The organism is Streptomyces misionensis, from assembly GCF_900104815.1.
Taxonomy (GTDB): domain Bacteria; phylum Actinomycetota; class Actinomycetes; order Streptomycetales; family Streptomycetaceae; genus Streptomyces; species Streptomyces misionensis.
This window is the reverse complement of record NZ_FNTD01000004.1, coordinates 7,256,166-7,313,836: the sequence shown is the minus strand read 5'-3', so window position 1 is coordinate 7,313,836 and position 57,671 is coordinate 7,256,166. Positions and strand designations below refer to the sequence as shown.

Annotated in this window: 34 protein-coding genes (2 of these 34 cut by a window edge); 8 read left to right on the top strand and 26 right to left on the bottom strand. The window is 75.0% G+C overall.

The features are described from left to right. Positions 1–4,814 carry the start of a type I polyketide synthase gene (locus tag BLW85_RS34305; protein WP_074995142.1) on the bottom strand. The gene continues 18,397 nt to the left of window position 1, outside the view, so 4,814 of the gene's 23,211 nt are visible here — the first part of the coding sequence; its start codon is at positions 4,812–4,814; its stop codon lies beyond the left edge, outside the window. Positions 4,815–5,246: 432 nt separating this feature from the next. Between BLW85_RS34305 and BLW85_RS34300 the strand changes: the two genes are divergently transcribed. Further along, positions 5,247–6,347, top strand: coding sequence for a cytochrome P450 (locus tag BLW85_RS34300; protein WP_244174963.1), 1,101 nt, complete (start codon positions 5,247–5,249; stop codon positions 6,345–6,347). A 13-nt stretch (positions 6,348–6,360) separates the two neighbouring features. Then, on the top strand, positions 6,361–6,552 hold the full coding sequence (locus BLW85_RS34295) for a ferredoxin (RefSeq protein ID WP_074995138.1): 192 nt from the start codon (positions 6,361–6,363) through the stop codon (positions 6,550–6,552). A 66-nt stretch (positions 6,553–6,618) separates the two neighbouring features. On the opposite strand, the gene BLW85_RS34290 is transcribed toward BLW85_RS34295, so the two are convergent. The 11 genes from BLW85_RS34290 to BLW85_RS34250 all read right to left on the bottom strand — a co-directional run bounded on the left by BLW85_RS34290 (position 6,619) and on the right by BLW85_RS34250 (position 21,668). Further along, the gene (locus BLW85_RS34290; protein WP_074995135.1) at positions 6,619–9,258 is read right to left on the bottom strand and encodes a WD40 repeat domain-containing protein; all 2,640 of its coding nucleotides are present in this window, start codon (positions 9,256–9,258) and stop codon (positions 6,619–6,621) included. 128 nt (positions 9,259–9,386) lie between these two features. Further along, entirely contained in the window at positions 9,387–10,310 is a 924-nt protein-coding gene (locus BLW85_RS34285) for an aKG-HExxH-type peptide beta-hydroxylase (RefSeq protein WP_074995133.1), read from the bottom strand. Continuing rightward, entirely contained in the window at positions 10,310–11,269 is a 960-nt protein-coding gene (locus BLW85_RS34280; RefSeq protein ID WP_074995131.1) for a JmjC domain-containing protein, read from the bottom strand. The genes BLW85_RS34285 and BLW85_RS34280 overlap by 1 nt, the downstream gene beginning before the upstream one ends. 1 nt (position 11,270) lies before the next feature. Beyond that, positions 11,271–12,539 (bottom strand): MFS transporter, encoded by a 1,269-nt coding sequence (locus BLW85_RS39630; protein ID WP_074995128.1) that lies wholly within the window; start codon positions 12,537–12,539, stop codon positions 11,271–11,273. Positions 12,540–12,541: 2 nt separating this feature from the next. Beyond that, positions 12,542–13,675, bottom strand: coding sequence for a 2,5-dihydroxypyridine 5,6-dioxygenase NicX family protein (locus tag BLW85_RS39625; RefSeq protein ID WP_074995126.1), 1,134 nt, complete (start codon positions 13,673–13,675; stop codon positions 12,542–12,544). Between the two features lie 127 nt (positions 13,676–13,802). Further along, the gene (locus tag BLW85_RS39620; protein WP_167381455.1) at positions 13,803–13,955 is read right to left on the bottom strand and encodes a hypothetical protein; all 153 of its coding nucleotides are present in this window, start codon (positions 13,953–13,955) and stop codon (positions 13,803–13,805) included. Between the two features lie 100 nt (positions 13,956–14,055). After that, positions 14,056–16,344: a lantibiotic dehydratase gene (locus tag BLW85_RS34270; protein ID WP_074995124.1), complete on the bottom strand. Its 2,289-nt coding sequence runs from the start codon at positions 16,342–16,344 to the stop codon at positions 14,056–14,058. Positions 16,345–16,397: 53 nt separating this feature from the next. Then, the gene (locus BLW85_RS34265) at positions 16,398–16,664 is read right to left on the bottom strand and encodes an acyl carrier protein (protein WP_070027710.1); all 267 of its coding nucleotides are present in this window, start codon (positions 16,662–16,664) and stop codon (positions 16,398–16,400) included. Then, positions 16,661–17,854 (bottom strand): threonine ammonia-lyase, encoded by a 1,194-nt coding sequence (locus BLW85_RS34260; protein WP_244174962.1) that lies wholly within the window; start codon positions 17,852–17,854, stop codon positions 16,661–16,663. The genes BLW85_RS34265 and BLW85_RS34260 overlap by 4 nt, the downstream gene beginning before the upstream one ends. Further along, positions 17,851–19,344, bottom strand: coding sequence for an amino acid adenylation domain-containing protein (locus tag BLW85_RS34255; RefSeq protein ID WP_074995122.1), 1,494 nt, complete (start codon positions 19,342–19,344; stop codon positions 17,851–17,853). The genes BLW85_RS34260 and BLW85_RS34255 overlap by 4 nt, the downstream gene beginning before the upstream one ends. Further along, positions 19,344–21,668, bottom strand: coding sequence for a lantibiotic dehydratase (locus BLW85_RS34250; protein ID WP_070027712.1), 2,325 nt, complete (start codon positions 21,666–21,668; stop codon positions 19,344–19,346). The genes BLW85_RS34255 and BLW85_RS34250 overlap by 1 nt, the downstream gene beginning before the upstream one ends. Before the next feature lie 304 nt (positions 21,669–21,972). On the opposite strand from BLW85_RS34250, the gene BLW85_RS34245 reads away from it, so the two are divergent. The 3 genes from BLW85_RS34245 (at position 21,973) to BLW85_RS34235 (ending at position 23,945) form a co-directional block, all read left to right on the top strand. Then, the gene (locus BLW85_RS34245; RefSeq protein WP_239697848.1) at positions 21,973–22,161 is read left to right on the top strand and encodes an MbtH family protein; all 189 of its coding nucleotides are present in this window, start codon (positions 21,973–21,975) and stop codon (positions 22,159–22,161) included. Then, positions 22,154–23,065, top strand: coding sequence for a 4'-phosphopantetheinyl transferase family protein (locus BLW85_RS34240; protein ID WP_079172519.1), 912 nt, complete (start codon positions 22,154–22,156; stop codon positions 23,063–23,065). The genes BLW85_RS34245 and BLW85_RS34240 overlap by 8 nt, the downstream gene beginning before the upstream one ends. Before the next feature lie 139 nt (positions 23,066–23,204). Further along, positions 23,205–23,945, top strand: coding sequence for a Type 1 glutamine amidotransferase-like domain-containing protein (locus BLW85_RS34235; protein ID WP_074995119.1), 741 nt, complete (start codon positions 23,205–23,207; stop codon positions 23,943–23,945). A 31-nt stretch (positions 23,946–23,976) separates the two neighbouring features. On the opposite strand, the gene BLW85_RS34230 is transcribed toward BLW85_RS34235, so the two are convergent. Beyond that, a complete protein-coding gene (locus BLW85_RS34230; protein WP_070027715.1) occupies positions 23,977–24,588 on the bottom strand; it encodes a helix-turn-helix transcriptional regulator in 612 nt (203 codons plus the stop codon). Further along, the gene (locus BLW85_RS34225) at positions 24,585–25,187 is read right to left on the bottom strand and encodes a helix-turn-helix transcriptional regulator (RefSeq protein ID WP_070027716.1); all 603 of its coding nucleotides are present in this window, start codon (positions 25,185–25,187) and stop codon (positions 24,585–24,587) included. Before BLW85_RS34225 ends, BLW85_RS34230 begins: the two co-directional genes overlap by 4 nt. 496 nt (positions 25,188–25,683) lie before the next feature. On the opposite strand from BLW85_RS34225, the gene BLW85_RS34220 reads away from it, so the two are divergent. The 3 genes from BLW85_RS34220 to BLW85_RS34210 all read left to right on the top strand — a co-directional run bounded on the left by BLW85_RS34220 (position 25,684) and on the right by BLW85_RS34210 (position 32,124). Next, on the top strand, positions 25,684–28,782 hold the full coding sequence (locus BLW85_RS34220; RefSeq protein ID WP_244174961.1) for a type 2 lanthipeptide synthetase LanM family protein: 3,099 nt from the start codon (positions 25,684–25,686) through the stop codon (positions 28,780–28,782). A gap of 91 nt (positions 28,783–28,873) precedes the next feature. Beyond that, entirely contained in the window at positions 28,874–29,071 is a 198-nt protein-coding gene (locus BLW85_RS34215; protein WP_074995113.1) for a hypothetical protein, read from the top strand. Between the two features lie 137 nt (positions 29,072–29,208). Next, on the top strand, positions 29,209–32,124 hold the full coding sequence (locus BLW85_RS34210; protein ID WP_074995111.1) for a helix-turn-helix transcriptional regulator: 2,916 nt from the start codon (positions 29,209–29,211) through the stop codon (positions 32,122–32,124). On the opposite strand, the gene BLW85_RS34205 is transcribed toward BLW85_RS34210, so the two are convergent. The 12 genes from BLW85_RS34205 to BLW85_RS34150 all read right to left on the bottom strand — a co-directional run. Beyond that, complete coding sequence (locus BLW85_RS34205) at positions 32,121–33,368, bottom strand: MFS transporter (RefSeq protein WP_070027720.1); 1,248 nt, start codon at positions 33,366–33,368, stop codon at positions 32,121–32,123. The two genes, BLW85_RS34210 and BLW85_RS34205, sit on opposite strands and share 4 nt — an antisense overlap. Positions 33,369–33,408: 40 nt before the next feature. Further along, positions 33,409–34,635 carry a cytochrome P450 gene (locus BLW85_RS34200; RefSeq protein ID WP_074995109.1) on the bottom strand — a complete coding sequence of 409 codons (1,227 nt, stop codon included), beginning with the start codon at positions 34,633–34,635 and terminating at the stop codon, positions 33,409–33,411. Then, a complete protein-coding gene (locus BLW85_RS34195) occupies positions 34,632–41,900 on the bottom strand; it encodes a non-ribosomal peptide synthetase (protein WP_079172517.1) in 7,269 nt (2,422 codons plus the stop codon). The genes BLW85_RS34200 and BLW85_RS34195 overlap by 4 nt, the downstream gene beginning before the upstream one ends. A 58-nt stretch (positions 41,901–41,958) precedes the next feature. Then, on the bottom strand, positions 41,959–48,252 hold the full coding sequence (locus BLW85_RS34190; protein ID WP_079172516.1) for a non-ribosomal peptide synthetase: 6,294 nt from the start codon (positions 48,250–48,252) through the stop codon (positions 41,959–41,961). A 242-nt stretch (positions 48,253–48,494) separates the two neighbouring features. After that, positions 48,495–49,538: a branched-chain amino acid aminotransferase gene (locus tag BLW85_RS34185; protein WP_074995104.1), complete on the bottom strand. Its 1,044-nt coding sequence runs from the start codon at positions 49,536–49,538 to the stop codon at positions 48,495–48,497. 16 nt (positions 49,539–49,554) lie between these two features. Next, positions 49,555–49,908 (bottom strand): nuclear transport factor 2 family protein, encoded by a 354-nt coding sequence (locus tag BLW85_RS34180; RefSeq protein WP_070027724.1) that lies wholly within the window; start codon positions 49,906–49,908, stop codon positions 49,555–49,557. A 17-nt stretch (positions 49,909–49,925) separates the two neighbouring features. Continuing rightward, complete coding sequence (gene ispG / locus BLW85_RS34175) at positions 49,926–51,065, bottom strand: flavodoxin-dependent (E)-4-hydroxy-3-methylbut-2-enyl-diphosphate synthase (protein ID WP_074995101.1); 1,140 nt, start codon at positions 51,063–51,065, stop codon at positions 49,926–49,928. A 48-nt stretch (positions 51,066–51,113) separates the two neighbouring features. Continuing rightward, positions 51,114–52,928 carry a 1-deoxy-D-xylulose-5-phosphate synthase gene (locus BLW85_RS34170; protein ID WP_070027726.1) on the bottom strand — a complete coding sequence of 605 codons (1,815 nt, stop codon included), beginning with the start codon at positions 52,926–52,928 and terminating at the stop codon, positions 51,114–51,116. A gap of 17 nt (positions 52,929–52,945) precedes the next feature. Then, positions 52,946–53,980, bottom strand: coding sequence for a 4-hydroxy-3-methylbut-2-enyl diphosphate reductase (gene ispH / locus BLW85_RS34165; protein WP_079172515.1), 1,035 nt, complete (start codon positions 53,978–53,980; stop codon positions 52,946–52,948). Positions 53,981–54,092: 112 nt separating this feature from the next. Beyond that, positions 54,093–54,302 carry an MbtH family protein gene (locus BLW85_RS34160; RefSeq protein ID WP_070027727.1) on the bottom strand — a complete coding sequence of 70 codons (210 nt, stop codon included), beginning with the start codon at positions 54,300–54,302 and terminating at the stop codon, positions 54,093–54,095. Between the two features lie 38 nt (positions 54,303–54,340). Continuing rightward, positions 54,341–55,585, bottom strand: a complete 1,245-nt coding sequence (ccrA, locus tag BLW85_RS34155; protein ID WP_074995099.1) for a crotonyl-CoA carboxylase/reductase — start codon at positions 55,583–55,585, stop codon at positions 54,341–54,343. Next, positions 55,585–57,671, bottom strand: partial view of a non-ribosomal peptide synthetase gene (locus BLW85_RS34150; RefSeq protein WP_074995096.1) — the 3' portion only. Its footprint extends 14,476 nt past the window's final position; only the last 2,087 of its 16,563 coding nucleotides appear in the window; its start codon lies beyond the right edge, outside the window; its stop codon occupies positions 55,585–55,587. Before BLW85_RS34150 ends, ccrA begins: the two co-directional genes overlap by 1 nt.

The following is a 57,671-nucleotide window of genomic DNA, read 5'->3' as shown; positions in this document are numbered from 1 at the left end:
TGCGACCCCTGCCCGGAGAACAGGAACCCGACCTTCCCCCCGACACCACCACCCACCGAACCGCCACCGGAAGCAACCGCCTCCAAACCCTCGCGCAGTTCCTCAAGCCCCTCCCCCACCACCGCCGCACGACGCTCCAGCACCGCACGCGACGCCCCCAGGGAGAACGCCACATCCTGCGGACGGGCTCCCGCACCCCCCGCGCCGTCCAAGAAGGACAGGAACCGAACCGCCTGCGCCCGCAGCGCCGCGTCACTCCTCGCCGACAGCACCCACGGAACCGGTCCCGCGACGGCCGCCGTTTCCTGGGCGGGCTCTTCGTCCGGCTCGGCCTGCTCGACGATGACGTGGGCGTTGGTGCCGCTGATGCCGAAGGAGGACACCGCGGCCCGGCGCGGTCCGCCGTCCGCGGGCCAGTCCACGGCCTGGGTGAGCAGTCGTACGCCGCTCGCCGACCAGTCGACGTGCGGGGTCGGCTCGTCCGCGTGCAGGGTCCGCGGCAGCACACCGTGCCGCATCGCGAGCACCATCTTGATCACGCCGGCCACGCCCGCCGCGGCCTGCGTGTGGCCGATGTTGGACTTCAGTGAACCGAGCCACAGCGGCCGTTCCTCCGATCGCCCACGGCCGTACGTGGCGATGAGGGCTTCGGCCTCGATCGGGTCGCCGAGGCGCGTGCCGGTGCCGTGCGCCTCGACGGCGTCGACGTCGGCGGGCGTGAGTCCGGCGGCCGTCAGGGCCTGGCGGATGACACGCTGCTGGGAGGGGCCGTTGGGGGCGGTGAGGCCGTTCGACGCGCCGTCCTGGTTGACCGCGCTGCCCCGGACGACGGCCAGTACCTCGTGCCCGTTCCTGCGGGCGTCGGACAGCCGCTCCACCAGAAGCATGCCGACGCCCTCCGCCCAGCCGGTGCCGTCCGCCCCGGCGCCGAACGCCTTGCAGCGGCCGTCCGCCGACAGACCGCCCTGGCGGCTGAACTCCACGAACATGCCCGGTGTGGACATCACCGTGACGCCGCCCGCGACGGCCAGTGAGCACTCGCCGCCGCGCAGCGACTGCACGGCCAGGTGCAGGGCCACCAGGGATGACGAGCAGGCCGTGTCGACCGTGACCGCCGGCCCTTCGAGACCGAAGGTGTAGGCGACCCGGCCGGAGGCGACGCTGGTCGTCGTGCCGGTCAGCAGATAGCCCTCGGCGCCGTCGGCAGGCTCGTGCAGGCGAGGGCCGTAGTCCTGTGCCGTCGCGCCGACGAACACGCCCGCCCGGCTGCCGCGCAGGGTGGCCGGGTCGATGCCGGCGCGTTCGAAAGCCTCCCACGCGGTCTCCAGGACCAGCCGCTGCTGGGGGTCGATCGCGGCGGCCTCGCGGGGGCTGATGCCGAAGAAGGCCGCGTCGAACTCGGCGGCCTCGTGCAGGAAGCCGCCGTAGCGGGTGGCGGAGGCGCCGGGCCCGGGGGCGCGGAGCGCCTCGATGTCCCAGCCGCGGTCCGTGGGGAACCCGGAGACGGCGTCGCCCGCGGAGGCGAGCAGCCGCCACAGGTCCTCGGGGGTGTGCACGCCTCCGGGCAGCCGGCAGCTCATGCCGATGATGGCGATGGGCTCGTCGGGGTCGGCCGCCGTGGTGGGCGCGCCGGCCGGCGCGTCCTCGCCGCTCGGGGACCCGGCGGCGAGGTGGCGGGCGAGGGCGGCCGGGGTCGGGTGGTCGAACAGCAGTCCGCTGGGCAGGCGCAGACCGGTTGCCTCGCCGAGCCGGTCCCGCAGTTCGACGGAGCTGAGGGAGTCGAAGCCGAGATCCTTGAACGTCCAGTCGGTCTCGACCTGGCGGCTGTCGGCGTGGCCGAGGACGGCGGCGATGTGGGCGCGGACCAGGTCGAGCACGGCGTCGGCGCGCTCGGCCCCGGGGAGTGCGGCCGGTCGTGCGCCCGGCGCTCCCGCGGGGGTGTCGGCGTTCACTTCCGTCCCGGTGGGGGCGGCGGGTCGCGGGGGCGCCGGGGTCTGGGCGGTGCCGGCGCCGTCCAGCCAGTACCGCCGGCGTTCGAACGCGTAGGTGGGGAGCGGGACCTTGCGGCGGGTGCCACGCCCGCCGCCGAACACGGCGTCCCAGTCCGGTTCCACGCCATGGACGTGCAGGGCGGCGACGGCCGTCAGCAGGGCTTCCGCCTCGGGGCGCCGGGCGCGCAGGACGGGGACGCACAAGGCCGCGTCGGCGGTGCCGAAGCGGACGAGGGAGGTGAGCACTCCGCCGGGGCCCAGCTCCAGGCAGGCGCGGACGCCGTGCGCGTCGAGGCAGGCGACGCCGTCGGCGAAGCGCACCGCCTCGCGCACGTGCCGGACCCAGTACGCGGCCGTGCGCCCTTCGTACTCCGACGGGTCCCGGGACAGCCGGCCCGTCACGTTGGACACGACGGGAATGCGCGGGGTGTGGAAGGTCAGGCCCTCGGCCACCTCGCGGAACTCCGCCAACATGGGTTCCATGTGCGGGGAGTGGAAGGCGTGGCCGACCCGCAGCCGGCTGGTCTTGCGGCCGAGGGCGGCGAAGGCGTCGGCGATCTCCGTGGCGAGGTCGTCGTCGCCGGAGACGACGACGGAGTCGGGGCCGTTCACCGCGGCGATGCTCACGCGGTCCGTGCACTCACCGATGCGGGCACGGACCTCCGCCTCGGTGGCCTGCACGGCGATCATGGCGCCGCCCGGGGGCAGCGCCTGCATCAGCCGGCCGCGCGCGGCCACGAGGGCGCAGGCGTCGGGGAGGGAGAGGACGCCGGCCACGTGCGCGGCGGCGAGTTCGCCCACGGAGTGGCCCATGAGCACGCCGGGGGTGACGCCCCAGCCCTCCAGCACCCGGTACAGGGCGACTTCGAGGGCGAACAGCGCGGTCTGGGTGTAGAGGGTCCGGTCGAGTTCGGCGGCCTCCGCAGTGCCTTCGGGGGCGAACATGACCTCGCGCAGCGGCCGGGGCAGCAGCGGGTCGAGGTGTGTGCACAGGTCGTCCAGCGCGGCGGCGAACGCCGGTACGGTGGCGGCGAGTTCGCGGCCCATACCGGCGTGCTGGCTGCCCTGGCCCGGGAAGAGGAAGGCGAGTTCGCCGCGCGGACCGGTGCGGCCCGTGGTCAGCGCGGAGTCGATGCCGCCGGTGGACAGCTCGCGCAGGGCACGCAGGAAGTCGTCGCGGTCCCCGCCCACGACGACGGCCCGGTGGTCGAAGGCGGTGCGGCCGGTGGCCAGCGACCAGCCGGTGTCGGGCAGCGCGAGGCCGGGGTGCGCCTCGGTGTGGGCGAGCAGGGCGGCGGCCTGAGCGCGCAGCGCGGACGCGGTCTTCGCGGACAGCGGCCACAGGGTCGGCGCCCCGCCCCCGCCCCGGCCCCGCTCCCGGCCCGCACCCGCTTCGGCGGCGGCGTCACCGGTACGGGCGCCGGCCGTCTCCCCGTCCGCGCCCCTCGCCCCTGGCCCCTGAGCCGTCGCCGTCGTCCGGTGCTCCGCCAGTACGACATGGCAGTTGGTGCCGCCCATGCCGAACGAGCTGACGCCGGCCAGCAGCGGCCGGCCGTCCTCGGCGGTCCACGCGGTGTGCTCGGTCTGCACCCGCAGGTTCAGCCGCTCCAGCGGGATCGCGGGGTTCGGGGTCTCGTGGTTGAGGCTGGCGGGCAGTTCGCGGTGGTGGAGGGACAGCACGGCCTTCAGCAGGCCGGTGATGCCGGCGGCGCCCTCCAGGTGGCCGACGTTGGTCTTGGCCGAGCCGACCCGCAGCGGGTCGCCGGGCTCACGTCCGGCGCCGAGGACGGCGCCGAGCGCGGCGGCCTCGACGGGGTCGCCGACCTTGGTGCCGGTGCCGTGCAGTTCGACGTAGCCGACGTGGGCGGGGTCGGTTCCGGCCCGTTCGTAGGCGAGCCGGAGCACCTGCTCCTGCCCGGACCGCAGGGGCACCGTCAGCCCGTCGCCGCCGCCGTCGTTGTTGACCGCGCTGCCGCGGATCACGCAGTAGACGTGGTCGCCGTCCGCGACGGCCCGGGCGAGGGGCTTGAGGACGACCAGTCCGCCGCCCTCGCCGCGGACGTAGCCGTTGGCGCGGGCGTCGAAGGTGTAGCAGCGGCCGTCGGGGGACAGCCCGCCGAACTTGGCGGCGCCCACGGTGCTCTCGGGCACGATGTTGAGGCTCACCCCGCCCGCGAGGGCGACGGTGGACTCGCCCTTGCGCAGGCTCTCGCAGGCCAGGTGGACCGAGACCAGGGAGGAGGACTGGCCGCAGTCCACGGTCAGGCTCGGGCCGTTGAGGCCGAGGAAGTACGAGACCCGGTTGGCGATGATGCCGCGGTGCAGGCCGGTGACGGTGTGCGGGGAGATGGCGGTGAGTCCGGAGCGGTGGTGCAGGGTCGCGTAGTCGTCCCAGATGGCGCCGACGAAGACCCCGGCGCGGGTGGCGCGCAGCGTCTCGGCGCGTACCTGCGCGTCCTCCAGCGCTTCCCAGGCCAGTTCCAGGACGAGCCGCTGCTGGGGGTCCATGGCGGCGGCCTCTTTCGGGGAGAGACCGAAGAAGGCGGCGTCGAAGTGGCCGACGCGGTCGAGGAATCCGCCCCGGCGGATGTCGGTCCTGCCGGGTGCGGCCGGGTCGGCGTCGGCCACGGCGGCGGCGTCCCACCGGTCCGGGGGCACGTCGGTGATCGCGTCCGCGCCGTCGCCGAGCAGCCGCCAGAAGGCGGCCGGGTCGGGGGCCCCCGGCAGTCGGCACGCCAGGCCGACGACCGCTATGCCACCGGCCGCGTCAGCCGCGGCCGAACCGGCCCGATCACCCATTCCGTTGAGCTCGGACTCGACCATATTGAACTCCACCCGCCCACACAGAGAAGGAAAAGACACCGCACCGTGGCGGGCCGGGGCACGAAAGATCGGCGCAGTCGATCGGTACGGCCGGACGGCAACTGGTCACGGTGTGGGTTGTGGGTCCAGTCTCGGTCCCCGGGCCGCGCTCCGCCGCCGCGGCGGATCGGTTCTAGGGGAATCCCCAATGACCCTGGTGTTCACGGGCATTGACGTCCGGCGGCATCTCTAAGGAAAACCCTAGCCGCAGTCGTGGGAGAACTGCACCTTACACAGCCTCCCTCAATTCTCCTTCGACAAGGTCACGGGTCTTCCATGGTGTATTCGCAAGCAGCCGGGAATCGCTCGGCGCGGCCGTTTCCCACGGCGCGCCCCATAGGTTGTCCTTTCGATCCGCCGGCCCCCTTCGGCGAGGCGCGCGAGGAATGCCCGATGACCCCGCTGCGGTACCCCGACGGGCACATCGGCCACCTGGTCACCGGGCTGGGGGCCGCGCGGTCCGTGCTGGCCGACCCCCGCTTCAGCTCCCTGCCCGCGGGGAAGCGTTCCCCGGTGAAGGTGCCGGGCTCCGAGCTGAGCACCGACGCGCTGCCCGCGGGCATGTTCGTCAACATGGACCCGCCCGAGCACACCCGCTACCGCCGTCTGCTGAGCAAGCACTTCACGATCCGCCGCGTGCGCGAACTACGCCCCCTTATTCAGGAGTTGACGGATCGTCTGCTGGACGGGATGGCGGCCGAGGGCGGCCCGGCCGACCTGGTCAAGGCCTTCGCCAAGCCGCTGCCCACGCTGGTCACCTCCGAGCTGCTCGGCCTGCCGGAGACGGACCGCGCCGAGTTCGGGCGGCACGTCGACGTGCTCTTCAGCCTCTCCACCAGCGGGGAGGAGATGCAGCAGTCGATGGCGACGCTCGGCGGCATGCTGCACGCCCTGATCGCCGCCGCGCGCGAGAACCCGGGCCCCGACATCCTGGGCAGGCTCACCGTCGAGACCGACCTGAGCGACGAGGAACTGCTCGGCATCACCATCGTGCTCCTCATCGCCGGGCTGGAGACCACCACCAACATGCTGGCGCTGGGCACCTACGCCTTGCTCCGCCACCCCGGGCAGCTGGCCGCGCTGCGCGCCGACTGGTCGCTCCTGGACGACGCGGTCGAAGAGCTGCTGCGTTACCTCAGCGTGGTGCAGATCGGTCCGATCCGCGTCGCCGCCGAGGACTTCGTCTTCGAGGGGCGGCCCGTCCGCAAGGGAGAGGTGGTCACGGTGTCACTGCCCGCGGCCAACCGCGACCCGCTGGGCTTCGAGGACCCCGACACCTTCGACATCCGCCGCGGCACGACCCGGCACGTGGCCTTCGGCAACGGCCCCCACCAGTGCATGGGCCACCACCTGGCCCGCCTCGAACTCGCCGTCGGCTACGAGTCGTTGCTGCGCCGCTTCCCCCGGCTGGAGCTAGCCGCCGCGGCCGAGGAGATCGGCACCCGGGAGATGATGGTGACGTACGGCGTCCGCGAACTGCCCGTGCGCTGGTGAGCGGAGTCCGCCGATGAGGATCGAGATCGACGAGGACCTCTGCTGCGGCGCCGGCAGCTGTGTGCTGGCCGCCCCCACCGTCTTCGACCAGAACGACGACGACGGCACGGTGATCCTGCTCGACCCCGTCCCCGGCGCCGAGCTGCGGACGGCGGTGCGAGAGGCCGCCGCCCGCTGCCCGACGGCGGCCATCAGGGTCGTATGACGCGGGCCCGCCGCAGGGCCCTCCCGGCTACACGGGTTCCGCGGGCCCGCCGCAGGGCCCTCTCGGCTACACGGGTTCCGCGGGCCCGAACACCGCGACCTCCTGGCCGAACCCGGCCACGAGCCGGCCGGCCGGGGTCACGGCGAGCGCGCCGACCGGGAAGGGCAGCACCAGGTCGGGGCCGCCGCGGGTGCGGGTCGTCAGGTCCCAGGTGCGCACGATGCCGTCGTCGCCGCCGGTGAGGAGCACCGGGCGGCCCTCGATCCGCGCGGTGGTCAGCGCGGTGAGGCCGTCGGCGCGGAGGGGCTCGCCGACGGGGGCGCGGGTGCCGAGGTCCCGGAGGTGGACCAGACCGTCCTCGCACCCCACCGCCAGCACCGGGCGGCCGTCGACCACCGCCGTCGCCAGCATCTCGATGGCGGGCGGGGCCTCGTCCTCCGGCTCCGCCGCGGGTCCGGACCCGGCGGGCGGTGCGAGGACGATCGGCGCGCCGAGCGGGGCGCCGGAGGCCGGGTCCCACAGCCGAACCGTGTCCTCGTCCGCGGTGACCGCGACCGGGCGGCCGTCGAGTTCCGTGGTGAGCGCGGCGGTCACGCCGGATTCGTGTCCGGTCAGCGGCCCGTGCAGGTCCTCCCCGGTGCCGAGGTCCCAGATCCGGACCAGGCCGTCCGTGTCTCCGGTGACGGCGACCGGGCGGCCGGCCAGTGCCGTCGTCGCCACGGCGCGCACGTCGGCGTCGGGGTCGAGCCCGCCCGGCTCCGCCCCGGTGACGGGGTCCCAGAGGCGGGCGGTGCCGCCGCTCCCGGCGACGATCACGAGCGGACGCCCGTCGACCACCGCGGTCGCCGTCGCGTACACCGGGTCGTCGGGGCCGGTGAGGGGGATGCCCGCCTCGGCGCCGGTGGCCAGGTCCCACAGGCGTGTCGTGCCGTCCCAGCCGGAGCTGACGACCAGCGTGTCGCCGTCCGCCTCGATCGTCGTCACGGAGGTCACCGTGTCGCCGTGGCCGGGCAGCGGGTGGCCCACGGGGCGTTCGGTGTCCGGGTCCCAGCGGTGGACCCTGCCGTCGCCGGTGCCGATGAGCACCACCGGCCGCCCGTCCGCCGTGGACGCGGCCAGTGTCCGCACGCGGCCGAGCGGACCGGCGAAGGCCTGGGCGGTCTGCCGTCCGGTGGCCGGGTCCCACAGCCGCACCATGCCGGTGGTGTCGCCGGTGACCACCACCGGGCCGGCCCCGCTCGTCACCGCCGCCACCGACTGCGGCCAGGTGGTGGAGCCGGCGAGGCGCTCGCCGAGCCGGGCACCCGACGCCAGGTCCCAGAGGGTGGCCGTGCCGTCGGAGCCGCCGACGACCACGGCCGGACGACCACCGGCCGACACCGTGGCCAGGGACTCCACCGCACCGGTCCCGGTGGCCAGGGGTGCCCGCAGCCGGCGTCCCTTCGCGAGGTCCCAGACCCGGACGGTGCCCCCGAAGTCGCCGGTCACCGCGACGGGCCGCCGGTCGAGCACCGTCGTGGCGACCGAAGCCAGCCGGTGCGGGTAGGCGCTGCCGGAACCGGCGGGATCGCCCATCGGCGCGCCGGCCGGTTCGCCGGTGGCCAGGTCCCAGACCCGGACGCTCTGGTCGTGGCCGCAGGTGACGGCCACCGGGCGGTCGCGCAGCGTCGCCGTGGCCACCCCGGTGACCCAGTCGGTGTGGCCGGTCAGGGGCGCGTGCCGGAGCCGTCGCGTGTGCAGGTCCCAGATCCGTACGGCCTTGTCGGTGCCGGCCGAGACCGCCACCGGGCGGCCGTCCAGGTCGGCCGTCGCCACGGCGAGGACCCGCCCGGTGTGATCGGCGAGCGGTTCGCCGGCCGGTTCGCCGGTGACCAGGTCCCACAGGCGTACGGTACCGTCGTCGCCGCCGGTGACCACGACCGGGCGACCGTCGACGGTGACCGGTCCCGCGGCGACCGCCGACACGCCGTCCGGGTGACCCGCCGTGCTCCAGCGGCAGCCGCCGAGCTGGACGCCGCTGGCCCACTCGACGCGCCGGCGCGCGGAGGGCTCGTCCGCCACCGGTACGGCATCGATCCGTGCCGAGAGGTCGAGGTCCCCGTAGCGGGCGGCGTCGAGTGCCAGCAGGTGGCGGCGCACGGCGGCGGGGGCGTCCCGGTGCCGGTGGGCCGAGGCCTGGTACACCGCGGCGCCCAGACGTCCGAATCCCCAGGCCCTGGGCAGCAGGGTGAGCATCGTCGCCGGGTCGGCGTGCACCAGGAACCCCGCGTCGGCGAAGGGGATGGAGCCCAGGTAGGTCCCGACGGCCTGGCGCAGCCCGGGGTCCGGTCCCTCCGCGGCGCGCAGCCACAGGGCGACGGCCTCCTCGACCTCGCCGTTCTCGGACAGCAGTGTCCCGAGCCGTTCCTCGGCGAGCTGGCGGTAGGGGTCGACCGTCGACCGGACGGCGCCGCGCAGCAGTTCCTCGGCCTGCTCCCGGTGGCCGCGCTCGCGTGCCCGGTCGGCCTCGTCGATCAGCGCCGCCGTGGCGACCATGTCCTCCGCCAGATGCGGCGGGAGTGAGGAAAGGTCCACCAGTTCCTCGGGGCGGGCCCATGCCCTGGGATCCTCGGCATCCGGCCGGGCGGGTGCCTGGCGCGGGGCACGCGTACGGCGCCCGCCGAACAACTTGCCTATCCAGCCGCGGTGTTCCTTCGAGTCGGTCATCCCTCTCCCCACGCGCTCCGGTCCGGTGGGGTTCACCCTACTGAGGGGCGCCGGGTGCCGGGTGCCGCCGGGTGATCCGCGCGGAGAGTCCGGCGGGGGTGTGGTCCGGCGGCGCGGTGGAGCGGTGGTCAGGGGTGTCGGGTGGTGGTCAGTTCCTTCTCCCAGTGGAGGAGGTCGTCGAAGTAGCGCCGGCCGTCGTCCGTCCACACGGCGGCCGGTTCCAGGGCCTCGATGGTGCCCCGCAGGCGGCGCAGCGCGTCGTCGCGCCGGGTGGCGACCTCGGCCGGGGCCGTCGGTTCCGCCGCCCAGCGGGCGAGGCCGTGGGACATGCGCGCCAGGACGTGGGCGGCGTGCACGGCGCCGGAGACCGGGCGTGGGTCGGGGCGCAGCGGGTGGCTGATCAGGAGGTCCCCGTTGGTCACCAGGGTCGCGAAGAGGTTCCGCAGGTAGAGCGCGTGGTGACCGGTCTCGTGCAGGAGTGCCTCGAAGGCGGCCGGGGTGCTCTCGACGCTGGAGGAGCCGAGGTAGATGGCGCCGAAGGTCGGGCGGAGCGTGGCCGAGCGGAAGGCTCCGCCCTGGACGTGCACGATGACCCGGATCAACAGGTCCATTTCCAGGGCGGCTTCGGGCCAGACCCGGCGCAGGACGACCCGGGCGGCTTCCAGGTGGGCGATTCCCTCGGTGAGGTCCGGTGCGCCGAAGTCGGCCTCGCCGGTGCCGTGGGTCTGCCGGATGTCGGCGAGCAGTTGGCCGGTGCCCCATCGGCACCAGTCGGGCAGCGGGTCCGGCCCGCCGGGTGTGAGGTGTTCGAGCGGCGGCATCAGGCCGGCGTCCGCCAGTGCGCCGGCCAGCTCCGCCACGTGGGCGGGGTCGGCGTCGTCGCCGGAGGTCGCCGCCCAGACCAGGCCGGGGTGCAGACAGGCGGGCGCGGGCCCGGCGGGCAGGGCCGGGCCCAGGCGCCGCAGGATCTCCTGGTGGTGGCCGCGGACCAGGCTCATGGTGCCGGCCGGGGTGATGCCGACCCGGACCGCCTCGTCCTGCCCGGCCCCCATCAGGCGTCACCCGACGGGGAGTCCACCGCGAGGATCTCGCCGAGCGAGGCCGTCTCGGCCTTCTTGAGCTGCTGCTCGCGGGCCTGGAGGCGCCGCACCACCAGCGCGGAGATCAGCTCGTCGCTCAGTCCCTCCAGGGTGCGGAAGACGTCCTCCCGGACTTCCTTCCAGATCTCCTTGGAACCGCCGCTCAGCGCCTCGGACTTGCGGGGCAGCCGGCCGCGCAGCGCGGGGCTGCGTTCGGCGGCGAGGTCGAGGACGTCGTGCAGGATCTGGGTCCAGGTGTCCTCGACGCCGTCGGAGAAGGCGATGTGGACGGAGCCCTCCGCTCCCGTGGTGCCCTCGTGGTAGAAGCCGCGGGGCAGGTAGAGGCAGTCGCCGGCGTGGAGGGTGACTTCGAGGCGGAGCGGGGTCTGCGGGGTGACGCCCGGCTTGGAGCGCTTGACCGGCCACTTCACCGGCGGCTCGTGCAGCCGCCAGGTCTTGGAGCCGGCCAGCTGGCGGATGAAGATGCTGGCGAGGTCGTAGTGCGCCTCGGCGCCCTTGGAGTTCGGCGGGGTCAGGAAGGCGTTGGCGGCGACGGGCACCCCGATGTCCTCGGACAGTTCGGAGCAGAACACCTCCACCTCGGGGCAGTACGTGGACATCGCCTGGTAGACGAGGGTCGCGCCCTGCCGCATCTGTGCGGCGACGTACCGGGGGTCCGCGAGCCCGGACAGCACCCGGCGTTCGTCGGAGCCGTCGTCGCCGGGCTTGGCCGCGTGCCGGACCCCGATGTCCTTGCCGTGCTTCCAGAGCCGGATGTACGGGGTGCGCAGTCCTCGCTCGAACAGGAGCTGCTCGGCGATGCCGGTCGAGAACACGTGGTCCAGTTCGCCCATGTCCCGGCTGACGTACGGCTCGGTGTCCCGGATGGACACCAGCTTCGACGGATCGTCGAGGAGCTTCTCCACTGCCATGTCATACCTCCACGTCTCCGAGAACCGGCTGTTCTTCGTGTTCTTCCTGATGGAAGTCGCGCACCCCGGGCACGGCCAGCACCAGCAGGGCGGCGCCGAGCTGTACGACGGCGGCGACGACGAGGACGGTCGTGCGCCCCACCGCGTCCGCCAGCGGTCCGATGACGGCCAGGCCGAGCGGCAGCAGGGCGAGGCTGCACAGCCAGTCGACGGAGCTGATCCGGCCGAGGAGCGAGGGCGGGAACTGGCGTTGCAGGGCAGTGTGCAGAAGGGTGTTGAAGGGCATCATCGCGAAGCCCGCGATCATGTATCCGGCCACCACCCACCACAGCGAGAACGGGGTGAGCAGGACGAGCGGCACGAGTGTGAACAGCGCGTTGAAGACCATCGCGCTGGTGCCGGGGTGCTTCAGCCTGATCCGTCCGACGACGATCGTGCCGATGAAGCCGCTGAGGCTGAACATGGCGATGACCAGGCCGTAGGCGGACGGGCCGGCGAACCTCTCCTGCGTGATGACCGGCAGCAGCACCATGTGGGGCGCGACGACCAGCATGGTCTGTATCGCGGTCATGGTGAGGATGGCCGCGGTCCAGCGCACGCGGCGCACCGCCGCCAGTCCCTCGCGGATCTCCCGGACCATGGACGAGCGGGACGTCTGCCGCCGCATCGGCGGTTCGGTGACGGCGAGGACGCACAGCAGGCTGATCGCGAAGGTGGCCGCGTTGGCGGCGAAGGCCACCCGGGTGCCGACGGTGGCCACCAGGACGCCGCCGAGCGCGGGCCCGACGACGGCCGCCGCGCTCTCCATGCCGCCCCGCCAGACGTTGGCGCTGAGCAGCCGGTCCTCGGGCACGAGTGAGGGCACCAGTCCGCCGTAGGCGGGTCGGAAGAACGCCTCTCCGCTGCCGACGAGGAAGGTCATCACGGCGAGCGAGAGGGTCGCGGTGTCGAACGCGCCGAGGACCACCACGGTGATGGCCGCCAGCCGGAAGCCGTCGGCGAGCATCATCGCGCGGCGCCGGGGCACGCGATCGGCCCAGACACCGCCGATGAGCACGAACAGGACGGTGGCGAGCATCCGGGCGCCGATCACCAGACCGACGTCGCCGGCGTCTCCGCCGGACTCGATCACACGGAGGGACACGGCCACGTTGAAGAGCTGGTCGCCGACGGCGCTGACCGCCTGTCCGGCCCACAGGTACCGGAAGTCGCGCAGTTCCATGGCGCTGCCGGCCAGCCGGCCGGCCAACAGGGTTTTCGCGTTGGGCATGTTCAGATGATCGCGCTCGCCGCGGTGGGGTCGGTCAACTCGCCGTAACCGAACCCGCAGCAGTCGCCCGTGATGTCCTCGTCCCGCACCAGGCGGGGGTGTTCCTCCCCGGTGAGCGGGAGGTCTGCCAGGTCGACGGGGTCGGGTTCGTCGTCGATGTAGAGTTCCGCGCCGTCGGTGATGAGGTCGAGGTGCACCTTCTCCTCGTAGTCGACGACGGCGCGGTCCTGGTTGTGCTGGCCGAACCCGATGTGCACGCCGACACGGCGTTCGTTGATGTGCGAGTTGGCCGGGATGAACCGGTCGATGCCGTTGTTGGTGCCGAAGCCCAGCTCGCCCACGCGCATGCCGTGCGGCTGCTTGAAGCAGAGTTCGACCAGTTCGCGTACGTCGTCGTCGCCGCCGGTGAAGCCGGTGGCGCGACCGTCCGCGATGTCGACCGTCAGCGGGTGGTCCGCCAGCCGGGTGTCGATGCGGGTGATGACGTTGCAGTTGAGCGCCCCGTCCGCCACGAGACGGCCGTCGATCCCGGCGGGGTAGGTGGCGATCTCCCCGGCGGGGAGGATGGTGAAGCCGCCCGGGCGCCAGACGCCGCGGTTGCTGATCCAGTCGTAGCGCTCGGCGTCGAGCCGGATGCGCAGGTCGGTGCCGCCCCGGCTGCGGACCCGGACGGTGCGGGCCCTGGTCAGGCGGGTCAGCAGCGCGGCGTTGCGGGCGCTGAGTTCGTCCGGTCCGAGGTTGAGGGCCTGCTCGAAGAATTCCCGTGACGCGCTGATGATGCGGACGATCATGCAGCGGTCGCTGCCGAACCGCTGCATCAGATGCAGCAGCGGCGAGAAGTGGGACATCGTGTCGCGTTCGAGCGTGAAGACGACGAGCCGGCCGGTGAAGGAGGCGGGGTCCGGAACGGCGGATTCCAGGCGGGCGGCGAATCCGTAGTCCACGAGTGGCCGCATGCCGATGGCCTTGGCGGTGGTGCCGCGCTGCTTGAGTCCGGCGACCAGCCAGGCGGCCGCCTCCCGGCTGTCCGGGGCGAAGACGACGACGCAGTGGTCGCGATCGGTGAGGCCGGCGTACCGGTCGAGGAGTGCATCGACTCCATCCCGCAGGTCGCGGCTGGGCTGGACGACGGTCAAGGCGTGCTCCCCCTGGCTTCGGGTCGGGTCGGCGGTTCTTCCGGGCAAGGGGAATTCCGGCCGCGGGCATCGCACGCGGCCGGAACCCCTAGGGTCTTGCCAGGTGTCGGATGGCGCTCGCCGATTGTCAGGTGGCGACGAACCACGCCATCAGCGGACCCTCTTCGCCGCTGCCGACCGGCACGAGGACCTCGGCCGACTCGGCCTCGGAGAGCTCGCGCAGCGCGTCCTCGACCAAAGACTCGTACGAGGGCGCTTCCATCGTCTCTGCTTGTGTCATCTTTGACTCCTCTCAGACAACAACAGTGCCGCGTGATGCTAAGCAGCATGCTCATGCCATATCAATGGGGAATTGGCCCTCAACTTCTGTTTAATCGCGGCTACTCGGGGTATCGCGCACTCGTGTCGAAGGCGACGAATCTCAATTCCGAGGTGTAGCGGCGGTTTTCCGCGTCGGTGAGCCAGGACTGTTCCGGGGTCGGCAGCATTTCCGTGAACACCGCGGTGCCCAGCGGGTCCTTGCGGGCCAGCCGGCGCAGTGCCTTGGCGAGGATCGTGACGTAGACGGGGCTGTCGAAGTCGACGTAGAACGGCCGGGATTCGGTCGGCGAGACCACGAAGACGTAGCGGGGCAGGCCCAGCCGGGCGCGCCAGCGGCGGGCCCCGACGAAGCGGCGGGCCTCGTCCTTCTCGTCGGCGAACTCCGCGTCCGCGGCCGGCAGGCGCCAGGTCTCGCGCGCGACGACCAGGCGGTCGAGGGTGACGCGGGGGGTGTGGTCCGCGCTCGGCAGCAGTTGGAAGAGGTCCATCGACAGCGTGGTCAGCACGTGGGAGAAGACGTCCAGGGCGGGGAAGGCCGAGCCGTCCGGGAGGCGGACGACCAGCTCGCCGGCCTGCTCCGCCACGGTGGCGTCGGCGCTGCGGACCGTACGGGCGGGGTCGGCGGCGAAGTCGGCGAGGGCCACCTGCCGGTCCTGGGGGCGGACGAGGGTGTGGCGCACCCGCGCCGAGAGCCGGGCCCGGTGCTCCTTGGGGATCAGGGGCATCAGCCGGGGGCCGGGGTGGTCGCGGTCGGTGAGCCGCAGGAGTTCGTCGGCGTCCGGGTGCTGGTGGGTGAAGAGGGACGCGCCCAAGGTGTTGGCGGCCAGGTGGAGTTCGCCCAGGACGAGGGTGAAGTCGCCGCGTGCCACGGCGTCCGTGCCGTCGGCGGCGATCAGGACGTCGGGGCTGAGGTAGCGGGCCGTCGTCCAGGCTGCACCGGTGGCCGAAAACCGCTCTCGTACCGCCGCCTCGATGCCGGCCGACGTCATCGTGACCCGGCGGGCGTCGGGCGGGGGCGCCAGGATCTGCTGCCAGCGCCGGGCGAACTCGCCCTGCAACCGCGTGGCCTTGGCGCGGGCGGCGCCGTGCAGCACCGGCAGGCAGGCGAACCAGAAGGAGGCCAGGTCGACCGGTCCCTCGGCGGCCAGCCGGTCGTACACGCGGCGGATCTCCTCCCGTACCGTCGCGGCGAGTTCCGCGGTGAGCCAGGCGGCGCTGTCCATCAACAGCCCCAGCGGGCGCAGCGCTTCGAGCATCGCGGGGCCGAGGCGGGCGGTGGCGGACCGCCGGGTGTCGGAGTACACCAGCGCCCGGCAGGGTGCGGTCGACGCGGACTTCTCCCGTACCGCGGCGGTGGCGGTCAGCTCGGTGAAGTCGTGTTCGAGCCCGGTCAGCGCCGCCACGAGGGTGTCCACGTCGCGGGCCGCCGCCACCCGGGCGCGGCCCCGTTCCAGCCGGTCCAGTGCCGCCAGCCCGCGCCGGCGCGGTTCGGGCGCGCCGACGGTTTCCAGCCAGGCGCGCAGAGCCCGGTCGGGGTGGGTGTCGGCGGGGAGTTCGAGGCGCCAGACCACCCAGCGTCGGGCGACCAGGTCGGCCAGGACGGCGGGGACGTCGGTGTCCGGGAGTTCGGCGGCGATCTCCCGGGCCGGGCGCACCCCGTCGCAGCGGGCGAGGACGGCCGCCGTATCCGCGGGCACGGGCTGTGCGCGCCGGCCGGGCACCCGGACGCGGTCCCCGTCCAGCACCAGGAACGGCACCCGGCGCGGCGCGATCCACTCGCGCAGGGCGGGGTCGGCGTCCAGGGTCCTGGCGAGCGCGTCGATGCCCCATGTGGCCCAGTAGACGGTCGACTTCGCGATCAGGCCGGTGCCGGGGTCCACGGCGAGGGCCCGGGTGGCGGAGTCCCAGCGGCCCCAGCCGACCGGGCCGAAGAAGCCGATGGTGTCGTTCTTCACGCAGAACCGCTGCCAGTAGTGCGCGACCAGTTCCTCGCGCTGGCGGGGCATGCTGCTGCGGCTGTCCGCGCTCGGCGTCCAGCGCAGGAACGGGGCGATCCCGGAGGCGAGCACCGGCCGGTTCTGCCAGGCCACGGCCTCCCGGAAGGCCGGTGTCCGGGCGATGTCCTGCAAGGTGTGCGCGGTCGTCACGGCGGCGTCCGCGAAGAGGCGGGCGAAGCCGGTCCACTCGGGGCCGTCGAGCGGCTCGCCGGCCCCGAACTTGTCGGCCGCCTCGGCCAGTCCGGGCGGGGCGAGGCGGAGCACGCCGTCGGCGGGGAAGCCCGCCCCGCGCAGGGCGAACTGTTCCCACAGCCGCCAGCGGCCGAGGGACGGCACGAGGTCTTCGGTCATGGCACGGCTCTCCTTGGCGAGCGCGGGTGGACGGAGCGGCTGCGCGGGGCGGGTCAGGCCGTGCCGTAGTCGGCGTCGACGACCTCGGCCAGTTCCAGAGGCGTCGGGTAGGCGAAGACCAGGGAGACCGGGACGTCGGCGCCGAGGACCTCCTGGAGGCGGCCGGTGATCTGGAAGGCGGTCAGGGAGTCGCCGCCCGCCTCGTAGAAGTCGGTCCGCGCGGTGAGGTCGGGCAGGCGCAGCACGTCCCGGAAGATCTCGACCAGCAGGTCGACGGTGGTGGTCGAAGCGGCGGTGGCGGTGGCGGCGTCGGTGGTCATGGCGTGGGCTCCTTCGGGTGTGCGCTGGTGAGGGTGTGGTGGTGCAGGCGGGCGGGGGTGTTGCCGCCCGAGACGATGGCCACGGCCCGTTCGCGGCGGCCGGCCCGGAGGGCTCCGGCCAGGGCGACGGCTCCGCTCGGCTCGGCGTCGACGCCGAGGCGGTGCAGCAGGGCGGTGGCGGCGAGGATCTCCGCGTCGCCGACGGCGATCAGGTCGTCGACGCGGTCGCGGATGATCGGGTAGGGCACCGCTCCCGGGCTCTGCCCGCGCAGGCCGTCGGCGACGGTCGTGCAGGCGGGCAGCCGGACCGGGTGCCCGGCGGCCAGGGAGCGGGCGTAGCGGGGGGTGAGGGCGGGTTCGACGCCGACCACGCGGACCGGGCGGTCCCCGGCGGCGAGGCAGAGGCCGGCGAGGAGTCCGCCGCCGCCGGTGGGGACGTACACCGTCTCGGTGCCGGGGGCGTCGGCCAGCACTTCGAGGCCGACGGTGCCCTGACCCGCGACGACCAGGGGGTGGTCGGAGGACGGTACGAGGACGGCGCCCCGCTCGGCCGCGAGGGACCGGGCGCGGTCCTCCCGCTCCGCCACTCCGCCCTGGACCCGTACGGTCTCGGCGCCGAGCGCGCGGATGGCGGCGGCCTTCGCGGGCGCCGCGCCCGCCGCGAGGACGACGGTCAGCCGGATGCCGAGGGTCCGGGCGATCCGGGCGAGGGCGATGCCGTGGTTCCCGGAGGACCCGGTGACGACCCGGTCGGCGCCCAGCGCGAGGACGGCGTTGGCGGCCCCGCGCATCTTGAACGACCCGCCGAGCTGGAGGTGTTCGGCCTTCAGCAGCAGCTCGGTTCCGCTCGCCGTGGTCCTCGGGCCCGGCAGCAGGGGGGTGTGCACGACGTACGGGCCGATCCGCGAGGCCGCGGCCAGCAGGTCGGCCCGGCCGGGACGCCGCCCGCCGGCGACGCCGCGGGGACCCGGCCCGGCCGCACCGGAAGCGTGCCGGACCTCGCCGGGGCGCACCCCGGCGGTGCCGACGGCGACGGCACGGGCGGCCATGAGGCCGGCCGCGACCGGCTCGCCCCCGCCCCGGTTCGGACGGCTCGCGCAACCCGCGCGCCCGGCCACGCCCGGTCCCCCCGCGTCCGCGCCCCACCCGGCCGCGTCGGCGGTCCGGGGGGTGCCCGCCATGGCGCTCATGCCGTCCTCCCGGTCGCCAGCAGCCGGCGGTCGGTCTTGCCGCCCCGGGTGGTCGGGAGGGCGGTCAGGCGCAGGAAGCGGCGGGGCATCAGGTGCGGGGGCAGGGAGCGGGCGAGGTGGCGGCGGAGCTGGGCGTCCGTGGTGGCCGACAGCTCACCGGTGAGGTGGGCGAGGAGGTGCACCCGGCCCAGTTCGTCGGTGTCCGGGGTCACCGCCGCGCCCGTGACGGCGGGGTGGGCGAGCAGCGCCCCCTCGATCTCGGCGGGGTCGACGCGGTAGCCGCGGATCTTGATCTGGCGGTCGGTGCGTCCGGCGTAGTGCAGGCCCCGCGGGCCCCACCAGCCGAGGTCGCCGGTGCGGTAGAGGCGGGCGCCGGGCGGGCCGAGCGGATCGGGTACGAAGCAGGCCGCGGTGCGGGCCGGACGGCCGCCGTAGCCGCGGGCCACACCGGTGCCCCCGATGTACACCTCGCCCACCGTGCCGTCGGGCACCGGGGCCAGGTCCGCGTCGAGTATCCGTACGACGGCGCCCGCGCGGGGGGTGCCCACGACATCGGTGGCCGGGTCGGGGACGGCGGGCACGCCGTACCGGGTCGTGGTCATGGTGCACTCGGTCGGGCCGTACTGGTTGACGAGCCGGCCGGGGACGAGACCGCGTCCGCCCGCGGCGAGGAACGGCCGCAGGGACTCGCCGCTGACGGCGACCAGGGTGACCCCGGCGAGCGGTTCGGCGAGTTCGGCCCGGCCGGACAGGTGGGTGAGGAAGGAGGGGGTGACGCTGAGCAGGGCGGTCACCCGGTGCTCCCGGACGGTGCGGGCGAACTCCGCGGGCCGCAGGAGCCGGGCCCGGTCCACGATCACCAGGCGCGCCCCCGCCAGCAGCGGGACGAAGGTGTCGCGGATGGAGGCGTCGTAGCCGAGGGGCGCCGTCTGGAGGGCCACGGTGTGCGGGCCGAGGCCGAACGCGTGGGCGGCGTCGCGCAGATAGGCGTCCAGCGCGCCGTGTTCGACCAGGACGGCGCTGGGTTCCCCGGTGCTGCCGGAGGTGTGGCTGACGTAGGCGAGGGCCCGTGGGCCGGCCGGGGCGGTGGGCGGCCCGTCGGCCGCGGTCCGGGGCGGCTGGTCCAGCAGGACGGTGGGCAGGTGGAGGCCGAGTGCCGGGGCGAGGGCCGAGCGGGTCAGCAGCAGGCGGGCGCCGGCGCTGCGGACGAAGGACGCCAGCCGTTCCTGGGGCTGGGCGACGTCCAGGGTGAGGAAGGCGGCGCCGCAGCGCAGTACGGCGGCCATGGCGGCGACCGCGTCGGTGCCGTGCTCGACGGCGACGGCGCAGACCGTCTCGGGCCGGGCCCCGTGCGCGCGCAGCAGACGGGCGATCTCCTCGATGCGGGTGTCCAGTTCGCGGTAGGTCACCTCACCGGCCGGAGTGCTCAGCGCGATGCGTTCGGGGTGCCGCCGGGCGTGGGCGGCGATGTCGTCGGCGACCGTGCGCATCACTTCTCCCCCGCGTCGGCGGCGGTCAGGTCGACGGCCACGAACCGGAGTTCGGAGGTGTAGCGCCGGCCTTCGTGGTCGGTGAGCCAGGCCTGCTCGGGGGTGGGCAGCATCTCGCTGATCTTCAGCCGGGCCCCGGGGTCCTTGCGGGCGAGCCTGCGGGCCGCCTTGGCGAGGATGGTGACGTAGACGGGGCTGTCGAAGTCGACGTAGAACGGGCGGGGTTCGGTCGGCGAGACGACGAAGACGAACCGGGGCAGGTCGTGCCCGCGCTGCCAGTGCCGGGCCCGGACGAAGCGGGCGGCCTCCGCCTTCTCGTCCGCGAAGTCCATGTCGCCGACGGGCAGTTGCCAGGTCTCGCGGGCCACGGTCAGCCGGCCGATGGTGATGCGCGGGGTGTGGTCGCCCTCGGGCCGCAGCGTGAAGCGGTCCATCACGCGCTGGGTGAGGGTGTTGGCGTAGGCGTCGAGCACGTCGTACTCGGTGCCGTCGGGCAGGACCGCGGTGAGCCGGCCGGCCCGTTCCTCGATCCGGACGTCGGCGCCGAGCACCGTGCGCGGGCGGTGCGGGTCGCCGGTCTGGTCGACCAGGGCGACGTAGTGGTCCTCGGGCCGGTCCAGCGAGGGCCGGCTGCGGGTGGACCACTTCAGCGGCAGTTCCTTGGGCAGCATGGGCATGAGGCGCGGGCCGGGGAAGTCGCGGCTGGTCTCGGCGATCAGTTCGGACCGGTCGGGGTGCTGGTGCACGAAGAGCGAGGCGCCCATGGTGTTCAGCGCGCAGTGCATCTCGCCGAGGACGAGGTCCACGTCGCCGCGGGCGAGGGCGTCCGCGTCGTCGGCGACGACCAGTACGTCGGGGCTGATGTAGCGGGCCAGTGACCAGCCGTCGCCGGGCTCGTCGAACTCCTCGCGCACCCGGTCGGCGACTTCGGCGGTGGTCAGCCGGACCCGGCGGGCGCCCGGGGGCAGGTCGAGGATGCGGGCCCATTTGGCGCGCAGTTCGGCCTGGATCGTGTTGATGAGGTGGCTCGCGTCGGGGTGCGGGGAGGGCAGGGTGTGAAGCCACAGGGTGGCCAGGTCGACCGGTTCGCCGTCGGCGCGCAGCCGGTCGTACACGGCGTGCAGGCGGGCGCGGACGGCCTCGGCGAAGCAGTTGGTCATCCAGCGCGCGGCGGTCAGGCACAGCTGGAGCGGTTCCAGGTGGGCCAGCAGCCCGGGGCCGAGGGTGGCGGTGGCGGCGCGGCGGGCGTCGGAGTACACCAGTCCCCGGCAGGGCGCGGTGCGTTCGCCCTTGGCGCGCTGGGCCTCGCTGTCGGTCAGCGCGGCGAAGTCGTCCTCCAGCGCGGTGATCGCGGCGGTCAGGGCGGCGGCGTCGGTGCCGGCGGCGCGTACCGCGTCCCGGCCGCGTTCCAGTACGGCGAGACGCTCCAGCGCCCTGTCCCGGGCGGCCTCGTCGGGGACGCGTTCCAGGATGGCGCGCAGGGCGCGGTCGGGGTGGGTGGCGGCGGGGACGTCCAGCCGCCACTGCACCCAGCGGCGGCCGACCAGTTCGCGCACCACCTCGGTCACCTCGTCCTCGGTGCGGCCGAGTTCGGCGGCGATGGCGTGCGCGGGGCGGGTGCCGTCGCAGCGTTCCAGCACGGCCTGCGCGCGGGCGTCGATCGGCTGGACGGGGCGTCCGGGGACCCGCACGGTGCCGTCCGCGCAGCGTACGAAGGAGACCCGGCGCGGCGGGATCCAGCGCATCAGCGCGGCGTCCGTCGCCAGGACCTTCGCGAGGGCGTCGATCGCCCAGCCGGAGAAGTAGACCTCCCGCGCGGCGAGGAAGCCCTCCCCCGGGGTCACGGCGACGCCGCCGCTCCCGGAGAGGTCCCAGCGGCCCCAGCCGACCGGGCCGAAGAAGCCGATGGTGTCGTTCTTCACGCAGAACCGCTGCCAGTAGTGCGCGACCAGTTCCTCGCGCTGGCGGGGCATGCTGCTGCGGCTGTCCGCGCTCGGCGTCCAGCGCAGGAACGGGGCGATCCCGGTGCGCAGGACGGCGGGGTTCTGCCAGGCGAGCGCGGCCTGGAAGCGGGGCCGGGCGGCGATCTCCTGGAGGTGCCGGGCGGTGTCCACGGCGGCCGTCGCGAGGTCCTCGGCGAAGGTCCGCCACTCCGGTCCGGACAGCTCGGCGCCGGGGGCGAACTTGTCGGCGGCCTCGGCCAGTCCGGGCGGGGCGAGGCGCAGCACGCCGTCCGCGGGGAAACCGGGACCGCGGAGCGCGAACTGCTCCCACAGCCGCCAGCCTCCGCCCGGCAGCAGGACAGGTGCGTGCTCGTCCGACATCGCGTGCTCCTTCCGGAAGGGGGTGCTCGGGAATCGCGTGGCCCGGCGGGGCGCCGGGGTGCCGGGCGGCCCCCGACCGGACAGCACGGTCCCGCGCCGGGGCCGTAGGTCACCAGGGAAGATCCGGCAGCAACGGGTGCCGCCGGTTCGGCGCGTTCGTCCCTGACCCGGTGGCACGGCGCGCGGCACGCTTGCGGCGCCGGCCCTTCTCCGCGGCCGGACCGACATCTGCGGGAGGTTCACCGTGACGCAACCCAACTCCGCGCACTCGGGCGGCGACGAGGCCCGTCCGGGCGCCGACGACGTGTATCTCGTGGTGCGCAACGACGAGGAGCAGTACTCGATCTGGCGGGCGGACCGCGAGCTGCCGGCCGGCTGGTACCGGGAGGGCCGCAGCGGCAGCCGGCAGGAGTGCCTGGACCACATCGACGTGATCTGGACGGACATGCGCCCGCTGAGCCTGCGCCGCCGGCTCGCCGGGGCCGATGTCTGAGGCCCGGCCGGCGCCGCTGTCGTCACCGCCGGCCGCCCCTTCGCCGCCGGACCGTCCGGCCGGCGCCCCGCCGCCGGCGCGGTCGGCGGTGCGGGCGGGCGGCGGCAGCGTGGCCGTGCTGCCGCCGCTGTCGCCGCTCGACATCGGTTCGGCGGCCGTGCCCGGCCGGGCACGGCCGCCGGACCGGGTGGAGCCGCTGTGTCCCGCCGTACTGGACCTGCCCGGCCCGCTGCACCGGCCGTACGCCGCGCGCCCCCGCGCGCTGCGGGGGCCGTTGGAGCTGTACCTCGCCGAGGTCGGGGCGCAGGACGAGCAGGCACTGCTGTGGGCACAGGAGTTGCTGGACGGGGAGGAAAGGGCGCGGGCCCGTGCGTTCCGGCGGGCCCGCGACCGTGACGCCTATGTGATCGCGCACGCGACGCTGCGCGCGCTGCTCGGCCCGCTGCTGGGCGTGCGGGCGGACGAGCTGCCGCTGATGCGCGAGCCGTGCGCGGGCTGCGGTGCCCCGCACGGCCGGCCGGCGCTGCGCGCGCCGGGGCTGCACTTCTCCCTGTCGCACAGCGGGGACCTGGTGCTGGTGGCGCTCGCCGGCACACCGGTCGGGGTCGACGTCGAGGGGCTGGCCTCCGCGGAGGCGGTGCGCAGCGCGCAGTGCGCGCTGCACGCGGCGGAGGTGGCGGAACTGGCGCGGCTCCCGGCATACGAGCGGCCGGCCGCCTTCACCCGGACATGGGTCCGCAAGGAGGCCTACCTGAAGGGTCTGGGGACGGGGCTGGTGCGCGATCCGGCGCTGGACCACGTCGGCACCGGCGACCGGCCCGTCTCGCCGTCGCCGCGCTGGACGCTGCGGGACGTGCTCGTCCCCGCGGGGTACGCGGCGGCCGTGGCGCTGCGCCGGGAGTGACCCCGCGACCATACGAACACCTGCGAGGGGGACCGGCCCATCGGCCGGTCCCCGCCGTGTTTCCCGGACCGCGCCGGCCGCGCCCCACCTTCACCACTCCCCCACGTCCGGAGCGCGACCCCCACGCTACGATCGCCGCGTGACCGCTCCGGAACCCACCATCGTCGCCACCTCCGGAGGGCACCGCGCCGGAACACGTACGCGGGTGCTCTTCGACGCCCTGGTCCACCACGCGGTCGACCTGGCCGGTGTGCACGGCAGGCGCCCCCGTGTCCTGTACGTGGGCACGGCGATCGGGGACGCCGAGCACGTCGCGGCGCGGATGAGCGAGGCGGCCCGGGTGGCCGGGTTCGACCTGATGCCGCTGCACCTGTTCCCCATGCCGAACGTCGAGGACGTCGAGGCGACGGTGCTGGACCACGACGTGGTGTGGGTGATGGGCGGCTCGGTGGCCAACCTGCTCGCGGTGTGGCGGGTGCACGGCCTGGACGCGATCATGCGGCGGGCCTGGCGGGCGGGGGTGGTGCTGGCCGGGGTGAGCGCCGGTTCCATCTGCTGGTTCGAGGGCGGCGCGACGGACTCCTTCGGGCCCGAGCTGCGGCCGGTGACCAACGGCCTCGGTCTGCTGCCGTACGGCAACGGCGTGCACTACGACTCCGATCCGGGCCGCCGCCCGCTGATCCACCGGCTGGTCGCCGACGGCACCCTGCCCACCGCGCACTGCACCGACGACGGGGTGGGCCTGGTCTACCGGGGCACCGAACTGGTCGAGGCGGTCGCGGAGTTGCCGGACCGGGGCGCGTACGTCGTGCGCCGGGAGGGCGAGCGGGCCGTGGAGGAGCGCATCGTGCCGCGGCTGCTGCCGTCCCCCGGCTTCTGAACGGCCGCGGCCGCCCCTCGGCCCCCGCACGTCAGATCAGCCCGTGGCGCACGGCGCGGGCCACCGCGTGGGCGCGGTTGCGGGCCTGCAGACGGGCCATGATCTCGTAGACGACGTTCTTGACGGTGTGTTCGGAGCAGTGCAGCAGCCGGGCGATGCCCGCGTTCCCGTGCCCCTCCGCCATCAGCCGCAGCACCGAGAACTGGCGGGCGGTGAGGGCCGGTGGCCGGTCCTCCCGCGGTCCCGCCTCGCCGTGGGCGGGGCCGGCGGTCAGCAGGTGGGAGAGTTCCGGGTAGGGGATGCTCGGGTGCGGCGCCCCGGCGCGGCGCACGGCGGCCGCCAGGCTCTCCTCGGTGAGGTCCGCGGTCCTGAGCACCACGGCCCCGGCGCGCAGGGCCCCGAGCAGCCCGGCCCTGCCGACCGTGTCGCACACGAGCAGCAGCGGCCCGGGCACCCGCAGCCCGCGCAGGGCCCGTTCGGCGTCGTCGGCGACGACGACGGTGACGGTGCCGGGCCCGCCGGGGCCGGGGGCGCAGTCGAGTCCGGCGCGGTCGGCGAGGGCGCGCACGCGGTTCGCGTGCCGCGACGGCAGGACGCACAGGGTGGTGGGCACGCCGGGCGCGGCGGTCAGCGTGGCCGTCACAGCAGGCCCGCCCGGAGCGCGTAGGCGACGGCATGGGCGCGGTTGCGCAGCCGGAACCGCTGGGTGATGTCGTGCACCACGGTGGTGACGGTGCGGGGCGAGTAGGCGAGGCGCTGTGCGATCTCCGCCGTCTCGTGTCCGTCGGCGACGAGTCGCAGCACCGAGCGTTCCCGGTCGGAGAGGGCGCCGCCGGCCCAGCCGGTCCGGCCGTGGTCGGGCCGGTCCAGGACCTGTTCGAGCAGGTCGGTGGGGACGGTGCAGTCGTCCTGGGCGGCGGCCAGCACCGCGTGGGCCAGACGGGACGCGTCGGCCTCGCGGCGCGGCAGCAGGCCCCGGGCGCCGGCGGCGAGGGCGTGCAGGGCGTCGCCGGAGGCGAGCGCGCCGGCCACCAGGACGACGGCGGGGCGCTGCCCGTGCGCACGGGTGGTGCGCACCATGTCGAGTTCGGCCGGGCCGAGCCGGTCCACCGTGAGGACGGCGACCCGGGCCTCCGCGGGCTCGCACACGGCCAGTTCCGGGCAGGCGAGCAGGGTACTGCGGGTGCCGGCCTCCAGGACCGGGTCCAGGGCGACCACACCGACGGGTACGGGGACTCCCATCTGCTGCTCCTTGAAAGTCGTCCGCCCGGTCGTGAACGCCGGGGCGGTTCGTGGTTTCTGCGCTCCACCGTGCCGTCGGGGGGTGGGGGCGGGCATCGGTAGTCGGTCCCCACCTTTCCGGGGACGGGTGTGGGGGACGCCGGGGACGGTGGGGGTGTCCGCCCGGTCCCGCAAGCCGTCTTACCTGCTCCGGCCGCCGGTGCGGGGCCGGGCGCCGGGCGCGGCGCGGCCCATCCCGCCGCGGGATGGGGGGCGGGGGCCGCGGCTCATGGGGGATCGGCCCGGCGGAGGGTGGGCGCGGGGGTCGTGCGAGCCTGCGGGGTGCGGCCGCCCCGCCGTCGTACGGGGGTCTGGGTAGTCGCCTTCCCACCTGCGCTTTCCCCGCGTCGGGGCGGTCCGTGCGGGTGCCTCCCCCACCCGTGGGGAGGGGGCCGCGCAGAATATGGGGGTCACTTCCCCATGTGGGGGTCGCCCGGTGTCTGCGACCTTCGTTGACGTGACTGAGACCGCCAGCCTCCCGACTCCCCGGAGCGCCGGCCTGCCGCTCGACTGGTGGGCCCCGGCGCTGTCCCTCGCGGAGCGGCTCGCCGCCCCCGGACGCCCGGCCGCGACCGCCGACCCCGACGCCCCCGTGCGCGCCCCCTGGGCCGCCGGGGACGCGGAGGGCTTCGCGCTGCGGCTGGCGCACCTGGGGGTGGACGGTGCCACGGCGGCGGCCCTCGCGGCGGAGCCCGCCGGGCGGCTCGCGGCCCGGGCCGCCAAGCCCGGTTGGGCCACGTACGTCGAGGCCGCCGTGGAGGCCGCCCCCGAGCGGCCCGGGGAGCCGGACACGGACGGTGCCGGGCCCGAGGTCTTCGCCCATGTGGTACGGCCGCTCGTCGCCCCGGTCGCCGGCCGGCTGGCCGGCTCGCCAGGCCCCGAACTGGCGCTGTGGCGGGCGGAGTTCGGCCGGTGGCTGACGCGGCAGCTGGCCGGGGCGGCCGCCCGTACGCTGGTGCGGGAGCTCGACGCGGCCCGCCGCGCCGGGCGTCTGGAGGGGGCGGGTCCGCGCGAGCGGTTCGCGTCCTTCGTCGCACGCACCGGCACCCGGCGGGGCCTCGGCGAACTGTGCGCCGCCTACCCGGTGCTGGCCCGGATGCTCGGGCAGACCGCGCTGGACGCGCTGGCCGCGACGGCCGAACTGATGGCGCGCTTCCGGGCCGACCGGGACGACCTCGTCGCCGGCCTCCTCGACGGCCGCGACCCCGGTGTGCTCGTCCGGGTGGAGCTGGGGCTCGGCGACGCCCACCAGGGCAACCGGTCCGTGGCGGTCCTGCACTTCGCGGGCGGGGCGCGGATCGTGTACAAGCCGCGTCCGCTGGGCCAGCACGCCCTGCTGGACGAGCTGGCGGCCTGGCTGGACGCCAAGGTGCCGGGGCTGGCGCTGCGCACCGCGCGCACCGTGCGCCGGGACGGCTACGGCTGGCTGGAGTTCGTGGCGCACCGCTGGTGCCGGTCGGTGACCGAGACCGACGCCTTCTACCGCCGCCAGGGTGCGCTGCTGGCGCTGCTCTACGCGGTGGACGGTGCCGACATGCACTACGAGAACGTCATCGCCTGCGGGGACCAGCCGGTCCTGGTGGACGCCGAGACGCTGCTGCACACCGGGCTGGGGCAGGCCATGACGGCCGGCGCGGACCCGGCCGCGGACGCCCTGCACGGCTCCGTGCACCGCACCTGTCTGCTGCCCCATCTGCTGATCGGCGAGCACGGGGCGCTGGACATCTCCGCGCTGGGCCGGTCCACCGACGGCACCTTCCCCAGCGAGGGGCTGCGCTGGGAGGACAGCGGCCTGGACACCATGCGCGCGGTGCGCGGACCGCTGCTCAGCCCGGCAGGGCAGAACCAGCCGCTGCCCGGCGGGCGCCCGCTGGAGGGCGCGGACCACCGGGCGGCGCTGCTCGACGGCTTCCGCACGGCCTATGCGGCGATCGCCGCGCACGGCGCCGAACTGACCGGGGACGAGGGCCCTTTGACGATCGGCGCGGACAGCCCGGCGCGGCTGATCGCCCGCTCCACCCGGCTGTACGCGACGCTTCTGGAGGAGTCCACCCATCCGGCGCTGCTCGGTGACGCGCTGGCCCGGGACGGGGTGTTCGCGGTGCTGTGGACCGAGTCCGAGCACGACGCGGCCCGCCGGCGGCTCGTCGAGCACGAGACGGCGGACCTGTGGCGCGGCGACGTCCCCCTGTTCACCCATCGGCCGTCCGGTACCGGGGTCCGGGCGGCCGACGGGACCTGGCTGCCGGACGTGCTGCCCGAGGCGAGCCTGGCCGCGGTGCGCAAGAAGATCGCGCGGATGGACGAGATCGACTGCCGCGACCAGGAGTGGATCGTGTCGGCGACGCTGGCGGCCCGGGGCGCCGCTGCCCCGGCGGGCCGGCCGCGGTCGGCGCTCGCGGTGGCGCCCGTGCCGGCCGTCGTGCCCGACGCCTCCCGGCTGCTGGCCGCGGTGTGCGGGATCGCCGACGACATCGCCGCCCGTGCGGTGCGCGACGGCGGCCGGGCCAACTGGCTCGGTCTGGAACGGGTCTCCGGGCCGCACTGGGCGGTGCTGCCGATGGGTGCCGGGCTCGCCCAGGGCTACTGCGGGGTCGCGTTGTTCCTCGCCCACACGGGCGCCCTGACCGGGGCCGGCCGGTACACCGCGCTGGCCCGGGAGGCGGTCCGGCCGCTGCCCGCCCTGCTGAAGGCCCTGGCCGCCGACCCGGAGCTGGGCGCGGCGGCGGGGCCCGGTGCCTACGACGGTCTCGGCGGCGTCTGTTACGCCCTGGTCCGGCTGTCCGCCCTGCTGGACGGGGAGCTGACGGACTGTCTGCCGGACGCGCTCACCGCGCTGGCGCACGCCGCGGCCGGCTGCCCGGACCCGGGGCTGGCCGGCGGTACGGCCGGAGCGCTGGCCGCCGCCGTCGCCGTGCACGAGGCGACCGGTTCGCCCGAGGCGCTGCGGCTGGCGGACGAACTGGCGGACCGGCTGCGCACGGTGGCGCCGGACCCGGGCGCGCGGACCGGTTTCGCGGACGGCACCGCCGGGATCGGCTGGGCGCTGCTGCGGTACGCCGCCGTGCGGCCCGAACGGTCCCCGGCGCACACCGCCGCCGCGCGGGCCCTGCTCGACGCGGCCGTCCGGCAGCACACCGGGGCCGACGCCGCCGACCTCTCCTGGGCCCGCGGGCTCGCCGGGGTGGCGGCCGCCGCCCGGATGCTGCCCGACGACCCCGACGACGCGGTCCGGCCCACGGCGGCGCTCGCGGACCGGCTCCGGGACGCCGAGGTGGGGCCCGACCTCAGCCTCGCCCAGGGCGCCCTCGGCACCCTGGAGGCCCTGGCCCTGTTCACCGCACGGGGCGACGGGCCGGCCGCCGGGACGCTGACCCGGCGTACCGGACAGGCGCTCGCGCTCGTCGAGGCGCAGGGCCACCGGTGCGCCACCCCCGACGAGGTTCCCTCCCCCGGGCTGCTGACCGGACTGTCCGGCATCGGCTACGGGCTGCTGCGCCTGGCCCATCCGGACACCGTGCCCTCCGTCCTGCTCCTCGGCCACCCCGGCCACTGACCACCACGCTCACCCGCACTTCGGCACCACGGCACTTCCTCCGCCTCCACCCCGTGCGCGACGCACGGACCACCAGAAGGGGTTCACCGTCATGGACAAGCACCTCGCCGTCACCGCCGCCGACGCCACCGAGACCGCCGCCGAGGAGCAGGACGCGGCGGGCGGTATCACCCTCAAGGGCCGCAACCGCGCCTGCGCCCGGGCCCGGGTGCTGGCCGGAATGGTTCTGACCAGCGGCCTCGTCATCACGCTGAGCACCATCGACACCTCGGTCTCCGCTCCCCGGTGACCGGCTGCCGGTCCTGACCCGGCGTGATGGCGCGGGCCCGTCCGACGGGTCCGCGCCGCCGTGTGTGAGGGGACCGGTGCGAGACGTGACCATTGCATCTGCCCCAGGTCCCGATATTCCGATTATCATCAGCGTTCATGCGTTCCCATGCGCCTTCCCTGGTCGGGCGGGACCCCCAACTTGACCTGCTTGAACGCGCGTTGACCAGCGCCCAGCAGGGACGCGGCGGTGTGGTCTTCCTGGTCGGAGAGGCCGGGGTCGGCAAGTCGCGGCTCGCCGCCGAGGTCGTGGGCGGCGCGCTGGACGCCGGCATGCGGGTCCTGCGGGGCCGCAGCAGCACCACGGGCCCCGCGGTGCCGTTCCGGCCGTTGACCGAGGCCCTGATGTCGCTGTTCCGCGGCGGTGCGGACATGGACGACCTGGCCCTGGGCCCGTACCGGCCGGTGCTCGGGCGGCTGATCCCCGACTGGGACACCGGGGAGCGCGAGAGCAGCTCGATGGTGATCCTGGGCGAGGCGGTGCTGCGGCTGCTCCTCGCGGCCGGCCGCGGACAGGGCCAGCTGCTGCTCCTGGAGGACCTGCACGACGCCGACCCGGAGACGCTCGGCGTCCTCGAATACCTCGTGGACAACCTGGAGTACACGCCCGTCCTGCTGCTCGCCACCGTCCGTACGGACTTCAGCGACGCCCTGGACCTGGCCCAGTCGGCGCGCCGGCGCGGCGTCGCCACCGTGCTGGAGATCCCGCCGCTGACCCGGGCGCAGGCGCACGAGATGATCGCCGCCCAGCTGGGGGTGGCGGATCCGCAGGAGGTGCCCGAGGCGGTGCTGCGACGGCTGTGGGAGGACAGCTCGGGCAGCCCCTACCTGGTCGAGGAACTGCTCCAGACCATGATCGGGTCCGGCACCCTGGTGCAGGGCCCGGACGGCTGGCGGGCCGTCGGCGATCTGCGCAGCGATGTCTCCTCGACGCTGGCTCGGGACATCCTGCGCCGCATCGACCGGCTCGGCGCCCAGGGGCTGACCCTGCTGTCGGCCGCCGCCGTGCTCGGCCGGCGCTTCCCGCTGACGGTGCTCCAGCGGATGAGCGGCGTGGACGACCGCGCGCTGCTCAGCCATCTGCACGCGGGCGTGGCCGCCCGCCTGGTCATCCCGGACGAACCGGCCCCCGACTGGTACTCGTTCCGGCATTCCCTCACCGTGGAGGCCCTGTTCACGCAGATGACGCCGGGCCAGCGGGCGGATCTCGCGCGGCGGGGCGCGGAGGCGGTCGAGGAGCTGCACCCCGATCTGGGCGGCGACTGGTGCGCGCTGGCGGCGGGGCTGCGCAGCGAGGCCGGGGACCGCACCGAGGCCGGGCGGCTGTTCGCGGACGCGGGCGGCCGGGCCCTGTCGGCCGGGGCGCTGGGCTCCGCCGTGACCCTGCTCAGCCGCGCCGAGGGCCTGCTGGCCGACGCGGGCGACCCGCAGGCGCGGGCCGCGGTGCTGGAGAACCTGCTGCCGGCGCTCGCCGAGGCGGGCGACTTCGCCCGCGCCTTCGAACTGGCCGAGGACCTGCACGTGCTGGGCGGCTCGGGGCTGAGCCCGGTCCGGCTGGCCACGCTGCACACCCGGCTGGCCAAGGTCGCGCACACGGCGGGCCGGTGGAGCGACGGCAACCGGCAGGTGGCCCGCGCCCGGGAGGTGCTGGCCGCGGCGCCCGACGAGACGACGGCCGCCGCCGTCGACGTGACGGCCGCCTACCTGGCCCTGGACACCCCCGGCCCGGACCGCACCCAGCACGCGGAGAAGCTGGCCCGGTCGGCCGCCGACACCGCCGAACGGCACGGGCTGCCCGTGGTCGCCTGCCAGGCGCAGGAGCTGCTGGCGACCGTGGCGCGCGAGCGGGACCCGGAGGAGTCCGAGGCGATGCTCCGGCAGGCCCTGGCCACCGCGGAGCGCCACCGGCTGCCGCTGCAACGGATGTACGCGGCCACCCGGCTGGGCGGCAACGCGTGGCTCGCCGAGGGCGACACGGCGGGTCTGCTGGCGGCGCGCGAGGAGGCGCTGCGGCTCGGCTCGGTCAACATCGTGCACACCGTCGAGGGCATCCTCGTCCTCGACGGTGTGCTGCGCGGCCGGTACGACACCGCGCGCGCCTCGGCCGCCGAGTGCCTGGCCGTCGTGCGCCGGCTGCGGCTCGCGCCCGCCGTGCGGTACGTGCTCATGGCGCAGGGCGTCCTGGAGGCGCACCACGGCAACCGCGCCGGGATGGAGGCGGCGCTCGCCGCGTTCGCGCAGTGGGACGGGGCCGGATCGCAGGAGGAGCCGCTGAGCCACGGTCTGGCCCGTGCCTTCTGCGCGCTCCTGGAGGAGGACCGGGAACTGGCCCGGCAGGACCTGGACACGGTGCTGGCGCTGGAGGCGGACAACCCCTCGACCTACCACCTCAGCGGCACCCACGGCCTGGTGCTGCTGCTGGACGTGCTCGCCGGGCGCGCGGACCGGGCCCGGCACGCGGAGGTCACCGCCACCGCGATGGCGCGGATGCGCTGGAACCGGCAGTTCGTGCTGCTCGCGGAGGCCGTGCTGCTCGGCCGGGAGGGCGAGGGGGCGGGGGCCGCGCGGGCGGTCGACGCGGCGCAGGTGGTGGCGGAGCCCTACCCGCTGGCCCGGCACCTGGGGCTGCGGCTGATCGCGGACGCGGCGCACGAGGACGGCTGGGGCGATCCGGTGGGCTGGCTGCGGCGGGCCGAGCAGTACTTCCACGAGCGGGACGTGCCGGCCGTGACCGGCGCCTGCCGGGCGGGCCTGCGCCGGCTCGGCGCCCCCGTGCGCCAGCACCGCACCGGCAGCAGCGGCATCCCGGACCAGCTGCGCGTCCAGGGCGTGACGGTGCGCGAGTTCGAGGTGTTCCGGCTGCTCGCGGAGCGGCTGTCCAACAAGGACATCGCCGACCGGCTGTTCATCTCGCCCCGTACGGCGGAGAAGCACATCGCCAGCCTGATCACCAAGACGGGGGCGGCCAACCGCGCGGACCTGTGCGCCCGGTCGGCCGCCTTGCGGGAGGGTTAGCGCATCTCGCGCACCGCCCTGGACCCCAGCACCGCGAGTCCCGTGAGGGCGAGCACCGCGGCGACCAGGCCGAACAGGGCGAAGGTGTTGATCCGGGCCAGCGCGCCGCACACGATCAGGGAGAGCGGGGCCACCGCGTAGCCGAGGACCATGTCGACGGAGATGACCCGGCTGAGCACGTCCCCGGGGATGTTGCGCTGGATCCAGCTGAGCCCGAACACCCCCTGGAAGCCGATGGCGAAGCCCATGGCCAGGACGGTCCCGACGACCGCGGGGGTGCTGTGCACCAGCCCCAGCGCGGCCATCCCGGCACCCAGCCAGCCGGCCAGGGCGGCCACCAGCAGCCCGACCCGCGGCCTGCCGCCCAGCGCGCCGCCCGCGAGCGTGCCGAGCATCGCGCCCCCGGCGAGGGAGCCGTTGAGCACGCCCAGGGTGGCCGAGCCGCCGCGCAGCACCTGGTCGGCGAGGGTGGCGAAGCCGACCGTGAAGGGCCCGGCGTAACAGAAGTTGACGGCGGTGTCGAGGGCGACGACGGTTCGCAGCCGCGGGTCGCGCAGGGTGAAGGCGACGCCCTCGCGGATGCGGGCGCCGAGGGAGGGCTGCCCGGTGTCCGTCTTCTTCGCCGCCGGAGCCGTGCGGGCCCGGGGCCGGATGCGGGACACGCACCAGCCGCACAGGGCGAAGCAGACCGCGTCGACCACGAACGCGACCGGCGCCCGGGTCAGCGCGATCACCACGCCCCCGACCGCCGGTCCGACCACGGCGGCCGTGCGGGAGCCCGCGCCCAGCAGGGCGTTGGCCGGGGTGAGCAGGTTCTCGTCGACCACCGAGGGCAGGATCGACACCCGGGCGGGCTGGAAGAAGGCGTCGACGGCGCCGAACGCGGCGGCCGCCGCGCACAGCATCCACACCGTCAGGTGCCCGCCGAGCCCGGCGAGTCCGACCCCGGCCATCAGGGCGGCGCGGGTCCAGCTGGAGGCGATCATCAGGGTGCGGGTGGACCAGGAGTCGCCGAGGCTGCCGCCGACCAGGGTGAGCAGGGTGCGGGGTACCGCCTGGAAGGCGAGGACGTAGCCGAGGGTGAGGGTGGAGCCGGTCAGGCCGAGGGTGATCCAGGAGAAGGCGACGACGCTGAAGCCGTCGCCGAGCAGGGACAACGACTGTCCCAGCCACAGCAGTTGGAAGGGCCGCTGCCGGGCGGGGGCCCACAGCCGGGGGCCGGCGCCGGCGAGGGTGGTGGCCATGGTGTGCCTTTCGTCGTGCGGGACGCGCGCGGCGCTCCGGTCAGTAGCGGACGGGCAGCGCGGTGAGGCTGCGGTTGAGGAGGGAGGGCTGCCAGGTCAGGGAGCCGGGGTCGGTCAGGGTCAGACCCGGGTGGTCGCGGACCAGCGTGCCCACCGCGGCGACGGCCACCAGCCGGGCCAGCGCGGCGCCGATGCAGAAGTGGGCGCCGAAGCCGAAGCCGAGGTGGGTGGCGCCGGTGCGGCGCACGTCGAACCGGCCGGGGTCGGGGAAGCGGGCCGGGTCGCGGTTGGCGGCGGCGGTCACCAGGAAGATCCGGTCGCCCGCCCGCAGGGTGTGCCCGTCCAGCTCCAGGTCGGAGACCGTGGTGCGGATGGACATCTTGGACGGTCCGTCCAGCCGCAGCGTCTCCTCCACGGCGCCCTGTGCCAGCCCGGGGTCCTCGCGTACGGCGGCGAGTTGACCGGGCCGGGTGTGCAGGGCGAGGACCGTGTTGGCGATGAGGTTGCTGGTGGTCTCCCCGCCGGCGAACGCCATCTGGGTGAGCATTCCGACGAACTCCTTCTCGGTGACCGACTCGCCGACCCGGCCCTCCGCCAGCACCTGGCTGATCAGGTCGTCGGCGGGTTCGGCGCGCCGCCGCGCGACCAGGGCGGCGAGGTAGTCCTCCAGGCTGACCAGCGCCTGGAGGGAAGCGCGGTACTCGCTCTCCTCCTGGGCGGTGCCGAGCACGAGGTCGGCGACGCGGGCGTTCCAGTACCAGAAGGCGGCGGCGTCGGTGCGGGGGATGCCGAGCCAACGGGCGAACACCAGCGCGGGCAGCGGCTTGGCCACGTCGGCCATGAGGTCCCCGGTGCGGCCGGGGACGGCCTTGCGGGCGAGGACGGCCCGGGTGGCCTTCTCGGTGAAGGCCCGGTAGCGGGCCACCGCCCGCGCGGCGAACGCCTCCTGGAAGACCTGGCGCAGTCTGCGGTGCTGCGGCGGGTCGTTGAACACCATCCAGCGGGACAGGATCCCGAAGGCCCGCTCGGCGTCCTCGCGGGCGCCCTGCGGTACGGCGTCCATCAGGGGCCGCACCCGGTCGGCGGAGACCGCGGGGTCGCGCAGGCAGCGCATCACCTGGTCGTAGCCGGTGACCAGCCAGGCGTGGTGCATCGGGCTCCAGTGCACCGGGGTGTGCTCCCGCAGGGCGTCGAGCCGCTCGTAGGGGTCGGCGATCATGTCCGGGGCGAGCAGGTAGCGCTCCTGGAAGGGGGCGGCGGTGGTCATCGGTTCTCCCCCGTCCGCTCCTGGACCGCGACGAGGATGTCGGCGATGCCGGACACCCGCGGCGCGGCCATCATCGACATGTGGTCGCCCTCGCTGATGTGCAGGGTGAGTCCGTCGCCGGCCAGTTCGCGCCAGCGCTCGACGTAGGTGTCGTAGTCGACGTCCAGGCCCGGCATGGTGCGTCCCCGGGGCAGTCCGGCCGCCTCGCTGCCGACCACGAGGTGGATGTGGCCGGGGTAGGGGCGGACCTCGTACCCGGCGAGGGCGGCGAGCAGCGAGTGCCACACCTCGATGGGCGCGTTCTCGACGAGGGCCGCCTCGGCGGGGCTCATGCCGGCGCCGAGCAGGGTGGCGGTGAGTTCGGCGGTGGCCCGGTCGCGCTCCGGGGAGGGCGGCAGCTGCCGGATCCGGTCGCGCTGGCGCCAGGCGGTGCGCAGGTCGTCGGTGACGCCGTTCAGGCGGGCACGGGCGGCCGGGTTGGGCAGATAGGGCTCGACCAGGACCAGCGGCGCGACCGGGTGGCCTGCCCGGTGCAGCTGGGTGGCCATCTCCAGGGCGATGTTGGCGCCCATGGACCAGCCGAGCAGGGCGTGCGGGCCCCGCTCGCCCCGGTCGGTGATCTCGGCGACGTAGTTGGCCGCGATCCCGGTGACGGTGCTGGGGTCGACCCCGCCGAGCAGTCCGCGCGCCTGGAAGGCGTGCACGGGCCGGCCGGGCGGCAGGGCGCGGGCGAGCGGCACGAACCAGGCGGCGCTGCCGCCGGTGGGGTGCACGCACCACAGCGGCTCGCCCGTGCCCTCGCGCAGCCGCACCTCGGAGGTGACGGCGGCGGGCAGCCCGTCTTCGGCGGTGCGGGCGGCGTGCGCGGCGAGCTGGGCGATGGTCGGGTGCTCGATCAGGTCGCCGACGGAGACCGTGAGGCCGCGGGCGGCGGACATCAGGGAGACGCGGACGGTGGACAGGGAGCTGCCGCCGATGCGGAAGAAGTCGTCGTGGACGCCGATGCGGGCGAGGCCGAGGACCTCGCGCCAGATCTCGGCGAGGATCTTCTCCGCCGGGGTGGCCGGGGCCACGTACGCGGTGTCGGACCGGTCGAGTTCGGCGGGCGGCAGCGGCAGCGCCCGCTTGTCGATCTTGCCGCTGCGGTTGACGGGCAGCTCGTCGAGGAGCACGAACCGGGCGGGGATCATGTAGGAGGACAGCGAGGCGCGCAGGGCGCGGCGCAGTTCCTCGGGCGTGGGGCGTCCGGGGCCCCGCGCGACCAGGTAGGCGACGAGCGCGGGTTCGCCGCCGGGCAGGTCGGTGCGGTGCAGGACGACGGCCTGGCGCACCTCGGGCAGCGCCCGCAACGCGTGCTCGATCTCGCCGAGTTCGATGCGGAAGCCGCGCAGCTTGACCTGGGAGTCGCGGCGGCCGAGCCATTCCACGGAGCCGTCGGGCCGGTGGGTGCCGAGGTCGCCGGTGCGGCACAGCCGCTCGCCGGGGAGCCCGTAGGGGTCGGGGACGTAGGTGGCGGCGGTGAGCGCGGGCCGGCCGAGGTAGCCGCGGCCGACGGCCCGGCCGCCGAGGTAGATCTCGCCGGGGACGCCCGCCGGGACCGGCTGGAGGTCGTCGTCCAGGACGTGGATGCGGGTGTTGCGGATCGGGGTGCCGATGGGCGGGTGGCCCTGGCCGGGGCTCAGTTCGGCGGCGACGGACCACACGGAGGTCTCGGTGAGGCCGTAGACGTTGTGGAAGCGGCGGCCCCGCGACCAGACGTCGGCGAGTTCGGCCGGGCAGGCCTCGCCCGCGACTTGCAGCACCCGCAGTTCGGGGAAGTCGTCCTCGCCGAGCACGGCGAGGGCGCTGGGCGGCAGCATGGCGCAGGTGACGCGGGCGCGGCGCAGGGTGCGGGCGAGGTCGGGGCCGGGGCGCAGGTCCTCCTTGGCGGCGGTGACCAGCCGGCCGCCGTTGGCGAGGGACCAGGTGAGTTCCAGGACGGAGGCGTCGAAGCCGAAGGAGGCGAACTGGAGCACCCGGTCCTCGGGGGTGGGGCGGACCAGGTCGCGCTGGCCCTCCAGCATGTTGGACAGGCCGCGGTGCGGCAGGGCGACGCCCTTGGGGGTGCCGGTGGAGCCGGAGGTGTAGATGATGTAGGCGAGGGTGTCGGCATCGGGTTCGCGGCCCGGCACGGGCTCCAGCGGGGCGGCGGGGACGTCCAGGTGGAGCACGGGACCGTCGAAGGGCACCGTGCCGTCGAGGGACCGCTGGGTGAGCAGGACCCGCATGCCGCTGTCGTCGGCCATGAACTTGAGCCGCTCGGTGGGGTGTTGCGGGTCCAGGGGCAGGAAGGCGCCGCCGGAGCGGAGCACGCCGACGGCGGCGCGCACCAGGTCGGGGCCGCGTTCGGCGCAGATGCCCACCACGGTCTCCGGGCCGACCCCGAGCAGCCGCAGCCGCCGGGCCAACTGTTCGGCCTGCTCGTGGAGTTCGCCGTACGTCACCCGCTGCCCGTCGTGTTCGACGGCGACGGCGTCCGGGGTGCGGGCCGCGTGTCCCGCGATGTGCTCGTGGAACAGCAGGGGCGAGGAGGGGAGTTCGGGTCCGCGCGCCCACTTCCCAAGCGCGGTGGTGCGGGCCTCGCCGGTGAGGGCGGGCCGGGTGACCCGGGCGTCGGGTGCGGCGACCATGGCCTCCAGCTGGGCGCGGTACACGTCGGCCAGCTGCTCGGCGGTGGCGGGGGTGACGAACTCCGGGTCCACGTCGAGGGTGAAGGCGTTGACGCTGGCGTTGACCAGCAGCGGGAACATGGTCCGGGCGATCTCCAGGGAGTCGTCCCAGGAGTCGTGCGACAGCCGGTGGAAGTTGACGTAGTTGAAGACGGCGTCGGTCAGGTCGGGCTCGGTCGGCCGCAGCCGGGCGATCCCGACCAGCGGCACCCTGCGGTGCGGCAGCATCTCCTGTTCGGCCGCGAACACGTCCCGCAGATAGGCGCGCCAGCTGCCGCGCGGGCGGGCGACGCCGAACGGCACGGTGTTCAGGAACAGTCCGCGCATCCGGTCCGCGCCGGGCACCTCGGGCCGTCCGTTGGTGACCAGGCCGATGCTGTGGCCGAGTGCGCTCTCGTCGCGGTCGGCGAACAGGCTCATGGTGTGGTGGAAGGCGGTGAGCAGCACGGTGCGGCGGGGCACTCCGGCGTCCTTGGCCAGCTTTCCGATGCGCTCGGCGAGGTGGGCGTAGGACCGGCGGACCTCGTGCACCGGCTGCCGGCCGGCCCCGGCGGCCCCGGCGCGCCGCCGGAAGGTCACCGGGCGCAGGTCGGCGAGGCGTTCGCGCCAGTACGCCAGCGACTCCTCGCTGTGCAGGGCGGCCCGTTCCAGGGCCACGTACTCGGCGAACGGCGGGGCCTGCGGGGGCCGGGGCGCGGTGGCGTGGGCGACGGCCTCGCGGTGCAGGGCGAGCAGGTCGGCGACGAGCGAGGTCAGGCTCCAGCCGTCCAGCACGACGTGGCAGTCGGTGAGCACGAGCCGCAGGTCGTGGTCGGTGACGTGGTGCAGGTGGATGCGGACCAAAGGCGCGGCGGACAGGTCGAAGCGGTGCTCGAACTCCTCGTCCACGAACCGGCGCAGCCGGGCCCGCTGCTCCTCGCGGGTCAGGCCGCGCAGATCGGTGTAGCCGACCCGCAGGCGGGCGTCGCGGTGAACGAGCTGGAGGGGTTCGCGGTAGGTGACGAGGTCGACGGAGCTGCGCAGGATGGGGTGCACGGCGACCACCGCGTCCACGGCGGCCTGGAACGCGTCGAGGTCGAAGCCCTCGGGCACGGTGATCTTCAGGTCGGTGACGTTGTGGTAGGCGCCGCGCCGGGGGTCGGCGAGCATCTCGTGCAGCATGCCGGCCTGGAGCATGGTGAGCGGGTAGGCGTCGTCCAGGCCGTCGGGCAGCCGGCCCGCGTCGGCGGGGTCGAGCTGGGAGAACGGGGCGACGGGGGCCGGAGCGTCGACGGCTTCCGTGACGAGGGCGGCGAGGTCGGCGAGGGTACGGGTGCGGAAGACGTCGGCGACGGTGAAGCCGAGCCCGGCGAGCCGGCCGAGGCCGACCAGGCGCAGCGCCAGGATGGAGTCGCCGCCCAGTTCGAAGAAGTTGTCGGTGCGGCCCACGTGTTCGGCGCCGAGCACCTGGCTCCACACCCCGGCCAGCGCCTGCTCCACCGGTCCCCGCGGCGGCACGTGGGCGCCCGGTCCGGCCGAGGCGGGGGCGACGGCGGTCAGCGCGTTCCGGTCCACCTTGCCGTTGGCGGTCAGCGGCAGCCGCTCGTGGCGGACGAACAGCGCGGGGACCATGTAGTCGGGCAGGGTCAGCCGCAGCCCCTCGCGCAGGGCGGGCGGATCGAGCGGGCGGCCCTCCGGGGTGACGACATGGGCGACCAGGCGGGCGGTGTCGCCGTCGCGGCGGGCCACCACGGCCACGTCGGCGACGCCGGGCAGGGCGCGCAGGGCGGTCTCGATCTCGCCGGGTTCGATGCGGTAGCCGCGGATCTTCACCTGGTGGTCGGCGCGGCCCACGTAGGCCAGCTCGCCGTCGGGCAGCACCCGTACGAGGTCGCCGGTGCGGTACATGCGGGCGCCGGGCGCGCCGAAGGGGTCGTCGAGGAAGCGTTCGGCGGTCAGCTCGGGCCGGTTGCGGTAGCCGCGGGCCACGCCGCCGCCGGAGACGTACAGCTCGCCGGTGCTGCCGGGCGGCACCAGCCGGCCCCAGGGGTCGAGGACGTACCCGTGCTGCCCGGTGAGCGGGCGGCCGATCGGGGAGCGGACGGCGCCGTGGACGTCCCGCTCGGTGATGGCGCGGAAGGTGACGTGCACCGTGGTCTCGGTGATGCCGTACATGTTCACCAGGGCGGGCCGCTGCCCCGGGGTGGCGAACCAGTCCCGGTAGTCGCGGACGTCGAACGCGTCGCCGCCGAACACCACGGTGCGCAGCGGGAGTTCGGCGAAGCCGTGGCCCGCGTCCCGGAGGTGGGCGCGCAGCCCCTTGAAGGCGGCGGGGGTCTGGTTGAGGACGGTGACGCCCTCCTCGCGCAGTACCCGGTGCACGGCGGCCGGGTCGCGGACCTGGTCCGCGCCGAGCACGACCACACGTCCGCCGCTGGTCAGCGGCGCCCACAGCTCCCACACCGAGAAGTCGAAGGCGGGCGAGTGCATCAGCGTCCACACGTCGTCCGGGCCGAAGTCGAAGTGCCGGTCGGCGGCGGCCAGCAGCCAGGCCAGGTTGCCGTGGGTGATCTCGACGCCCTTGGGGCGGCCGGTGGAGCCGGAGGTGTAGATGACGTAGGCGAGATCGTCGGAGGCCGGGCGGACGTCCTCGGTGACCGTCGCGGTCTCGTGCCGGTCCTCCTCGTCCACCAGGACGAGCCGGGCCGGCAGCCGGTCGACGGCGCCGCGGGTCGCGGTGTCGGTGACGATCCACTCGATGCCGGAGTCGGTGACGGTGAACTCGCGGCGGGCCTTGGGGTGGGAGGGGTCGAGCGGCAGATAGGCGGCGCCCGCGCGCCAGACGGCCAGCAGGGCCACGGCCAGTTCGGGGGTGCGGTCGAGGCAGACGCCGACCAGGGAGCCGCGGGTGACCCCGGCCGCGCGCAGCCGGGCCGCCAGGCGGGAGGCGCGGGCGTCGAGCCGGGCGTAGGTCAGCTCGTGGGTTCCGCTGACGGCGACGGCGTGCGGGGTGCGGGCGATGTGCTCGGCGAGGCGGTCGGGGGCGGTGCGCGGGGCCGGGTGGAGGTCCTCGCCGGTGTGGGCGGGTCCGTCCGGGCCGAGCAGGTGGGCGCGCTCGGCGGGGGTGAGCGGGTCGATGGCGCTCAGCGGTGCGTCGGGGGTGGCGCAGAACGCCTCCAGCAGGTTCACGGTGTGCCGGGCGAGGGCGCCGATCGAGGCCGCCTCGAAGAGGTCGGGCCGGTACACGAACGCCAGCTCGGTGCGGCCGTCGCCGTCGCGCAGGTCGAGGGTGAGGTCGAACTTGGCGGTGGTGAGGTCGATCCGGTACGGCGTCCCCTTCGCCGCGCCCAGGTCGAAGCGGGCGGCGGTGGTGTCGGTGTGCGTGTAGAGGACCTGGACCAGCGGGTTGCGGGCGAGGTCGCGCTCGGGGCTGAGCGCGTCGACGACCCGCTCGAACGGCAGCGACTGGTGGGAGAACGCCTCCAGGACCCGCTCCCGGGTGCGGGCGAGCAGCGCGGCCGGGGTGGGGTCGTCGGACAGATCGCCGCGCAGCACCAGGGTGTTGACGAAGAACCCGACGACCTGTTCGGTCTCGGCCCGCTCGCGGTTGGCGACGACGGTGCCGACGGCGATGTCCCGCTGCCCGGTGTGGAAGGCCAGCGCGGCCTGGAAGGCGGCCAGCACCGTCATGTACGGCGTCGTCCCCGCGCGCCGGCCGAGTTCGGCGAGCCTGCCGGACAGCGCGGGCGGCAGGGTGACGGTATGGGCGGCGCCCCGCCCGCCGGGGGTGTCGGGGCGGGGGTGGTCGGCGGGCAGCTCCAGCGGGCTGAGGCCGGCCAGCCGGGTGCGCCAGTGGTCGAGGGCGGCCGATTGGTCGGCGGCCCGCTGCCACAGGGCGTAGTCCGCGTAGTCCAGGGGCAGTTCGGGCAGATCGGCGGGGCGGCCCCCGGTCTCGGCCAGGTACAGCTCGGTCAGGTCGCGGACGATCAGGCCGAGGGACCAGCCGTCGGAGACGATGTGGTGCATGCCGAGGACCAGCACGTGGTCGTCGTCGGCGGCGCGGACGAGGGTGGCGCGGAAGGCGGTCTCCCGGGCGAGGTCGAAGGGGCGCAGCGCGGCGGTGTGCGCGGCGGCGGCCAGCCGTCGCTCGCGCTCGGCGCCGGGTGGGGCGCCGGCGTCCACCACGTGCAGGCAGCCGGCGTCCGGCGGCAGGATCCGCTGGTACGGAACGCCCTCGTGCTCGGGGAAGACCGCCCGCAGCTGCTCGTGCCGGTCGGTCAGCCGGGTGACGGCCGCACGCAGCGCGGCCAGGTCCAGCGGGCCGGTGAGGCGCCAGGCGGCGGGCAGCAGATAGGTGGCGGCGCCGGGGTCGAGGCGGTCCAGGAAGTACAGGCGCTGCTGCGCGGGCGACAGCGGGATGCGCTCCGGGCGGGGCCGGACCCGCCGCGGGCCGTCGTCGCGTGCGGCGGTCCGGCCGCTCAGCCGCTGCTCCAGCAGGCGCCGGGCGGCCGGGGACAGTCCGGTGGCCGGGGTCTGGCCGGTGGCGGCGGGGCCGGGGCGCACGTCGGATGTGGTCATGGGGGCACTCCGATCTGAACTCTGTCGGGAGGAAGCCTGGTTCGGGGCGGTGGCGCCCTCAGAAGTCGGCGGTGAGCGAGAGGTCGATCTCGTCGTCGCTCATCTGCGAGATCAGCTCCAGCAGCCGGCGTTCCACCTCGGCGGCGAGGCGGCCCACCGTGGGGTGTTCGAAGAGGTCCCGGACCTGGAGCGGGCAGTCGAAGGCGGTGCGCAGCCGGGAGGCGACCGCGACCGCGCGCAGCGAGTGGCCGCCCAGCGCGAAGAAGTCGTCGTGGACGCCGACCCGGGGCAGGTCCAGCACCTCGCACCAGATCTGGGCGACGACCGTCTCGGCCGGGGTGCGCGGCGCCACGAAGGCGTGCGGTTCGCGGGCGGCGGGCTCGGGCAGGGCGGCGGTGTCCAGCTTGCCCTGCACGGTCAGCGGCAGCGCGTCGAGGAGGACGAGCGCCGACGGCACCAGGTAGTGCGGCAGTTCGGCCCGGCAGTGGGTCTCCAGCGACTCCTGTGACAGTCCGTCGCCCACGACGTAGCCCACCAGGGCGGGCTCGCCGCGCAGGTCGCGCACGACGACCGCCGCGCCCCGCACCCCGGGGTGCCGCCGCAGCACCGCCTCGGCCTCCTTGGGTTCGACGCGGAACCCGCGGATCTTCACCTGGTCGTCGTTGCGGCCGAGGAACTCCAGCTCGCCCGTGGGCAGTCGGCGTACGACGTCGCCGGTGCGGTACAGCCGGCCGCCGAGCGCGCCGAACGGGTCGGGCACGAACCGTTCGGCGGTCAGCCCCGGTCGTCCCAGATACCCTCGCGCCAACTCGCTTCCGCCGACGAGGAGTTCGCCGGGGACACCGGCCGGGGCGAGTTCGCCCGACGGGTCGACCACATAGGCGTGGCGGCCGCCCAGCGGCCGGCCGATGGGCACCCGGCCGGCCGGGACGGTGCCGACCGTGTGCGCGGTGGCGGAGATCACCGCCTCGGTGGGGCCGTAGGTGTTGAGCACGGGCACCCGGGGCAGGTGCGCGAACCAGCGCTCCAGCGGGTCGGCGGGCAGTGCCTCGCCCCCGGTCACCAGCAGCCGCAGGGACGTCAGGCGCGGGGCCAGCAGGTCCAGCCGGGACACCAGTTCCGCCCAGTAGGACGGGGTCAGCTCCATGACGGTGACGCGTTCGGCGGCGACCCGTTCGGCCAGTTCCTCGGGGGCCCAGATCTCGTCCGGGCGCACGACCACCGTGGCGCCGGTGCTCAGCGCGGGCAGGATCTGCTCCAGGGAGGCGTCGAACGAGGTCGAGGCGAAGGTGAGCACCCGGTCGTCCGCGGTCAGCGCGAACCGCTCGCGGGCCGTGGCCACATGGGCGTCGAGGGCGTGGTGTTCGACGCCGACGGCCTTGGGGCGGCCGGTGGAGCCCGAGGTGAAGATGACGTACGCCAGGTCGCCGGGGTCGGCCGTCCGCCGGGGGCCGTCGGGCCGGGGCCGTACGTCCTCCACGGCGACGGCCGTCACCCCGAGGGCGGTGACGAGGTCGCGGGTGTGCGCGTCGGTCACCACGTGCCGTGCCCCGGCCTCCCGGAGCATGTAGCGCAGCCGCTCCTCGGGCAGCCGGGCGTCGAGCGGGACGTAGACGCCGCCCGCCCGCCAGACGGCGAGCATCGCGGCCACGGACCACACGCCCCGTGCGACGCACACCCCGACGGGGTCGCCGGGGGCCACTCCCCCGTCGGCCAGCGCGGCGGCCAGTCCGCCGGTCAGGGCGTCCAGCCGGGCGTAGTCCAGCGTGGTTCCCTCGCAGACGACGGCGGGGGCGTCCGGCCGGCCGGTCACCCGCAGCCGGGGCGCGGCCGGCACCTCCCGGCCCGCCGTCGCCACCAGGACGTCGCGCTCCCCGGGGGACAGCAGGCAGGCGGCGTCGACACGGGCGCCGGGGTCGGCGAGCACGGCCTCCAGCAGCCGGCCGACATGGCGGGCGAAGCGGGTGGCGGTGGCCGCCTCGAACAGGTCGGCGGCGTACTCGACGTTCAGGGCGAAGCCGCCGGGGCGCACCACGAAGGTGGCCGTGAGGTCGAACTTGGCCGACTCCCACGGGAGCCGGAAGTCCGCGGAGTCGAGTCCCGGCAGTCCGGAGCCGCCCGTGGAGCCGTCCTGGACGTCCACCATGACCTGGAACAGGGGGTTGCGGGACAGATCGCGTTCGGGGCGCAGCCGTTCCACGACCCGCTCGAACGGCACCTCCTGGTGGTCGAAGGCACCGAGTACGACGTCCCGCACCCGGTCCACCAGCGCGGCGAAGGTGGGCCGTCCCGACAGGTCCGTGCGCAGCACGACGGTGTTGACGAAGAAGCCGATCAGGGGTTCGAGTTCGAGGCGTCCGCGGCCGGCGACGGGGGTGCCCACGGGGACGTCGGTCTGCCCGGACCAGCGGGACAGCACGGCCTGGGCGGCGGCCAGCAGCACCATGAAGCGGGTGGCGCCGCGCTCGCGGGCGAAGCCGTCCACGCGCGCCACGAGTCCGGCGGGCAGCTCGACCTCGACCGCGCCGCCCCGGCCGGTGAACGCGGCCGGGCGGGGCCGGTCGGCGGGCAGGTCCAGGGTGGGCGTCGCCGCCAGCGTCCCCTCCCAGTAGGCGAGTTGGTCCTCCAGTGCGCCGCTGTCGGCGCGCTCGCGCTGCCAGACGGCGAAGTCGCCGTACTGCACGGGCAGTGGCGGCAGTCCGGCGGCCCGTCCGGCCCGCCGGGCCGTGTAGTGCCGGGCGAGTTCGTCCAGCAGGACGCCCTTGGACCAGCCGTCGGTGACGGCGTGGTGCAGGGCGAGCAGGACCACGTGGTCGTCCTCGGCCAGCTCCCACACACCGGCCCGCAGCAGCGGCGGGCGGGCGAGGTCGAAGCGGCGCGTGGCGAGGTCCGCGGCCCGCCGCCGTACGGCGTTCAGCCGGGCGGCCTCGTCCGGGCCCGCGGGCGCGGCCTCCCAGTGCAGCGGGACGGTCATGGGGTCGCAGACCTGCTGCACGGGGCGGCCGTCGGACTCGATCAGCGCGGTGCGCAGCACCTCGTGCCGGGCCACCAGGTCGTCCAGCGCCTGCTGCCAGGCGGCGCGGTCGAGTCCGCCGCGCACCCGTCGGCAGTACCAGAGCAGATAGGAGTCGCCGCGGTCGGAGGTGCGGTCCAGGAACCAGAGGCGTTCCTGCGCGAAGGACAGCGGCAGCGGCCGGGTCCGGTCCACGGGGACCACCTCGGTGGTGCCCGACGCGCGGGCGCCGGCGACGCGGGGGGCGAAGCCGCGCACGGTGGGGTGCTCGAAGAGGGTGCGCAACTCGACGTCCCGGCCGAGCCGCCCGGCGATCCGGGAGACCGCCATGGTGGCGAGCAGGGAGTGGCCGCCCAGGTCGAAGAAGCTGTCGTCGATGCCGATCTCGTCCACTCCCAGGACGTCGGCCCACACCTCGGCCACGAGGCGTTCGGTCTCGTCGCGCGGCGCGGTGCCCGCGGGGTCCGCGGCCGTGCGGGACCGCTCGGGATCGGGCAGGGCGCCCCGGTCGAGCTTGCCGGAGACACCGACCGGGAGGGCGTCCAGGACGACGATGTCCGAGGGGACGGCGTAGTGCGGCAGCTGACGCGCGCACCAGGCCCGCAGCTCCGCCCGGTCGGGTGGCGTCGGCGCGTCGGGGGCGGGGACGACGTAGCCGATCAGGGCGCGTCCGGTGGCCCGGTCGGGGCGGGCGGCGGCCGCGGCGACCAGCGGGCAGGCCCGCAACACGGCCTCCACCTCGCCGAGTTCGACCCGGAAGCCGCGGATCTTGACCTGGTCGTCGCGGCGGCCCGCGAACTCCAGCTCGCCGCCGGGCGTCCAGCGCACGAGGTCGCCGGTGCGGTACAGCCGGTGGCCGGGCGGGCCGTACGGGTCGGGCACGAAGCGCTCGGCGGTCAGCGCGGGCCGGTTGAGGTACCCGCGGGCCACCTCGGTGCCGCCGATGAGGAGTTCACCGAGGACGCCGACCGGAACCTGCCGGTCGTCGGTGTCCACCACGTACACCCGCCGGTCGCCGAGCGGCCGGCCGATGGGCACGCTGCCGGCGGGCGGTTCACCGGCGTCGTGGGTGGTGGCGGTGACGGTGGTCTCGGTGGGCCCGTAGGCGTTGCAGACCCGCGCCCACGGCACGGCGGCCCGCCAGACGGCGAGGGTGTCGGCGGGAACCGTCTCGCCGCCGAGGACCAGCAGCCGCAGCGGGGCAAGGGCCGCGGCCAGCCGCCGGTCGAGGCTGAGGGCCAGTTCGGACCAGTAGGTGGGCGGCACGTTGACCACGGTCAGGCCGTACCGCTGGACGATCTCCGGTACCTGGGTGGGCAGCCAGGGCTCGTCGGGGCGCATCACCACGGTGGCGCCCGAGGTGAGGGCGGGCAGCACCTGGTCGAGGGAGGCGTCGAAGGAGAAGGAGGCGAAGGCCAGCACCCGGTCGGCGGCGGTGATGCCGAGGCGCTGCCGGGCGGCGGCCACGTGGGAGGCGAGCGCGGCGTGCTCGACGCCGACCGCCTTGGGCCGGCCGGTGGAGCCGGAGGTGAAGATGACGTGGGCGAGCTGCCGGGGGTGGGGCCGCGGGCGGGGGCCGCCCGGATCGGGTGCGACGGTCGTGACGTCGACGGTGAGGGGGGCGAGCGGGCCCGCGGCGGCGGCCGTGGCCGGTTCGGCGACGACGCAGTGGAGCCCGGTCTCCTCGGCCATGAACGCCAGCCGCTGTGCGGGCAGTTCGGGGTCGAGGGGCACATAGGCGCCGCCCGCCCGCCAGATCCCCTCGATGGCGGCGACCGACCACAGGCCGCGGCGCAGCAGCACGCCCACCGGGCTGCCCTCGGCGACGCCGGCCTGTCGCAGGGCGACGGCGAGTCCGCCGGACAGGGCGTCGAGTTCCGCGTAGGTGGCGCTGTCGTCGCCGCACCGCAGCGCGGTCGCCTCGGGCCGGCCGCTGAACGCGACCGGTTCCGGGGGCGCGGTGGGCCGGTCGGGGGCGTGGTGCCACTCGGGGCGGGGGCGGGCGGGGGCCCCGGGTCCGGCGGGCAGGGCGCGGGCCAGCTCGTGCACGGGGACGGCGGGGTCGGCGAGGACGGCCCGCAGCAGTGCCACGTACGCCCGGGCGAAGGCGCGCATGGTGGCGGCGTCGAACAGGGCGGTGGCGTACTGGAGGACGGCGGCGATGCTGCCGTCCGTGCGCAGGGTCAGGTCCAGGAAGACGTCGAGGGGCGTCTCGGTCAGCGGCGGCTCGACCAGGGTCGCCTCCAGACCCGGCATCCGCACCGGCCGGATCGGGGAGTTGAGCAGGGTGAAGGAAGCCTGGGCGAGCGGGTGCCGGGACAGGTCGCGGGAGCCGCCCAGCGCGCCGACCACCAGGTCGAAGGGGGCCTCGGCGTGCGAGAGATCGGCCGGCACGCGCCCGCGCACCCGATCCAGGAGCGTGTCGAAGCCGGGCCGCCCGGACAGGTCCGTGCGCAGTACGACGGTGTTCACCAGCGGGCCGATCAGCTCGGCGGCGCCCCGCTGGGCGCGGTCGGCCAGGGTGCTGCACACGGCGACGTCGGTGCGGCCCGACCAGTGGCCGAGGAGCGCCTGGTAGGCGGCGAGCAGCACCATGTAGCGGGTGGCGCGCCGGGAGCGGGCCAGGCCGTCGACGGCGGTGACCAGGTCGGCGGGCAGGTCGAAGCGGACGACGTCGCCGGCGCCGTCCCAGCGGCGGGGCCGGGGCCGGTCGGTGGGCAGGTCCAGCGGGGTCAGCCCGGCCAGCCGGTCCCGCCAGTGCCCGAGCAGCCGCTCCAGCCGCTCACCGGTCAGCCGCTCGGCCTGGGCGCGGGCGAGGTCGGCGTACTGCCGGGCGGGCGGGGCGACGGTCTCCCCCCGGTATCCGGCGGCCAGTTCGTCGAGGAGGACGCCCCAGGACCAGCCGTCCACGGCGATGTGGTGGACCTCGATCAGCAGCAGGTGCTCGTCGTCGGCGACGCGGGCGAGGGTGGCGCGCACCGGGTGCTCGGTGCGGAGGTCGACCGGGCGGCCCAGGCAGTGGGCGTACAGGTCGGCGGGCCCGGCCGCGGTGATCCGGCGCAGCGCGAGTCCGGCCGGGGCGTCCACGACCGGCACCGGCTCGCCGTCGACGGCGGTGAACCGGGTGCGCAGCACCTCGTGCCGGGCGACGATCCCGCCGAGGGACCGTTCCAGGCGGTCGGCGTCGAGGGTGCCCCGCAGGCGCAGGACCAGCGGAAGCATCGAGCCGGCGGCGGAACCCGCCAGCTGGTCCAGGAACCACAGCCGGCGCTGGGCGAAGGATGCCGTGCGGGTGTCCACGTCGTGCGGTGCCCCCTCGGGGGCCGGGCCTGTTGTCACTGTGAGCCTCCCAGCCGTGTTTCCCAGCAGCGTGCCGCCGCTCGCGCACGGCCCCCAGGGAAGAAGAGGCAGCGGTGTGAGCAGAGTCGGCTGCGGTTCCGGGGAGGTGGCGGGAGGTCCGCGCGGTCGGCCGGGGGGCGGTCTCGCCGGCCGCCACCGGCGGGGGCAGCGCGAAGGGCGGCACCGGGAGTGGGGTCCCCGGTGCCGCCCTCCGGCGCGCGCCCGCGCGCGCGTCCGGTCTCCTACCGGCCGGTGTGGATCCGCAGCCATCCGTGCGGGTCCGGCACCCGGCCCTGGTGCAGATCGCTCAGCGCGTCGCGCATCTCCAGGGTCAACGGGCCCGGCTTGCCGCCGCCGATCGTCCAGCGGTCGGTGCCGTCGCACACCTCGCCGACCGGGGTCACCAGCGCCGCCGTGCCGCAGGCGAACGTCTCCGTGACGAGACCCGACGCGCTCTGCGCGCGCCACTGCTCGACGGAGACCCGCTCCTCGCGCACGGTGTAGCCGCGCCGGGCGGCGAGGGTGAGCAGGGAGTCGCGGGTGACGCCGGGCAGCAGGGTGCCGGTGAGCGGCGGGGTGACCACTTCGGCGGTGGGGCCCGTGCCGCGGACGAAGAAGAGGTTCATGCCGCCCATCTCCTCGACCCAGCGGCGCTCCACCGGGTCGAGCCAGACCACCTGGTGGCACCCGGCGTCGGCCGCGGCCCGCTGGGCCAGGAAGGCGCCCGCGTAGTTCCCGGCGCACTTGGCCTGCCCGGTGCCGCCGGGGGCGGCCCGCGAGAACTCCCGGCTGACGAGCACCGACACCGGATCGGGCCGGTCGGAGAAGAAGCCGCTGGTGACGAAGCCCAGCAGCAGGAAGGTGAAGGCGCGCGCGGGCCGCAGTGCCAGGCAGGGCTCGCTGGCGAAGAGCACCGGCCGCAGGTAGAGGCTCAGGGTGGGGTCGTCGGTGGGCAGGGCCGCGCCGTCGGCGCCGACGTAGGCGTCCACGGCCTCCAGGAAGAGTTCCTCGGGCAGCTCCGGCATGGCGAGGCGGCGCGCCGACTGCCGGAAGCGGTGTGCGTGGGCGTCGGGCCGGAAGGTGGCGAGCGTCCCGTCCGCCCTTCGGTGGGCCTTGAGCCCCTCGAACACCACCTGCCCGTAGTGCAGTCCGGCCATCGCGGGGCTGAACGCCAGGTCGCCGTGGGGCAGCAGGCGCGGGCGGCCCGCCCACCCGTGCTCGGCGGTCCATTCCAGCAGCACCATGTGGTCGGTGAACCGCTCCCCGAAGCCATGTCCCGTCGTCACCTGGGTGCTCCTCTCGTCAGACCAGCGGGGCGTAGAAGAAGGTGTCCCGGCTGCGGAACCTGCCGGTGTCGGTGAAGGTGAAGAAGTCCGCGAACCGCAGTGAGACCGAGCGGCCGTCGCGCAGGGTCCCCTCGAACGTGCCGTGCACGGCGGCCCCGTCCGCGTGCACCAGCGTGGTGGACAGGGTGTGCCGGCCCTCCTTGATGACGCGCTGCTCGCGGTAGAAGCGCTCCAGTTCGGTCCTGCCGACCAGCGGGTCGTAGCCGGGGCGGCGGTAGACGGCGTCGTGGTCGAAGAGTTCGACGAGGGCGGGTACGTCGCCGACGTCCACGAGCTCGTAGTAACGGCGTATGTGCTGTTCGGTGTTCATCCGCGGCCTCCTTCGGGTCATGCCGTCTGCGGGCGGGGGGCGCTGCCCTGGTCGGCGTCGGCCAGCCGCAGGGCCTCCTCGATCAGGGTTTCGACGATCTTCGACTCCGGTACGGTGCGCACGACCTCGCCCTTGACGAAGATCTGGCCCTTGCCGTTGCCGGAGGCCACGCCGAGGTCCGCTTCCCGGGCCTCGCCGGGGCCGTTGACCACGCAGCCCATCACGGCGACGCGCAGCGGGGCTTCGAGTCCGTCCAGACCGGCGGCGACCTCGGCCGCCAGTTTGTAGACGTCCACCTGGGCGCGGCCGCAGGAGGGGCAGGAGACGATGTCGAGCCGGCGCGGGCGCAGGTCCAGCGAGCGCAGGATCTGCTGGGCGACCTTGACCTCCTCCGCCGGGGGCGCGGACAGCGAGACCCGGATGGTGTCGCCGATGCCCTGGCGCAGCAGCGCGCCGAAGGCGACCGCGGACTTGACGGTGCCCTGGAAGGCCGGCCCGGCCTCGGTGACGCCCAGGTGGAGGGGGTAGTCGCAGGACTCGGCGAGGAGTTCGTAGGCGCGGATCATGACGACCGGGTCGTTGTGCTTCACGGAGATCTTGAGGTCGTGGAAGTCGTGTTCGGCGAACAGGCTCGCCTCCCACAGGGCCGACTCCACCAGGGCCTCCGGGGTGGCCTTGCCGTGCTTGGCCAGCAGCCGCTGGTCCAGCGATCCGGCGTTGACCCCGATCCGGATGGGCGTGCCGTGGTCCTTCGCCGCGCGGGCGATGTCCTTGATCCGGTCGTCGAACCTCTTGATGTTGCCGGGGTTGACCCGGACCCCGGCGCAGCCGGCCTCGATGGCGGCGAAGACGTAGCGCGGCTGGAAGTGGATGTCGGCGATCACGGGGATCCGCGACTTGGCGGCGATCAGCGGCAGGGCGTCCGCGTCGTCCTGCGAGGGGCAGGCCACCCGCACGATGTCGCAGCCGGCGGTGGTGAGTTCGGCGATCTGCCGGAGGGTGGCGTCGACGTCGGCGGTGACGGTGGTCGTCATGGACTGCACGGAGACGGGGTGTTCGCTGCCCACGCCCACGCCGCCCACGTCCAGTTGGCGGGTCGGCCGGCGCGGCGCGAGTGCCGGCGGGGGCATCGGCGGCATGCCGAGCTGGACCGTCATGGGGTTCTCCTGATCCGGTGCGGGAACGGGGGTGCGGGGTCTGCCGGGTTACTGGTCGGCGCCGACGGGCTGGGGGGCCGGGGCGTCGATGCGGATGTCGTCGTCGCGGTGGGCGAGCGCCTCGACCACGGCGCGGGCGATGCCGCGTCCGGTCAGTCCGCACGCGGCGAGGATGTCGCCGCGCCGGCCGTGGTCCAGGAAGCGCTGGGGCAGTGCGAGGGTGCGGGCCGGGGTGCGGGCGCCCGCCTCGGCGAGGGCCTGGGCCAGGGCGGAGCCGGTGCCGCCGGCGCGGCCGCCGTCCTCCACGGTGACGACCAGTCCGTGGTCGAGTCCCATGGTGACGAGGGCGGTGGGCACGGGGGCGATCCAGCGCGGGTCGACGACGGTGACGCCGAATCCGTGCTCTTCCAGCCGGTCGGCCGCCTCCAGGCAGACCCCGGCCATGGTGCCGACGGACACCAGCAGGACGTCGCGGGCCGCGGTGGCGGGGCGGCGCAGCACGTCCGTTCCGGCGACGGTGTCGACCGCCGCGACGGCGGCCGGGGCGGTGCCCTTGGGGAAGCGCAGCGCGGTGGGTCCGTCGGTGACGGCGACGGCCTCGCGCAGGGCGCGGCGCAGGGTGGCGGCGTCGCGCGGCGCCGCCACCCGCAGCCCGGGCACCAGCTGGACCAGGGAAAGGTCCCACATGCCGTTGTGGGAGGCGCCGTCGTCGCCGGTCACCCCGGCCCGGTCCAGGACGAAGGTGACCGGGGCGCGGTGCAGGGCGACGTCGAGCAGCAGCTGGTCGAAGGCGCGGTTGAGGAAGGTGGCGTAGAGGGCCACCACGGGGTGCAGGCCGCCCAGGGCGAGGCCGGCCGCCGAGGTGACGGCGTGCTGTTCGGCGATGCCGACGTCGAAGGTGCGCTCGGGGAAGCGGTCGGCGAAGCGGGACAGGCCGGTGGGCGCGAGCATGGCCGCCGTGACGGCGACGAGGTCGGGGCGCCGGGCGCCGAGTTCCTCCAGTTCGGCGGCGAACACATCGGTCCAGGCGGGGCCTTCGGCGGGGGCCGCGGGGGTGGCGGGCCGGGGGCGCACGGCGTGGAAGCGGTCGGTCTCGTCCTGTTCGGCGGGGGCGTGGCCGCGGCCCTTCTCGGTCAGGCAGTGCACGACGACCGGGCGGCCGAGGTCCGCCGCCCGGCGCAGGGCGCGCTCCAGGGCGGCGATGTCGTGCCCGTCGACCGGGCCCAGGTAGGCCAGCCCCATGTTCTCGAACACGCTGGGCCCGCCGTGTTCCCCGGTGCGCAGCCCGGCCAGGTGCTCGGCGAGGCCGCCGACCGTGGGGGCGTAGGAGCGGGTGTTGTCGTTGAGCACGACGATCACCGGGCGGTGCGGGGCCGCCCCGAGGTTGTTCAGACCCTCCCAGGCCATGCCGCCGGTCAGCGCGCCGTCCCCGATGACGGCCACCACCGCGCGGTCGGTGACGCCCTGGAGTTCGTGTGCCTTGGCCAGTCCGTCGGCGTAGGACAGGACGGTCGAGGCGTGCGAGTTCTCGATGACGTCGTGCTCGGACTCGGTCCGGGAGGGGTAGCCGGACAGCCCGCCGGGCTGCCGGAGGGTCCCGAAGGCCCCGGCGCGGCCGGTGAGGATCTTGTGGGCGTAGGTCTGGTGCCCGGTGTCCCACAGGAGCCGGTCGCGCGGGGAGTCGAAGACCCGGTGCAGGGCGATGGTCAGCTCGACCACGCCGAGGCTCGGTCCGAGGTGGCCCCCGGTACGGGTCACCTCATCGACGAGCAACCGCCTGATGCCGGCGGCGAGTTCCTCCGTCTGCTCGGGGGTGAGGGCGCGCAGGTCGTCCGCTGCGGGGACCGGATCGATCGACGTCATGACGGTTCCTGTTCTGGTCACAGGGCTTCATCGGCCAGTGGGGTGCTCGGGGTGCGACCGGTGCCCGGGTCGGCGAGCCGGCCGGGCAGGGCGAAGACGACGTCCTCGGGGGTTCCCCGGTCGACCTCGACGTGGGTGTAGCCGAGGCCGGCCAGCCGGTCGAGGAGCCCGCGGACGAGGGACTCGGGAGCGCTGGCGCCGGAGCTGACGCCGATGCGGGTGGCGGAGGCGAGCCAGGAGACGTCCAGGTGACCGGCGTCGGGCACCAGGTGGGCGGCGCTGCCCTGTTCTCGGGCGACCTCCACCATGCGGGCGGAGTTGCTGGAGTTGCGCGAGCCGACGACGAGGACGAGGTCGTTGCGGTGGGCCAGTGCCTTGACCGCGTTCTGCCGGTTCTGGCTGGCGTAGCAGATGTCGCTGCCGGCCGGTCCGACGATGTCGGTGAACCGGCGGTGCAGGGCCGCGACGACCCGCGCGGTGTCGTCGAAGGAGAGGGTGGTCTGGGTGAGGTAGGCCACCGGCGCGTCGTCGGGGAGGGCGAGCGCCGCCACGTCGGCCTCGCTCTCCACGACGAGGGTGTGGTCGGGGGCCTCGCCGCGGACGCCCTCGACCTCCTCGTGGTCGGCGTGGCCGACCAGCAGGATGGTCCGTCCGTCGCGGGCGTAGCGCAGGGCTTCCTGGTGCACCTTGGCGACCAGCGGGCAGGTCGCGTCGATCACGTCGAGCCGGCGGCGCGCGGCCCCGGTCCGTACGGCGGGGGACACCCCGTGGGCGGAGAAGACGCACACCGCGCCCTCGGGCACCTCCTCCTCGCTGTCCACGAACCGGGCGCCGCGCTTTTCCAGTTCGGCGACGACATGGTGGTTGTGCACGATCTCCTTGCGGACGTACACGGGCGCGCCGTGCATGTCGAGGGCGCGTTCCACGATGCCGATGGCGCGGCGCACGCCCGCGCAGAAACCGCGCGGTTCGGCCAGCGCGACGCTCTTGACGGGCTGTCGGGGCGCGGCGGTGCCGGCTGCTCCGGGGGTCGGCAGGCTGGTGGTGCTCATGGCGCGCTCCGTTCGGGGAGGTGGGAGAGGGGTCGGGCCGCGGGGTGGCCGGCGTGTCCGCCTGCCGGGGGGGACGGGCGTGCTCACCGCCGTCCCCCCGTGCCGGCCGCGGTCAGGCGGCCATCTGGCGGACGAGGCTCTTGGGCCGCATGTCGGTCCAGTTGGCCTCGATGTAGTCGAGGCAGGACTGGCGGTCGTTCACCGTGTACACGACCTCCCAGCCGGCCGGGACCTCGGCGAAGTCGGGCCACAGGGAGTGCTGGCCCTCGTCGTTGACCAGGACGACGTAGCGGCCCTCGGCGTTCTCGAACGGGTTCGTCATTTCTTTTCCCTTTCCTTTTCGAAGAGGTTCCGGCGGCGTCAGGGAATATCCCTGAGCCCCGGTTCCGGAGAATTCACGAGGACCGCCACATTGCCCGGCGGCTGCTTTCCCTCGTAGACGATCTGGTGGGCCCGGCCGATGTCCGTGAACGGCAGGGTCAGACTCAGGCAGGGGTCGACGTGGCCCCCCGCGACGAGGTCGATGACGGCCGCCGTCTGCCGGACGTTCGCGGCGTGCGAGCCTTGCAGGCGCTTCTGGAACATCCAGAGGAAGCGCAGGTCGATGGTGCCGTCGTAGCCGCTGGTGCCGGCACAGGTGACGACCATCCCGGCCCGGTCGCAGACATAGACCGAGGTCGGCAGGGTGGCGCGGCCCGGGTGTTCCAGGACGATGCTCGGGGAGCGGCGCTCCCCCAGCGCGTCCCAGCAGGCACGGCCGAATTCGCGGACTCCGGACAGCCATTCCCGGTAGGCGACGGAATCGTCCGGATCAGGCAGCCGGCCCCAGTGGTCGAAATTGTTCCGGTTGATGACTCCCTGGGCTCCCAGACGCTTACAGTAGTCGAATTTGTCGTCGTCCGAAACCACGGCGACGGGAATTCCGCCGAAATATCTGGTGAGCTGGATCGCCATGGAGCCCAGACCGCCGGCGCCGCCCCAGACGAGCACCGGGTCGCCCGGGCGCACGGTGTTCGGGTACCAGCCCGTCAGCATGCGGTAGGAGGTGGACCCGCCGCCGAGGAAGCAGCCCGCCTCCTCCCAGGTCAGGTGCGGGGGCTTGCGGTGGCACTGGTACTCGTCGGCCACGGTGAACTGCGCGAACGAGCCGAAGTTCAGCTCGTAGCCCCAGGCCCGCTGGGAGCGGGAGGCGGTGGGGTCGACGCCGAGCCGGATGTCCGGGGCCGACTCGTCCCAGGCGACGCCGCCGACGATGACGTGGTCGCCCACCCGCAGCTGTTTGACGCCCTCGCCGACGGCCCAGACAACGCCCGCGCCCTCGGAGCCTGCGATGTGGAAGTCGTGCGGGTCACCGGCCCGCTGCCGGTCCGCGATGACGTCGGCGGGGGTGCCGAGCCCGGCCCAGACGCCGTTGTAGTTGATGCCGGCCGCCATCACCATGATGAGCACCTGGCCGCGCCCGACCTCGGGCACCTCGACGGTCTCGACCTGCATCGACCGCTCGGGCGGGCCGTAGCGCTCGCGGCGGATCACCCCGGCGTACATGCGCCGCGGCACCTCGCCCAGCGGGGGCATCTCCCCCAGTTCGTACAACTCCCGGGCCATCAGTCGTCCTTCCGTGTGTCGTCAACCGTCAGACGCGCCGCGATCGCGGTGCCGATCTGCTGGAGCGGGGCGGGCCGCAGCATGTCCTCGTGGCGGCAGTCGACCGCGTGCGCCTCGATCTCGCCGTCCACGTACGGGTGCCAGCGCCGCGCCTTGCCGTCGGCGGCGTCGCCCGCCACGAACAGCAGCAGGTCGCCCCTCAGCCGGCGGGGCCGGTACCGCGACCGCAGTTCGATCCCCGAGCGGTAGGAGTCCACGATCGTGTCCACCCGGTCGGCCAGCAGCGCGGCGAGCGGTCCGCCGCGGCCGCGCAGCAGTGCCGCGCCCTCCTGCGGGGTCAGTTCGGTGCCGTCCGGTCCGGGGGCGACCCCGGCCGCGTCGAGCAGGCCCGCCAGCACCTGCGCGGCCGGGGGCACCACGATCCGCTCGTCCGGCGCGGCGGGGTAGGAGTCGAGGACCGCCACCAGGGCGACCTCCTCGCCGGCCGCCTCCAGCAGCACGGCGGCCGCGTGCGCGATCAGCCCGCCGAAGGACCAGCCGACCAGGTGGTAGGGGCCGGACGGCTGCACGCCGCGGATCCGCTCGACGTAGTCGGCGGCCATCTCCTCCACGCTCGCCGGGCGGTGGCCCGGCTCCGTGAAGGCGCGGGCCTGCAGTCCGTAGACCGGGTGGCCGGGCGGCAGATGCCGCAGCAGGCCCGCATACCGCCAGCTCAGACCGCCCGCGGCGTGGACGCAGAACACCGGGGGCAGCGCGCCGTTGCGGCGCAGCGGCACCAGTACGTCCAGCCCGTTGTCGGCGTCCGGGCCGCCGCCCTCCCCGGCCGCGGCGACGAGTCCGGCGACCGTGGGGGCCAGGAACAGGGCCTGGATGCCGAGTTCGGTGCCGAGGACCTTGCGCAGCCGGCTGACCAGCCCGGCGGCGAGCAGCGAATTGCCGCCCAGGGAGAAGAAGTTGTCGTCGATGCCGACCTCGGGGACGCCGAGGGTCTCCGCGAACAGCGCGCAGACCAGTTCCTCCTGCGGGGTGCGCGGCCCCCTGGAAGAGGCGGCCGCGGCGGCCGGGGCGGGCAGCGCCGAGCGGTCCACCTTGCCGTTCGCGGTGAGCGGCAGGGCATCCAGGAGCACCAGGGCGGAGGGCACGAGGTAGTCCGGGAGCGTGGCGGCGAGCAGGCCGCGCATCTCCTGGACGTCGGGCCGCGGGTGCCCGGGGGCCGGTACCGCGTAGCCCACGAGCCGCTTGTCGCCGGGCCGGTCCTCCCGGATCAAGGAGAGGGCGTGGGCCACGCCGGGCAGCCGCAGCAGCGCCGCGTCGACCTCGCTCAGCTCGATCCGGAAGCCGCGCAGCTTCACCTGGTCGTCCACCCGTCCGGCGAACTCCAGGGCGCCGTCGGGGAGTCGGCGGGCGAGGTCGCCGGTGCGGTACATCCGGGAGCCGGCCGGTCCGAACGGGTCGGCGACGAAGGCGGCGGCGGTGGTGCCGGGGGCGTTCTCGTAGCCGCGGGCCAGCCCCGAGCCCGCCAGGTACAGCTCGCCGACGACGCCGGGGGCCACGGGCTCCAGCCAGGGCGACAGGACGTAGGCGGTGTGGCCCGCGAGGGGGACGCCGATCGGCACGTTGTCCGGGACGGCGTCGCCCGCCCGCAGCATGTTGTGCACGGCGAACACGGTGGCCTCGGTGGGGCCGTACCCGTTGGTGACCCGGGTGCCGGGGCAGGCCGCCAGCACCTTGCGCACGGCCTCGGCCGGGACCACGTCACCGCCGGTGCGCACCTCGCGCAGCCCCGCGAAGCAGCCGGGCTCCTCCTCGGCCAGCCAGCGGAACAGGCCCGCCGACAGCCACAGTCCGGTGACGCGCTCGGCCACCAGCAGCCGGGCCATGGCCTTGAGGTCCACCTCGCCGGGCGGGGCGACGACCACCGTGCCGTGGTTGAGCAGGGGCACCCACAGTTCCAGCGTGGAGGCGTCCCAGGCGTGCGGCGAGTGGAACAGCACCCGCTCCTGGCTGCCGTCGGCCCAGCAGGGCTCGGCCGCCAGCTCGACCACGTCGCGGTGGGTCACCGCGACGCCCTTGGGCAGTCCGGTGG

Excerpts from the sequence above, each read along its gene's own strand:
- BLW85_RS34180 (WP_070027724.1), bottom strand. The coding sequence starts at position 49,908 with ATGAACACCGAACAGCACATACGCCGTTACTACGAGCTCGTGGACGTC.
- BLW85_RS34285 (WP_074995133.1), bottom strand. The coding sequence starts at position 10,310 with ATGGGGGCCGGGCAGGACGAGGCGGTCCGGGTCGGCATCACCCCGGCC.
- BLW85_RS39630 (WP_074995128.1), bottom strand. The coding sequence starts at position 12,539 with ATGCCCAACGCGAAAACCCTGTTGGCCGGCCGGCTGGCCGGCAGCGCC.
- ccrA (WP_074995099.1), bottom strand. The coding sequence starts at position 55,585 with ATGGCCCGGGAGTTGTACGAACTGGGGGAGATGCCCCCGCTGGGCGAG.
- BLW85_RS34205 (WP_070027720.1), bottom strand. The coding sequence starts at position 33,368 with ATGGCCACCACCCTCGCCGGCGCCGGCCCCCGGCTGTGGGCCCCCGCC.
- BLW85_RS34290 (WP_074995135.1), bottom strand. The coding sequence starts at position 9,258 with ATGACCGACTCGAAGGAACACCGCGGCTGGATAGGCAAGTTGTTCGGC.
- BLW85_RS34200 (WP_074995109.1), bottom strand. The coding sequence starts at position 34,635 with ATGACCACCGCCGCCCCCTTCCAGGAGCGCTACCTGCTCGCCCCGGAC.
- BLW85_RS34160 (WP_070027727.1), bottom strand. The coding sequence starts at position 54,302 with ATGACGAACCCGTTCGAGAACGCCGAGGGCCGCTACGTCGTCCTGGTC.
- BLW85_RS34195 (WP_079172517.1), bottom strand. The coding sequence starts at position 41,900 with ATGACCACATCCGACGTGCGCCCCGGCCCCGCCGCCACCGGCCAGACC.
- BLW85_RS34300 (WP_244174963.1), top strand. The coding sequence starts at position 5,247 with ATGACCCCGCTGCGGTACCCCGACGGGCACATCGGCCACCTGGTCACC.
- BLW85_RS34225 (WP_070027716.1), bottom strand. The coding sequence starts at position 25,187 with ATGGGAGTCCCCGTACCCGTCGGTGTGGTCGCCCTGGACCCGGTCCTG.
- BLW85_RS34240 (WP_079172519.1), top strand. The coding sequence starts at position 22,154 with ATGTCTGAGGCCCGGCCGGCGCCGCTGTCGTCACCGCCGGCCGCCCCT.
- BLW85_RS34295 (WP_074995138.1), top strand. The coding sequence starts at position 6,361 with ATGAGGATCGAGATCGACGAGGACCTCTGCTGCGGCGCCGGCAGCTGT.
- BLW85_RS34250 (WP_070027712.1), bottom strand. The coding sequence starts at position 21,668 with ATGTCGGACGAGCACGCACCTGTCCTGCTGCCGGGCGGAGGCTGGCGG.
- BLW85_RS34210 (WP_074995111.1), top strand. The coding sequence starts at position 29,209 with ATGCGTTCCCATGCGCCTTCCCTGGTCGGGCGGGACCCCCAACTTGAC.
- BLW85_RS39620 (WP_167381455.1), bottom strand. The coding sequence starts at position 13,955 with ATGACACAAGCAGAGACGATGGAAGCGCCCTCGTACGAGTCTTTGGTC.
- BLW85_RS34270 (WP_074995124.1), bottom strand. The coding sequence starts at position 16,344 with ATGACCGAAGACCTCGTGCCGTCCCTCGGCCGCTGGCGGCTGTGGGAA.
- ispG (WP_074995101.1), bottom strand. The coding sequence starts at position 51,065 with ATGACGGTCCAGCTCGGCATGCCGCCGATGCCCCCGCCGGCACTCGCG.
- ispH (WP_079172515.1), bottom strand. The coding sequence starts at position 53,980 with ATGAGCACCACCAGCCTGCCGACCCCCGGAGCAGCCGGCACCGCCGCG.
- BLW85_RS34265 (WP_070027710.1), bottom strand. The coding sequence starts at position 16,664 with ATGACCACCGACGCCGCCACCGCCACCGCCGCTTCGACCACCACCGTC.
- BLW85_RS34215 (WP_074995113.1), top strand. The coding sequence starts at position 28,874 with ATGGACAAGCACCTCGCCGTCACCGCCGCCGACGCCACCGAGACCGCC.
- BLW85_RS34280 (WP_074995131.1), bottom strand. The coding sequence starts at position 11,269 with ATGGCAGTGGAGAAGCTCCTCGACGATCCGTCGAAGCTGGTGTCCATC.
- BLW85_RS34255 (WP_074995122.1), bottom strand. The coding sequence starts at position 19,344 with ATGCGCACGGTCGCCGACGACATCGCCGCCCACGCCCGGCGGCACCCC.
- BLW85_RS34260 (WP_244174962.1), bottom strand. The coding sequence starts at position 17,854 with ATGAGCGCCATGGCGGGCACCCCCCGGACCGCCGACGCGGCCGGGTGG.
- BLW85_RS34170 (WP_070027726.1), bottom strand. The coding sequence starts at position 52,928 with ATGACGTCGATCGATCCGGTCCCCGCAGCGGACGACCTGCGCGCCCTC.